Genomic DNA, 57671 nt, shown 5'->3' on the forward strand with positions numbered 1-57671 from the left:
TTGACGATCGGCGTCATCGGTGCGCGCGCCTGCGGCACGATGCCGGCGCCGGCGAGCAGCGACGCAAGGCCGTCCGGGTCCATTTCGGCGGCCAGCGCGACGTCATAGGCGAAGGAGAGAGCACGATAGAGCGCGTGGCGGGTGCGGCCTTCGCAGTCGCGCGCCTCGCCCGCCAGGGCGCGTGCATCGTCGACCAGCTCGGCAAGTGCGGGAAGTTCGCCCGCGACCGCCACGGCGGCGTGGTCGCTGGTGGTGACGAGCTCGGTAGGCGTGCGCGCAGGCCCGGCAAAGGCGGTGGTCACCGCCTCGAGGATATCGGGTGCCAGCGTCTGTTCCGCGGCTTCCTTCCAGTTGATCACGCCGTGGATCAGATCGATCAGCTTGCCGTTCGACGAATAGGGCATCAGGATACCGCGATACAGCATCGGCTGGCCACGTTGGCTGATGAACTCGGCCTCGAAGCCGACGGGCGCGCGGTTGTCGAGTATCTCGCTATAATGGCCGGTCAGGCGCGACAGTACGGTGCGGGCCGGGACGTCCGCGACCGATTCGATGTCCGCCGTCAGTCCGCCTTCCTCGCGCAACGCGCGACCGAGATAGGCGATCGTCGGATTGACCCGGTCGACCGAGAAGTCGAGCAGTACCGAATAGGCGCCGAACTCGCCGAGCGCCTCCGAATCGAGATCGGCGATTGCCGGATAATCACGGCCATCGAGCAGCGACAGCCACATTTCATAGGCGCGGACATGCATGCGCCGCTCATCGGCGCCGATCATCGGCGGCATATCCATGCAGGGTTCATCGGCGGCGGGAAAATCCCACTCCGCGAGATCCTCTGCATTGAACGAGCGATAATCTTCCATGTTCGGGCCCCTGGCACAGCGGCGCCCCTGTTCCCGCAGGACGCCATATGACCGCGACCATGCCCGTAGCGGGTTGAGGATTGGTAAAGGCGGCGAAATCCTTTCGAGGCCACCGCGACCGGGCGCTTGAACAAGCCGGCAACCGCTGTTAATGGCCGCCCTCCGGTTAGCCGCTTTAGCTCAGTTGGTAGAGCATCGCATTCGTAATGCGGGGGTCACAGGTTCGAGTCCTGTAAGCGGCACCATCCACCACAAAATCGTTGAAAAACAACCGTTTAATCAACGGTCGAGTCGTGACTGCGGCACACGGGTGTCGCACACGAAGCCCCCAAAAACGGGGTCAACTATCTCAGATAATTCAAGAAAGCCCGACGCGAACTGTATCACACATAAGATGCACAGGCGCTTCTCAGGGCTTTGGCGTCGAGGCGCAATTTATCAATATCGCGTCCGCATTCCGGCCGATCTGCGGCAGGTAGTCGGCGCCACGCATGTGAACCGTTCCCTCCGCACAGCTTCATTTCCCGTCGCGACACGGTTGGTCAGGACGATGGCTTACGAGGTCGAGCGACATTTTGAAGATGTGCGGTCTGCTATGAGAGGGGAGGGGATTGATCAGGCTACGACTTCACCACCGGTCGGTGCTGCACGAGCGATCTTTCAGCCCCCCAAGCTCGAACCGCGAGATGTGCCTCCGCCCGTCACTGCTGCCGAAGCCTGCGAGCGGTATCTCGGCGACCCTACGTCTCGTCGAACCGCTAAGAGCCTGCACCTCTATCGAACGACCTTCGCAACCATCCTAGCGATAATCGGGCCTGATATTCCGCTCGTCTCGATCACGCGCGAAGTTTGTCGGAATGTCCTTTCCGTGCTTCGCGACCTTCCACCAAACGCACGCAAGAGGTGGCCCAAGCTTTCGCCTCAGGAGGCGGTAGCGAAGGCGCGATCGGAGGGAATCTCATCAATGAGTTCCGCCAATTGCAACGAATATATGAATAAATTTTCGACGCTGCTTAATTGGGCTGTGCGCGAAGAAATCGTCACGCGGAATCCGGCAAGGGGCTTACGCGTCGCTGAGACCGTCGCGGCCCGTGATAAGCGGCTCCCATTCTCATCCGATCAGCTAACACGCATGTTCAATGCGCCGCTATACAGGGGTTGTCGTAATGACCAAAACGGCTACGCTCAGGTTGGCCCTGAACGGCCAAGAAGGGCGAGGTTCTGGATACCTCTGATCGCCCTGTTTTCCGGAATGAGGCAAGGCGAGATATGCCAGCTTCTCACTTCGGATATCCAAGAAGTCGATGGCGTTATATGCTTCGCCGTTTGCGCCGACGAGGCGGATGCAAAGCATTTGAAAACAAGCGCCAGCGCTCGCCTCGTGCCTGTCCATCCGATGCTAATTCGTATTGGCTTTGCCAGATATGTCGCGGCTCGGCAAGGCGCGGCCGACGTGAGGCTTTTCCCAGAGCTAATGCCGGACCGATATGGGCGATATTCAGGAAAATTCTCGGTGTGGTTCGCTCGTTATCTAGTTTCCTGCGGAGCAAATGCAGAGCGAACCTGCTTCCACTCGGCCCGGCATTCGTTTCGCGACGCTCTTCGAGCAGCGAGGGTGGAGCGCGAAGTCGCTCTTACTCTTGGTGGATGGGGCACCTCGTCCGGCTCGGCAGCGGGTGCGGTTGCTGATCAGTATGGCAAAGGCTTTAGCGCAGATCACCTCCACAAAGCCATCTCGATGATCTGCTATCCAGACTTGGACCTGACTCACCTCTATGATTTTGGGGACGCCCCACAGCGAAATAATAGCGGCGGAATACGATTCGAGGCCGAAATCGGGCCAGTTGGCTCGAACCGGCCTCATCCACTCTTTTAAGGCGTGTAGGGCTGATACTGGACAATAAAATTAACATTAATTGTTCCGCTCCAGTTTGCATCATTGTCATCGAAAATGACATCGAACTGGATATTCTTATTGTCGATTATCTTCGACTGAGTTGAAACAAATCTCTTGATATAGCTACCATCGTGTTTCTGCTCATCACCACCTGCTGTGTATGCGGCCCCAGGTACGATCACGACCTTGCCACCGGTGATCGTGCCAGCCTCTTTAAGTGTGCCGGTGCAGACTGCATGATTGCTGTTGTCCATAAACAGAACACCGGGACCAGGGTCCTGATGGATGTTTATTTGCACTCGTGCGGATGACGCTTGACCGTAACCGTTTGGAAGCCGGTCATTAGCATTCATCTGCGCGTCCATGTGGGGGTTATAACACGATATTGAAATCGGATTTGCTTGGCCTTGAGTGGCGATGAACCCGGCCGCAATGAGCGCCGCTAGGTTTGTGCGTATCATGCGACAACTCCTTCCGGTTAATTCCGTCTCGTTAGCACTCGATGCAAATCGGAGTCGCGAGTATGCTCGAAATCTCCTTTGGTGATAACTGCGAAATCGAGGTAGCGCGTACTCAATTCGAGTGAGGAAAAGACGTAGTTAACACGGAAGCAGGACAGTAGTGCGTACCGACTAGAATAGCCTACGGCGCCGTGTGGTTGATATTCTTAGGCGGGCAAGTAGAGCTAAACATCATGGCTCGTCTAGCCTACTTTTCCAGACCGCACATCTTCAAAATGTCGCTCGACCTCGTAAGCCATCGTCCTGACCAACCGTGTCGCGACGGGAAATGAAGCTGTGCGGAGGGAACGGTTCACATGCGTGGCGCCGACTACCTGCCGCAGATCGGCCGGAATGCGGACGCGATAAGGTCGCGGACGCAAAAGGTCTCTATCTCCTGGTGCAGCCTAGCGGCTCCCTCCTCTGGCGTTTCCGGTTCAGGAAATTCGGGGTCGAGAAGAACTTTCCTTCGGCTCGTTCCCGGACGTCTCGTTGCAGGACGCCCGCAAGGCGCGCGACGAAGCACGCAATCAGCTTGAGGAAGGTATCGATCCGGTTGAAGAAAAGCGCCAGCGCAAGCTGGAGGCGGAGATGGCCGCGAAGACGACATTCAAGCTGGTCGCTGACGAATATATCCAGAAGATCGAGCGGGAGACGGCCGGCCCGCGTTCGCACAAAGGCTATGCCCGTCAGCAAACATGGTCATCTCCGAGTGCACTCGGTTCACCGAGGAAATGACGAATCGATTTGCTATTGGCAAATTTCTGTTGCGCCACGCGTGCGCCGGGGGCTAGGCGGTGGCACTACGTGTCGGCGCGGCCTAACTCGTCTTAGCCGAGGACTTCGCTGGAGCATCACATTGCGCGAATACATTGCCGGATTTGGCAACCACGTCTCAACCGAGGCGATCGCCGGCGCCCTTCCGCTGGGCAGAAACTCGCCGCAGAAGGTTCTGTTCGGCCTCTACGCGGAACAGCTTTCCGGCACGGCATTCACGGCGCCACGCAGTGAAAATCGGCGCAGTTGGCTCTATCGCATTCGGCCCGCTGCGAGCCACGGGCCCTTTTCGGTTTACGAGAAGAACGCACGCTTCAATTCTGGCCCGTTCGCCACTCCGACACCGCCAAACCGGCTCCGTTGGGATCCCATTCGGGCGACCGAGGGCCCCGTTGACTTCATCGACAGCCTCGTGACGATTGGCGGCAACGGCGATGTGGCAGCGGGCGCGGGAATGGGTATCCACCTGTTTTCCGCCAGCCGCGACATGGACCGCCGCGCCTTCTTCTCCAGCGACGGCGAAATGCTGATCGTCCCCGCATCCGGCAGGATGGAAATCAAGACCGAACTCGGTGTCATCGAGATAGAGCCGCAACAGATTGCGGTCATCCCACGTGGCGTGCGGTTCAGCGTTTCCTTGCCGGATGGCGCGGCAAGCGGCTATGTCTGCGAAAATAATGGCGCTCTGTTGCGCCTTCCTGACCTTGGCCCGATCGGAGCCAACGGATTGGCCAATCCTCGCGATTTCGAGGCACCCGTCGCCTCGTTCGAGGACATCGACGAGCCGTTCGAGATTGTGCAAAAATTCTGCGGCCGCCTGTGGACCACGACGCTGGACCATTCGCCGTTCGATGTGGTTGCCTGGCACGGCAATCTCGCGCCGTATCGATATGATTTGAGCCGGTACAACAGCATCAACACGGTGAGCTACGACCATCCCGATCCGTCAATATTCACCGTCCTGACCAGCCCGAGCGACATGCCGGGGACAGCCAATATTGACTTCGTCATTTTCCCGCCGCGCTGGATGGTGGGCGAGGACACGTTCAGGCCGCCCTGGTTTCACAGGAACGTCATGAGTGAGTTCATGGGGCTAATTCACGGATCCTATGATGCGAAGGACGTTGGCTTCCGGCCCGGCGGCGCCTCGCTGCACAATTGCATGAACGGCCATGGCCCGGACAGGGCCAGTTACGAAAAGGCCGTTGCGGCGGACCTGAAACCGCACAAGATCGAAAATACGATGGCGTTCATGTTCGAAAGCCGCTTCATCATCTGTCCGACCGCGCAGGCGCTGGGCCTTCCTGAATGCCAATCCGACTATGATGAAGTCTGGTCCGGATTTACCAAGGCGGAGTTGCCAAAATGACCAGGCCAGCGATTGACGAAACCCATGATCCACTGAGGACGAGCTGGATCGAAAGCGCGAATCGACATGCCTGTTTCCCCATCCAGAACCTTCCCCTGGGGATCTTCTCGGTAGCCGGAGACACGCCGCGCGGCGGCATTGCCATCGGTGATTTGATTCTCGATTTGAAGGCACTTGCCGCATCGCAACTTCTGCAGGGCGATGCGCAACTTGCAGCTGAAGCGGCAGCAGGATCGCAACTCAACGCGCTGCTCGAAATGGGGGCGCAAGCTCGGATCGCGCTGAGGAAGGCGGTTTCGGCCCTGCTGTCGAACGCGGACCAGAGTGCGCGGGTTGTCCCGATGCTTATCGCCCAGTCCGCCGCGGCGATGCACTTGCCCGGACGGATCGGCGACTACACGGACTTCTACGTCGGTATCCATCATGCGACCAATATCGGATCGATGTTTCGGCCCGACAATCCGCTGCTTCCCAATTACAAGCATATACCGATCGGCTATCACGGACGCGCGTCCTCCATCCGTCCATCGGGCACTGCGGTTCAGCGACCGACCGGCCAGCGCAAGGCTTTGGAGGCGGAAATGCCCTTTTTCGGGCCGACGCAGAAACTCGATTACGAACTCGAACTGGGCGTATGGATCGGGCCGGGCAACGAGCTTGGCCAGCCGATCCCCATTAGCGAAGCAAGCGCGCACATTGCCGGCCTCTGCCTGCTGAACGACTGGTCAGCGCGGGACTTTCAGGCATGGGAATACCAGCCTTTGGGGCCGTTCGTGGCGAAGAACTTCCTGACCACCATCTCCCCATGGATCATAACGGCCGAAGCGCTCGCGCCTTTCCGCATCCCGCAGCCGGCGCGTCCCGAGAGTGATCCCAGACCGCTCCCCTATCTGTGGGATGAGGTCGATCAGGCGCATGGCGCATTAGCGCTCACCTTGGAAGTCGGCGTGCGAAGCAAGGCCATGGCGGCCTCCGGAATGAATATCTATCGCATCGGCCGTGGCCCGGCATCCAACATGTACTGGACGATCGCGCAGATGGTCGCGCATCACACGTGCAACGGATGCAATCTCCAGGCCGGCGACCTGCTCGGCACGGGCACCATATCGGCTTCGACGAGTGACGGTCTGGGAAGCCTGATGGAGATCACGCGCAATGGGTCCACGCCGATAGAACTGCCCACGGGCGAAAGCCGGGCCTTCCTCGAAGGTGGCGATGAGTTGATCCTCACCGCGACGTGCGAGGCGGACGGCTTCGTTTCGATCGGGTTTGGGGAGTGCACCGGCCTGATCCACGACGGCGGCGTCGCGCCGTGATCCTCCACGGTTACTGGCGGTCCAGCGCGTCCTATCGTGCCCGGATCGCGCTTGGCCTCAAGGGCTTGTCGTTTGGCCAGATCACGCATGATCTGCGGACATCCGCCCACAAGAGCGCCGACTATGGCGTCATCAATCCGCAGCATCTCGTGCCGGCGCTGGAGACAGACAACGGGAATGTCCTGATTCAAAGTCCGGCAATTCTCGAATGGCTGGAAGAACGATATCCGTTGCCACCATTGCTACCAGACTCCAGTGACGATCGCGCCATTGTCCGCACAATGGCCGCCATGATCGGCTGCGACATTCATCCGCTGAACAATTTACGTGTCCTCGATTATCTCAAGGTGGATCTGAACGTGCAGCAGCATCAAATCGATGCGTGGATCGCACGCTGGATCGGCGAGGGGTTTTCAGCGCTTGAAAAAATGCTGGCGCGTTATTCCGGCGCCTTTGCGTTCGGCGATACGCCGACGCTGGCCGATTGCTACCTCGTCCCACAGGTCTATTCCGCTCACCGTTTCAAGGTCGACCTGAGTCCTTTCCCTCTAGTGCAAAAGGTGAGCGGCGCGGCAGAGCTGGTGTCGGCATTCGGCGCTGCCCATCCTGCAGCCCAGCCGGACGCCGACATTTCCTAGGCCGTGCGGGTAAACGCCAGCAGCGCTTCGGCCGGGCTGTTGGCGCCCTGCGCCTCCAATGCCGCTCTCGATCCGATGATCATGGCGACCAATATGCACTCGCCATTCCGCAAGACTGGCGCCGCGATCGATGATAATCCCGGGACCGGGCTTTCGATCATGACCGCATAGCCGGACCGGCGGATCTGAGCGATGGCTGAATCGAACGCCTCCTTTGCGCCGTCCCCGGTTACGCTGGCCAGTTCAAAGGCAAGGCGTTCCGTCACCGCAGGCGAGGTGTCGAACGCGCCGAAAATTCTTCCGGCAGCAGAGCTGAGAATATTGAATGTCGTGCCCGGCCGAAGGTTGGTATTGACGACCTGACTGGAGTCATGGACGCGATAGACCGTGGGCGCGACCGGTCCCCACACCAGCAATGCGAGCATGACACCGAGCGAATGCGCGAAATCCGGGGCCAGAGCGTTGATTTTCGACATGGGATCAAAGGTCGCCATCCGCGCGCTGGCCAGCCGGTTGGTCGCGGGGCCAAGGATATATCGGCCGCTCGTCGGCTCCTGCTCCACCAGCTCGGCTCTGCGAAAACTGGTCAGATAGGCATGGGCCTGAGCGGCGCCGATTTTGGCTTCATAAGCAAGATCCCGCAGCATCATCGGCGAACCCGACCGCATAAGGGCAAGCAACAACCTGTTCCCTACCTCGACAGACTGGATGCCCCGTCCCGCGCTTTTGCTCATCTATTTCGGCTCACGCTGGTCTGAGTTCCGGACGTCATGCGAAGCTGGCGGGACGTTGATATCCCGCTCTGGCGGAAATCGCGTTCGCCAGGTCAATGACCCCGCGAACCAATGCGGCGGAGGGGTCGAGATTGAAGGAAAGCGCCGGTCCGATCACCGTGATTGCGCCCGTCAATTCGCCTCCCGTTTCGAATATCGGCGCGCATATCGCGCTGATGCCGGGGATAGGGTCCGATGTTGTCGTCGCATAGCCATGTTCACGAATTTTCAGCAGTTCTGATTTGATCGACTTGAAATCGGAGATCGAGCCGACAATGCGCGATGGGAATTTCTCTGCTTTCTGAGCCCTGATCGCTTCAACGATGATCTCGGCTCCGAGATTGGCGCAGAATATTCGGCCAGTTGCCGAACCCGTCAGCGAAAAGACCGTCCCTGGCCGAAGCGCCGTGTGAATCTGATCCGAACCCTCGTGCATTTGTACGACGGTCGGTCCATAGGCGCCCCAGACCGTTATAGCGACCGACATTGCCGTCTCAGCTGCAAATTGCGCGGCCGCCTCGCCAGCGGCTTTCAGTGGGTCGAAGCTGCGCAATCGGGCCAACCCCAGTTGCAACGCAAGAGGTCCCAAGCGGTAGCGGCCGGACTCTTCATCCTGCTCGACGAGATTGCAGCGACGGTAACTCACGAGATATGGATGCGCCTGAGCCGACGCAATGCCGGCTTCCAGAGCGATGTCGCGCAACATCACAAGGTCGCCCGCGGCCGCGATCGCCTCCAATATACGGGCGCCGACCTCTATCGACTGAACTCCGCGCCCTTCAGCACCCACGCGAACACCCTTACCTCCGGCGTGGGGCGATGCTTCCCCCTCCCGGCCAAAACCCGATTTGACGTCAGCAGCATCAACCCCGCGCCATCGCAGCGTCAAGGCCTTATGGCAAGGATAGCTTCTGTCGCTAGCGCTGAAGCCGCCCAATATAATGGCCCCCATGTCCACTTAGAGGCGGGTTGGATCCGGATCAATTCAGTGCGTGTTTATGTTCTCGCGAGCGCGATATAACGCGCATCGTAACGAGGTTTGCTAGCGCAGCAGCGATAAGGAACGGCGCGAGACCGGCAAGCCCGATACGCAGCGATTCTGTTCCATGGCTGGAATGCAGCCAATCGCTCGACATGCCGACATATAAGGGCCCAATCCCCATCCCGACGAGGTTGACCATCAGTAGCTGAAGCGCGGCCGCTGTACTCCGCTGGGACGCGTTGACCGAGTTCTGGATGAAGCTCACCGCCGGCGTAAGGTAGGCACCGGCGCAGCCAAGGCTCAATCCCATCAAGGGCAATGCGATTTGCCAGCGCTGAGCCGAGAGACCAATGATGAGGAACGGCACGGCGGCTATCATCGCTCCACCGCTGACCCAGGAATAGGCCCGCTTGTCACGCGCCCCCCACCGATCTGCGAAAAGGCCACTGAGCCAGGTGCCAGCGCCCATCGCAATTGCAATGGTGAGGCTCAGATAGATGCTCACCTCGGTCAAGCTCATGCCGAGAACCCGGATCATGTAAGCTGGCATCCAGGCCATCAATGCGTAATTTGGAATCCCCCCGATCGCACATGCCATGGCGGTCGAAATGATCGCCGGCGTGCGGAAGAAAATCTTCGAGGTTTCGAGGAGCGATGCTTTGGGTTGGATCGCCCCACCATCCATCGCGCCGCGCTGCGGTTCCGGCACCAGGCAAATCAGCAGCAGCGCAAGTGCAAGACCGGGAATACAGACAATGAGCAAGCTCGTTCGCCAGCCCCATTGCGCCGCCGACCATCCTGCAAGCCCAGAACCCAGCGCAAGGCCAAATGGAACTCCAAGGGAAAAAACCGCCAGCGCTCGCGCGCGCTCGGCGGGGGGGAAGAGATCGGAAATAATCGAATAGGATGGCGCAACCCCGCCGGCTTCGCCCAGACCGACGCCGATCCGCGCAGCGGCGAGCTGGACGAAATTCGTCGCCAGTCCACAGGCCGCGCAAGAGATGCTCCACAGCGAACAGGCAACGGCAAGCACCTTGACCCGCGAAACCCGGTCCGCCAGCGCCGCCACCGGCAGACCGAAGCCGGTGTAGAATATGGCGAAAGCGAAACCGCTGATCATCCCCAATTGCGTATCGCTCAAGCGTAGATCCAGCTTGATCGGTTCGGCCAGAACCGACACGACCTGACGATCCATGAAGTTGAACGTGTATATTACGCAGAGCAACGCCAGAGCCGCGCGGGAGTTGCGAATTTTCATCAGCGCCGCTTAGCTTGGCGGAGCGCTTCGGCCAGCACCGCGTTATCGCCGATGTGATTGGACAGTATTAGGATGAGCCTTGCATTGAGAACTGCGCTCTCTTGTTCATCAAGCCCTTCGTGTAACGCGATAAGTTCTGCATAGAAATCATCGACATGGTCGATGTTCGGTGTTTTCGATAATGCAATGCTCATTGGGGTCAACCTCCACGTATTGCAGCTCGTTCATATGCCGATTGGATCTGTTCGATGGTCGGATTGCGCCAGCGCGCGGCGACATACTGGTCCGGCCGCACGAGATAGGCAGACCCTGGCTTGAGATCGTAGCGGGACGCGACCATGCCATGGGGATCGCTCCGTTCATCCAGGACGATGATGCGCAGTCCAGGCGCGCGGGGCACGCTTTCATCGGCAGCGAGAAGAACGAAATCTCCATCCAGCAACTGCATCAGCCAGCCATCATCGATCGGCGCGTCCACGAGGACATGGCCTGGCGCAACGCCACGCCATTCATCCTCCTGCTGGTCGGGTTGGCTCAAGGGCGAATCCGGATATGCGACGGCCGTCGACAGGCGCCCAGAATTGACGAAGGGGCGCGCCCATGCGTGGTCCTTTGCCAGCTCCAGGACGGCATCGCGAAATGCCCGGCTGATCCCGGACTTGGGCGTGAGAAAATCGGTCGAGCGCGTCGAATTGAGAATATTCTCATCGGCGGTAACGATCGCTTCGTGGTTGTAGGTTTCGAGCAACCCGCGCGTGGCCGTGCCAGCAAGGACCCGATCCAGCTTCCAGGCAAGATTGTCCGCATCTGCGACCCCGCCATTGCAGCCACGCGCACCGAACGGCGACACCAGATGTGCAGAGTCGCCTGCAAAAATGACGCGATCATGGACAAAGCGTGCCATGCGCCGGCACTGGAAGGTATAGACGCTGTACCATTCCTGCTCGAATTCCACATCCTCTCCCAGCATACCGCGAACCAGGGGGTCGACATTCTCTGGACGGATGCACTTTTCTCGATCGATGTTCCAGCCGAGCTGAAAATCCAGACGCCAGACATCGTCGGGCTGCTTGTGCAAGAGCGCGGAACGGCCAGGATTGAAAGGGGGATCGAACCAGAACCAGCGCTCCGAGGGACGGGCCTGCTTCAATCTGACGTCAGCAATCAGGAAATTGTCCTCGAAGATGCGGCCGTCGAAATCCAGGCCCATCATCGCGCGGACAGGAGAATTGTGGCCGTCGCAAGCAACCGCGTAGGGCGCGTCGACGGCATAGCCGCCGTCAGGACAGTCGACCTCCACCGAGACGCGGTCGTCAAATTGCCTGAGGCCACTCACTTCGTGACCCCAGCAAATCGTGACGGTGGGAACGTTAGATAGCGCGTCGATGAGTATATCTTCGCAATGATATTGCTGCAGGTTGATGAATCCTGGCATCTCCTGATGCTTCAATGGCAGCATGTCGAAGGTGAATACAGGCTCGGCGCTATCACCCCAGAACACCTTGCCGACGTTCCATGCGACACCTTTCGCGACCATCTTTTCGGCCACGCCGAGACGGTTCCAGATATCAATCGACCGTTTCGAGAAGCAGATCGCCTTCGAGCCTGCGGCAACGAAGTCCCGCTTGTTGAGCACCAGCACCCGCCGGCCCTTTCGACCAAGGTCGAGCGCCAACGTCAGCCCGACAGGGCCGCCGCCGACAATGATGACTTCGAAATCGCGCCGCCCGTCATTCAGGGGTGTTGCGCCTATAGTGCGCCAGACGGGAATGCCGTCCCGCGTCAATATATCGGGCATTTTCCTATCCCTGCAGCTTGTCCCACACGTCCCTGTCGCGTTCCATGGTCCAGATGCGCGGCCAGTCGATCCCATCATATTCATCCCAGAGACGCTGGACATCGAATGGCAGACAATGTTCGAAAATGGGCCAGTGGCCGAACTTTGGCGCGAGAGCGGCATGTGTGGCTTCGAAGGCATCTTTAAGAGTGCCCCCGTTCTTATGGGCATCGCCCACATGCTTTATCATGCTGTTGAGAAATTCCCGGGTCTGTTCAATTGCAGCATCGCTTGCGTCGACGCTACGGGCAACACTCCCGCGGCCGCCGATAAGGTTTTCGGCGCGAAAAGACTTCAGATTATCGAGCGTCCTGCTCGCCCAGTCGAAGTGGAAGGCATCGCCGGTGTAGAGCGCGGCTTCACTCTCAACCAGATCGCCCGCAAAAAGGGTCTTCGACTTGTCGTGCCATGCCACGATATCGCCGGCCGTGTGACCCCGCCCACAGAATTGCAGTTTGATCGCACCACGATCCCCGCCCAGTTCGACGCGATACTCCGTGTCAAATGTGTCGGTGGGCCAGGTCAGCCCCGGAATCTCCTCCGGTTCCTTGAACAGCCGCGGCATGCGGCCATACTCGCTGTCCCAGTCCTCCTTGCCGCGCTCCTCGATCAATTTGCGTGTGACCTCGCTGGTGACGATGCATTCCGCACCGAATGCGCTCGCCCCCAGCACACGAACGGCGTGGTAGTGGGTCAGAACCAGATACTTTACCGGCTTATCGGTATGCTCCCGCAACTTGGCAAGCCAGTCTCGCGCGGCGGCCGGGGTGGCGCGAGCCTCGAAGCAGACGAGAAAGTCTTCGCCCTCGATTGCGCCCACGTTCGGATCACCTTCGGCGGTCAGCGCATAAACGCCATCAGCAAGAATCTCGAGTTTTTCGGTCGTGGGCGCCGTATCGGCGGAAGATGCAAACGGCTTTGCCAATCTATTTTCTCCAAGCAAGCTAGTTCAGGTTTCGGAAAAATCCCGGCGTCCGAAGCCGAACCTCATGACGGCATGATGTGCGGCTGCTGTCTCTGCGGTTCAGAAACGGACAGAGACCCGCCCCCCGAATTGCCGCGGCGCACCATAGTACCACAGATTGCCGTTCGCCCCGCCGGGATAGACTTCCTTAGTCAAGTTTGTGACGAACGCCTCAACGTCGAAGCGATCGGTGCTGTAGGTCAGCTTGGCGTTTATCAGGTCACGACCCGGCAGGATCGACGTGGCATCACTGAAGAAGGAAGTCTTTTGACTATCTGTGTGCGTGTATTCAACATGCGGCTTCAGGCTTTTGTCGTCACCCATTTCGATAGTGTAGGAAAGGCCAACAGCGATGTTGAACTTGGGGGCGAACGGGAGAGGCCCGGTTGCCGTGGCAATATAGGGACCATAGTTGAAACAGGCTGCAGTCTGACCGACCGCACATTGCGGACCAAGCGATCCCTGACCCCCATCGGGCAGAGCAGGCCGGTTGACGATGTTGTTAACCGTAATCTTGGATTTCAGATAGGAGCCGGCAACGGTCATATCAAAATTGCCAAGGTGCAGGCCCAGCTCGGCTTCCGGACCATAGGTTTCTGCCGATCCTGCATTGAAGATCGTAGGCAAGCCGTTGAGGGGGAGCACGTCCTGGATCTGCATGTTCGTGTATTTGGAATAGAAGCCGCCGACCTGCGCACGCAGCGCGCCGCCGAACATGGATCCCTTCCAACCGGCCTCGTAATCCATGACTGACTCCGGCGCGAAATTTGAAACGGGGGTTTGGACCCCGCCGCCCTTGCGGCCTTTTGCCGCGAAAGCATAGAGGAAGTTATGGCTATCGGCAGTATAGTTGACACCCATCTTCCAAGTAAAACCCTTATCGGACTCATGTCCTGTATTTGGAAAGATGAACAGCAAATCATTTGTAGTTAAATCGAAGAAAGAGCTGCGATTGCTGGAGGGTAAGTCCGTCCGTGACCAAGTGTATCTAGCACTACCTTCGATCTCTAAAGCGTCAGTTATATTATACTTCAGGCCTCCATAGAAGGCTTCCGATTTCTTAGAGGTGCGACCACTAGCGATGAACAGCTGGTTTGCAAAAAAGTTCTGCGCGGATGCCGGAACCTTATTGCGGTCGCGAAGATAATATCCACCAATAGTCCATTTAAGCGGCTTGTCTTCAGGAGAGATGATCGTAAATTCTTCCGAGAATATCGGCTCAACAGCGGAAACGGTAAAGTTAACCGTCGGGAACGAAACACCGATAAGGTCGGCCCCCTGGTGGAACTTCTCGATCGTCAGGCCAATCATGTTGCGTAGCGTAATGCCGTTGCCCAGCGTGAACCTCGATTCGTTGTCCACGCGGAAGGTCGACTCGTCGTAACGAGGCGCATTCGCAAAATTGATAGTGTATGGATCGGATGAAACCAATGATGCGAAGAATGTCCCTGGAATCGGCTTCCCTGTAAACCCGCCGGTTTCGTTGTGGTAATATTCGATCTTGGTTAGATTCTGGAAATCGTCCGAAGGCTTCCACAAAATGCTGATGCGGCCGGCGATAGTGTTGATCTCTCCGGGTGTCGAATATTGGCTCGACGGACTGATCGAAGGATTGCCGTTCTTAAAAAAGCTGGCGCGATGCTCATCGTAAGTCGCGATGCGCACTGCAAGCATATCGCTGACAGGAATATTGACGGCGCCTTCGAAGCCGATGTGGTCATAGGTCCCACCCGTCAGGCTCGCATAGCCGCTGGCGTCTCCCAGCTTCGGATCAGCCGTCTTGACGAACAGGGCGCCGCCCGTCGAATTGTTTCCGACGAAAGTCCCCTGGGGGCCACGAAGAACCTGCACGTTGGCAATGTCGTAAAACGGTTCGTTGGCGACAATCGGCCCCTGGAACAGGTTGTCACGATAAATTGCGACACCCGAGTAGACGCCCGGGTCGGTAATCCCTAGGCCGATGCCACGAATGTTGATCTGGCTTTCAAGGCCTGCGTCGGTGACGGATAGGCCGGGCACGAAGTTCTGAAGCTCCCTTACGCCCCGGATTTCGTGCTGCTTGAGATCGGCGTCCGACATCGCGGAAACCGCAATGTTCGTGCGCATGACGGTGCTCGACCGCTTTTCCGCAGTCACCACAATTTCAGCCGAAGCACCGCGCTGCCCGCCGTCCCCCAGTTCCGATTCGCCTGCGTTCGCGGACGAAGCAAAGGCCACCCCTGGCATCGCTATCGAAATTAGCGCGGCCGACAGCATCAAGTTGGTCCTGGTCATTATCTTCCCTCCCCTTCGGATCTGCGACGATCGCGACTGCGCTCCGCCACTCTCTCAGGCCCATTAGACCCTTTGTCTTTGATTAGGCAATAGCGAATGAATTTGTGTGAGGGTAATGCAGCCTGTCGCCCCGTCTCGTTTTCCTTGCCGCCTTCGGCTGTCACGATAACGCCTCGGAGCATGCTCCCCGATGGGACGTATCGCTCCTTTTCATAACTTTGACGTAGATCTGAGCGTCGCGCCGCCGGTTGCCGAACCTACATCTGGCCTGCGAACTTTTCCGATGCGCCCTGGATGACGGCGCACATAGACGACTGGATGCTGGCGGCCGGTGGCTGACCGTTTCCGTTCATCCGCGACCGGCTGAGGCTCCCGTGACCGCCGCCTATTTGCGCAAATGCTGGCCGAAGAAAACCGCCGCCCTGGAGATTGCCGTGTCGGATTCGGGCGTGTTCACGAGCATTGCGGGGAAGACGTGGGGCATGCCCTCGTACAGGTCGAGCACTGCCTCATGACCGCCGCCACGGATCGCCTGATATTCCCTGACCGCTTCGCTGAGGAGCAATTCACGAGTGCCGGCTTGGATTAGTGTTGGCGGGAACGCCTTGGTGTAATCTCCGAACAACGGAGAAATATAAGGGTGCCTGACATCCGTCCCGGCGGAATAGGCGGCCAGGTAGGTTTTGAAGTCCCGTACTTCGAGCAGGGGATCGTAAGGCCCGATCGTGGCAACCGTATCGCCCCTCATCGTCAGGTCGGCTCCCGGCGACAGCAGGTAAAGCGCGCCTGGCAACGGAACGCCCTGGTCCCGCATCTTCAGAGTGTATGCGGCCGCCATGTTCCCGCCCGCAGAGTCACCAAACAGCCCCATCGCACGCGGATCGTTTCCCGAGGCGATGAGCGCCCGCCATACGGCAATCACCTGGTTTGAGATCGTGTTGACATTTCCTCGCGGCGCCAAGGTGTAGTCAATCGAGATAACCTCGCGTCCCAGCGCCTTGCCGAGTAGGGCTGGAAGCACCTGCGTCGAAAGTGCAGAGAGGATAATGTAACCGCCGCCGTGAATATAGACCAGCGGCGGCAGTGCTCGCCGCGCATTGGGTGGAATGATCCTAAGAACACTCACACCTCCGATCGTTTCCCTGACGGACCGAACATGCATCGCGTCAGCGAATTGCTGGCTTGCCGGCACGGCTTTGGCCTCAATCGCCGCATTCAGCCGGTCAAAATCTTCAAGGCTCTTAAGCGCCGGCGTTGGCGGCCGTGCTTCCGCTTGCGCGTAAAGGACGCAAAGCTTCGCGGCTGCCTGTTGCGATACACTGTCGGGCACACGGAATCGCAGGTCGGGATTGGGTGGGCATTCTGCTGCGGCCGCCGGCGCAGCATGGGCCGCGAGGCCGAGCAACATCATTAAAACGCGAGACCGCATAGTTCCACTCCCGAGAATCCGACCGAATCGCGAGGGCCATGACCATAGTTTAAACCCCATGATGGGGAGCGTTGCACCCGCCATAATGATTATCTACATACGAATCGATTCATTATGCGTAAATGGAAAAAACAAGTGGTCGCGATCCTCTGATGATCAGACCGGCAACTGGCGGGGCCGCCCAATCTTTTTCACCTCATCAGGATCGATCGAATGACGCATCGCAATTCTCTGTTTCTCGTCGGGCTATTTCTTGGGGGCGGGCTCGCGGTCTTGACCGCCGGCACGGCCCATGCGGCCGAGCGTACGGCGCAGGCAGCGTCGAAGCGCGCGGAGAAAACATTGGAGGCGATGGCGCCGCAGGAGAAGACGATCCTGACGCACGGCATCCTGGCGCTCCAGCTACTCCCGGGCGACGCCGCACTGCCGGCAGAAGCGATCCCCGGTGCGGGATACATCGCCGGCATTCCCCGGCTGGGAGTCCCGGCCCTGTTCGAGACGGACGCGAGCCTCGGCGTGTCCTACGTGTTCGGCATACGCAAGGACGGGGCCACCGCGCTTCCATCGGGTCTTGCGCAGGCGTCCACCTGGAATCCTTCGCTCATCGAGGTAGGGGGCCGGATGATTGGTTCGGAAGCGCGAGCCAAAGGCTTCAACGTCCTCCTATCAGGCGGCGTCAACCTGATGCGTGACCCTCGCAACGGCCGAAATTTCGAATATCTCGGCGAAGATCCGCTGCTGGCCGGCACCCTTGTCGGACACGCCATCCGCGGCGTGCAGTCCAACAACATCATTTCGACCATCAAGCATTTCGCGCTTAATGGACAGGAAACCGGCCGCAAGGTGGTCGATAGCAAGATCGACTCGGCCAGCGCTTATGAAAGCGACTTGCTAGCTTTCAAGATTGGCATCGAGATCGGCGATCCAGGTTCGGTGATGTGCGCCTACAACAAGGTCAACGGTAAGTCCGCCTGCGACAATGACTGGCTGCTCAACAAGGTGCTGAAGCAAGCTTGGGGCTACAAGGGCTTCGTCATGTCCGACTGGGGGGCGGTGCCTTCGCTCGGGGCGGCGCTGAATGGCCTCGACCAGCAGTCGGGGCAACAACTCGACACCGACGCCTTTTTCGCCGACAAGCTGGCAGCAGCAGCGAAGTCCGATCCTGCCTATGCCTTGCGGCTTGACGACATGAACCGCCGCATCCTCTGGGCGATGTATGACAAGGGGCTCGTTGAAAACCGGACAAGGCACGGCGGAAAAATCGACTTCAAAGCGCACGGCGACGTCGCCGAGCAGGTCGCGCGTCAAGGCATTGTTTTGCTGCGGAACGCGCGCGGCGTGCTTCCGCTGGCCGTATCCGCGAAGCGGATCGTCGTCATCGGCGGATATGCAAACTCCGGTGTACTTTCGGGCGGGGGCTCAAGCCAGGTCCAAGCCGAAGACGGTCCCGCAGTCGTCATTCCCGCCGGGAACGGTGACGATAATTGGCCGTTCATCGCAGAATCCTACCACAGCTCGGTGCCGATCAAGGCGCTCAGGGAAGCGGTGCCGGATGCGGATATCCGCTATCGCAACGGCCGCTATGTATCGGAGGCGGTTGCCCAGGCGAAGCAGGCTGACGTCGCGATCATCTTTGCCACGCAGTGGACAGGCGAGGGCTTCGATGTGCCCGACATGAGCCTGCCGAACGGACAGGACGCTCTAATCGCCGCCGTTGCGGCGGCTAACCCCAATACGATCGTCGTGCTCGAATCCGGCGGTCCGGTAATCATGCCGTGGCTCGACAAGACAGCCGCTGTAGTCGAAGCGTGGTATCCCGGCGCACGGGGTGCAGAGGCGATCGCGGCGGTGCTGACCGGCAAGGTCAACCCATCTGGCAGGTTGCCAATCACGTTCCCCGCCAGCGAGCAGCAACTTCCGCGCCCCAAGGTCGATGGGCTGGACAGCACGGAGCCGAGCTTCCTTGGAATGCCGGATATCAAGGGCAAGTTGCTTGTCGCCGACTATGACATCGAAGGGTCCGACCTCGGCTACCGCTGGAATGCTTCCAAGGGTTATAAGGCTCTGTTCCCTTTCGGATATGGGCTGTCGTACACAAGCTTCGTGACGAATGGGCTCAAGACCGACGGTAGCAGGGCGACGGTCAGGGTCGCTAACACCGGTAAGCGCGATGGCGCAACGGTAGCGCAGCTCTACCTCGTTTCGCGCGCAGGCAAGCGATTGCAGCGCCTGGTTGGTTTCCAGCGCGTCGAACTGGCGGCTGGCCAGGCCAAGCTCGCTTCGATGAACCTCGACGCGCGCCTGCTGGCAGAATGGCAGGACGGCAGCTGGTCCATGCCAGCAGGCGAGTACGGCTTCGCGCTTGGCGAGGATGCCGAGCATCTTGGGCCGGTCACCACCGTGCGACTCAAGGCCCGGGCTTGGCGGGACTGAACTACTCCCACCCATGACCGCGCCAGCACGGCGAGACGGCTTTTTCGCCGCGAACAGACGCCGAAACAGCGAAAGGATTGAACGATGGTGATGGCCCCTAACGTGAATGTCAGCGCCGCCTCCGAACTCGGCGAGGAAGTTCCGGGCGGCAGGGATGCGATGGAGCTGCGCTGCTTCGTGATGGCGCTCTTTTTCATTTTCGGCGGCATCACCAGCCTAAACGACGTGATTATCCCAAAGCTCAAGGAACTGTTCACGCTCTCGTACGCCGAGGCGATGCTAGTGCAGTTCTGCTTTTTCGCCGGTTATGCGGTGATGGGCATCCCGGGCGCCATGCTGGTGCGCAAGATAGGCTACATGCGGGGCGCGGCGTCGGGGCTGGTGATCATGATCGCGGGTTGCCTCGCCTTCATTCCCGCCTCGCAGACGGCGACCTACTGGCTATTCCTTGCCGCCTACTTCGTGCTCGCGGCAGGCGTGGTGATCGTACAGGTTGTCGCCAATCCGCTGATCAGCCTGCTCGGTAAGCCCGAGACGACCAGTTCCCGCCTGACTTTCGCGCAGGCGTTCAACTCGCTGGGTACCACGCTTTTCCCGATCGCCGGTTCGGTGCTGATCCTGGGCAGCCTTGCTAAGGTTTCGGCTAAGGACCTCACGGGTCCCGCGCTCGATGCCTATCGCCACGCGGAGAGCGCTGCCATCGTTCACGGCTATCTGGGCATTGCCGTCGCGCTTGCTCTGGTCGCAGCAGCGGTGTGGACCTTCCGCAACCGTCTGCCTGCCGAGAAGCATGAGGACACTCCCGGTGCCCTCGGGTTCGACCTGCTCGCTCGCCCGCGGTTCGGATACGGGGCGCTTTGCATCTTCCTCTATGTCGGTGCGGAGGTGTCGATCGGCTCGCTGATCGTCAGCTACCTCATGCAGGACCACGTGCTGGGTCTGCCCGAGCAATCGGCGGGCAAGCTGATCGGGCTCTACTGGGGCGGAGCGATGATTGGCCGTTTCTTCGGTTCGGCGGTGCTGCGAGTGCTGAGCCCTGGTGTTGTGCTGGGCTTCAACGCCATCGCGGCAATCGCGCTGATCGCACTGTCGGTGACGACACAGGGGTATGTCTCGGGCTATGCTCTGCTGGCGGTAGGCCTAATGAACTCAATCATGTTCCCGACTATCTTCAGCCTCGCCTGCGAGAAGCTGGGTGCGCGCGCGGCGGACGGGTCGGGGATCATTAACGTGGCCATCTGCGGCGGCGCCGTCGTGCCGCTCGCCACCGGCGCGCTCGCGGATGCGGCCGGAGGAAACCTCGGCGTCGCTCTGGTGCTTCCCGCGCTGTGCTACGCGGTGATCGCAGGCTTCGGGCTGTTTGCCCGCAAGCCGATGCCGGCGTGGGTGCTGTCAGTCTAATGCCAGTCTCCATCGTGCGCTGCGGCGGGCTGTTCACATGGGCCATGCAGGGAGCCCGGTCCCGCCTTCGGCTCGAGCGATGCCCAATCCAACCGATGTCATATGCTGGGTATGTTCGGCCTTCTGGTCGTGCATGGCTTTTTGGGATTATGGAGCGGTTGTTTCGCCATCTCGCTTCAGAAGGGAGCAAGGCGAACGACCGGAACCGAGTGAAACCGGACTGTCCTCTGTGGATGGCTCCCGCGTTGCAAGTGTAAAGTGATGATCTGGCCGTTGGTCAGGTGCAGTCGTCTGTCCGGCTGTTGATGCAGTCGGTGTAGACTGCTGGCCCTGATGGGGTCCGCGAACAAGGTCCGATCGGGTTTGCAGGCTATTACGCCTATGACAGTCCTTGGGTTGTCCTTCCCGGTCCGACCGGTTTTGCCATCACATACTTCGCTCTCATAACCTCGTGAAGCTGATCTCCTCAGCTAAGTTCTTGATCTATGCTGCCGCCAGCATAGGCGCATGCCCGCGTTCGAAGACACCGCCGCGCGCCATGACCGCCCATGCGATCCGCGCCATCTTGTTAGCGATGGCGACCGAGGCGACGCGCGCGGGCTTTCTGGCGAGCAGAGCAACAAAGCGCGGATCGACCGTGTTGGGCTTCTCCTTGGCGTATCGGACCAGCGCGGTTGCGCCGACGATCAGGAGCTGCCGGAGATATCTGTCGCCCATCTTGGTAATACGCCCCAAGCGTTCCTTGCCGCCACTCGAGCTCTGCCGCGGGGTCAGCCCCAGCCAGGCGGCGAACTGGCGCCCTGACAGAACTGGCTTGGATTGGTCACCGACGCGGCGAGCGCGGTCGCGCCGATCGGCCCGATACCAGGGATCGTTGCCAGGCGCCGGGCCCTGTCGTTGCTCCGCTGCAGAGCGGCGAGACGCAGGTCGAGCTTGCGCAACTGGGCGTGAAGCTGGAGCAGTTGCCCTGCCAGCACGGCGACGACGTTGGTCGCCTCGGGCGAGTTCGCCTTTGGTTGCTGCACCGGACATATCTGGCAGGCGAGCAGCACCGAAGCCACCAGCATCGACTTCTCTTGGAGCGGCAATGACGAAATGGACGAGGTGAGCGGTGATGGCTCCGCCGAGCTTCAGCCCGACGGCTCTCTCCATGGTATAATCGAGTACCATCACGGGATGAATGGTCTTTCATCGCACGGAAATGGACTTCTTCAACAGCCTGCTAGGAAGATCGTGTCGCTGAAGCATGGTGCGTAAGGCCGCATCCATTCATGTCCATGCCCGTCTTGTTGCTAATGTTCACAGTTGATCTGCCGTGTGCGCCGAATTTCGCTGTCGAAACGCCGGTGCAGGCGCCGCGGAGACTTCAGGCAACGCCTAGAATGCGTCGAGCTCCAACGCCATCATCGTCTCGGAGCCGGACATGATCCTTGTCGCCAAACCTTGCGCCTGCGGCAGCACGCGAGCCGCATAGTAGTCGGCTAGGTCGACCTTCGGCTGGTGCAACGCTGTTCCGTCTTTGTCAAACTGGTCGATCTTACATTGTTCGCCGATCACTGTCGGGCCTGGCGCTGCAAGACTCGACGAGTGCCTGAACACCCGCCGGTTCGCGCAGATCTGCCTGGACTACGACTTCTTCTGCCCGATCCTTCCCGTTGGCATAGTGCACCATCGCTTGCGCGCCGCCCTTGCTAGGTGCAAGGCGATGGTGCGTCCGATGCCTCCTGACGCGCCGATAACCAGCGCCGTCTTGCTGCCAGATTCGGTACCATTTTACTCACCTGTACCTGCGGGTTCATGAAATTGGTGCCGTTTGCGTCACGCCAATATGCGTCCACTTTTCGCCATCGAGCGCGGTGGCCTCGCCTCGTAGCCGGCCGGCCTGCAACTCGCTCTGAACCTGCTCGATGCGCCTGTCCCAGAGCGCGTAGGCATCGGCGCCGAGCATGAGACGGAGCGGCGGATCGTCGGATTGGACAACCTCGATCATCGCCGCCGCCGCCTTGGCCGGATCGCCGGCTTGCCGTCCGTGCGTGCTCTCCAGGTAGGCCTCAAGCGGGGCGATGACCGGGCGATAATCGTCGATCACGCGGGCCGGCCGCTTATCCTTGCCATCGGCAAATTCGGTGCGGAATGCGCCCGGCTCGGCCAGCGTCACGCGAATGCCCAACGGAGCCACTTCGTCGCGCAGCGCCTCGCTCCAACCTTCCAATGCGAACTTGGAGCCGGCGTAGGCGGAGAAGCCGCCCATGGATGCCAAGCCGCCTATGCTGGTCAGGTTGAGGATATGACCGGACCGAGCGGCGCGCATCGTTGGCAGCACCTCCCGGGTCATCTCAACGGCCGCGAAGAAATTGAGTTCGAACTGTTCCCGCAATTCTTCCGGTGCAAATTCCTCGGCCGCTCCCAACGATCCGCGACCCGCCACGTTCGCCAGCACATCGATGCCGCCATAATGGTCGAGCACCTTGGCGACCGCCGTTTCGCGCGCCTGCGCATCCGTGACGTCGAGAGGGACGGCGAGGACGCGATCGGGTTGAAGTTGCTCCAGCCGTTCCAGCCGGTCGATGCGCCGCGCTGCTACCGCGACCCGCTCGCCACGGGCAATGGCGGCTTCGGCGAGCGCCTTGCCGAAGCCGCTGGACGCACCCGTTATGAAGTAGACTTTGCTCAAAGCGAGGCCAATGCGCTGCTCAGATCTTCCCGCGAAAGGTAGTTGCCGGCATATTTCTCACGCGCCGCAGCCTCGCGGGCGGCTGCTTCCGGGCTTGGATTTGCCACCTCCTCGGCGCGCAGGCGCTCTATGCGGGGCTGCCAGGCGGCAATCTCCAGCTTATCGACGCGGGCCGAGAGGTCGTTTTCGGACCGGGCGTTGTGTCGCTGCGCCCAAGCCTTGAGCGCGGCCGATCGATCACTTAGCCCGTAGATCGCGACCACCGGATACTCCGGAGCAAAGGGAAGTGACTGGCATTCGTGCAGACTGAACACGCCGGCGCTTTCGAAGCCGGGAAGAGCCAGGGTTGCGGGAGCATGATGCGTCTCGAACCAGTCTAGGAACCCCGCGAAATCATTTGGGGGCTGGAGCAGGGCGGTGAGGACCTCTGTTCCGCGGCGGAAGCCGGCCTCACGGCTCCATCCATGCGACAGGTACTCGGGACGATAGAAGAAGTCGCGAAGGCCTTCGAAGGCGCCATCGCGAGATATTTCCATCAGCGACGTGCCGGCGCGTTCATTGTGGCCGTCTACAGACTTCTGCGCGGACTCCCACTCGTAGATGGTATGGGCCCAGTGTGCCGGCGTGACGGGTTCTCCGTCCAGCACAGGCTGTTCGTCGCCGACGCAGAAACGCTGCGTCGCGATGGCACCCTCCAGTCGCAGCGCGTCGCGAATGTGGATGTCCGTGTACCACTGGTCGAAGTCTGGCAGTCGGCCGGCTACCGGGTTTTGATGCACGACAAGGATGCTTTCCAGAGCGTCCGCCATAATCCCTCCTAATTTCTTGCTTCGTCGTCGTAGCTTCAAGCCTCGGGAGCGCCGGGGAGAAACGGGGTGAACGTGCCGATCGTCTGGCCGCCGTCGACCGCCAGTTCCGAACCGCACATGTAGGAAGCATCGTCACTGGCCAGAAAAAGGCTGGCGCGCGCGACCTCAATCGGCTCGCCGATGCGTTGGATCGGCTGTCCGGCGTAGTATTTTCCTAGATTCTCGACCGGTTCGTTGGTGATGTTGCCCATCGGTGTATTGATCCCCCCCGGATAAACGGAATTGACGCGTATGCCGCGGTGCCCCAATTCCAGCGCGGCGGCCTTGGTAAGGCCGCGAAGGCCCCACTTGCTCGCGATATAAGGAGTCAGCCCGTTCATAGCGAAAAGGCCGGAGGAGGAGACGATGTTGACGATCGAACCCTTGCCCTTTTCGAGCATCACGGGAGCGACGGCCTTGATGCCGAGCCAGGGGCCGATCAGATTGATGGCGAGCGTCTGTTCGAAGGCGGCTTGCTCCAGATCCAGCAGGGCGACGGGCCGGTTAATTCCGGCGTTGTTGACCAGAATGTCGATGCCGCCCCAACGAGCGACGGTGTCTGCAACCGCTGCCTGCCAGTCTTCCGCGTTGGACACGTCGAGCTTCGCAAAGGCCGCCTTCTCACCGATCGCGGCGGCTACCGACTTGCCGTCGTCGGCCACGTCGGCGACGACGACTCGCGCGCCCTCTTGAGCGAACAGCCGGGCGGTCGCCTCGCCCTGACCACGCGACCCACCCGTGATGATGGCGATTTTGCCATCCAACTTACCGCTCATGAAGTATCCTCCTATTTATACGAACGGAACCGACCGCCCGGCCTATTCTTCCCGTACTCAGCGCTGCACACGCTCGCCGGGTTCGAAGGTGATGTTCAGGCTGCCAATCGCGTGAAACAGCAGGCTCGGCTGGTACGAAGTGTTGCTTCCCTCCGCGATGCGGATGTCCTGCAAGCGCTGCAGCAATTTACGAAAGCCGATCACCAATTCCTTGCGTGCTAACATCTGCCCCATGCACGTATGCACGCTGGGTGCGCCGAAGGAGATGTGCCTACGCGCGTTCTTACGCTGGATATCGAAGCGATCAGGATCCTCGAAGCGCTTGGGATCGCGGTTGCCGCCGTCATAGCGCAACAACAGGGTTGCACCCGCCGGAATGTCGGTGCCGGCCAGGGTCATGTCTTCCCGGGCAATCCGCCACATCGACGAAGCCGGAGCCTCGTAGCGAAGGATCTCTTCCACGGCATTGACGACGAGAGACGGATCATCGATCAACGCCTGCATCTGATCGGGATGGCGAACCAGCTGAACCAAACCACCCATCAGGGTGTTGCGGGTTGTCTCGTTGCCGGCAACCGCGATTTCGAACGCAAGTGCCGTCGCTTCGATATCATCGAACGGCCGGACCCCGTCCGCGCGAACCGACACAAGGTTGGAGATGAGATCATCGCGCGGCTCGATACGGCGGGCGGCCACCGTCTCGCGCAGATAGCGACGAAAGTCCACGATGTCATGCGCGGCGCGGATCTCGTCTTCCTTGGTCCCGGTGCGTCCGACGACCATGATGACCGCATCCGACCACTTCTTCACGACGTCGTACTTGTCGCGCGGCAGGCCCAGGATGTCGGCGATGATGTAAGTGGGGAGCAGCACGGCAAACTCGTCCACGAAGTTGCACCGGCCCTTCTCTATGAAGTCGTCGATCAGCTCATCGGCCAAAGCTTCGATCAAGGGGGTGAGGTGCGCCACGCGGCCCGTCGCGAAGACCGCATTGACCAGCGCGCGATAGCGCGTGTGATCCGGCGCATCGCTGCCCAATAGCAAGGTTGCGCGCAGCGGTTCCTGCTCCAGGATCGCCGCGACTTCGGGATGTTCGTTGCCTGCCACGAACAGATGGCCGAAATCGTTGGAGAAAGCATCCGTGCGCTTGGCGATTTCCTCGATAACGGCGATGTCCGTCACGACATAGATCGTGCGACCGGCCGGATCGACGGTGCGCATCACCGGCACATGCTCACGGAGCTCCGCCATGAGCGGAAACGGATTTGCGAGCGTCTCATGGTCGTAGAAGTCGACGGTAGTTTGGAGCGTGTTCATGATATCGCCTCGGCCTTGGGATCCCACGCGATGGGCAGAACATCGGGCTGAAGTGTGCTGTGCAACGTCGTTGCGATCGGCACACCTTCGCGCAGATGAAAGCGGGGGATGGTGGATAGGAATTCTTCCAAAGCAATCCTCATCTCGCGGCGCGCGAGGTGGACGCCCAGACACAGATGCGGGCCGAAGCCGAAGGCGACATGGCGCGGGCGCCGGCGGAGCCGGACCTCGTGAGGGTTGTCGAACTCATGATCGTCGCGTCCCGCTATCGTCGTCGACATGGCGACGAACTCGCCCGGCTGGATCGTGGCGCCCGCCACGCTGTAGGGCCGGATGCAGCGTCGGTATGTCGTAACGGCAGCGTAATAGCGCTGCATTTCGTCAATCGCCGCAGGGATCGAAGCCATGTCTCGCCGCAGCGTGTCTTGATCGTCGGCATGGGTGGCAAGATGGAAGATCTGCCAAGCCATGTTGGTCGAAACGGAGTCGAGGCCACCGATGAAGAGGTTGAAGCAAACGCCGAGCAACTCGTCATCGCTCAATGCCCGCTCGTCCGTCGTGCGGGCCGAGATGGCTTGACTGATCAAATGCTCGCCTGGACGGCGCTTGCGCTCATCGATGGTGGCAGTGAGATAATCGACCACGGCCCGGGTCGCGCTGGTCAGCGTGGGCAGGTCCGGCGAATGAACAAGATCATGCTCCCAATCAAGGAATTGCTCTACTAGCTCTTCCGGCATTGCCATCAGGCTCAGGAATACGCGAATGGGGAACTCGAGCGCGAACTCCGCCATGAAGTCGCATTCGCCCGCATCCCTGAACTTGGCGACATGCGCGCGCGCGTCACGCCGCATCCGCTCGTCCAGCCGCGCGACGGCCTTGGGCGTAAAGGCAGGGTTGAGCACTTTGCGGTAAGCGACATGAGCGGCGGCATCGGTTTCTAACGGAAGCACCGCCCACTCAGCATCCACCAGCGCGGAAAATGGAGTCATTCCCATGCTGGAGAAGTGTTGCATATTGGCGTAAATCTCTCTGATGTCCGCCATCCGCCGCGGGACCCAAGCAGGTGTGCCTGCATGAAGGACGCCATCGGCGTAGATGATGTCAGGTCCGCGGCAATAATCCGGCAGGATGGACTCCCACGGATTTTCACGAGTTGTTCGGCCGTAGGCAAACGGCCAGTCGCCCGAGGGCGAATGACTATTCAGGATCAGCTCCTCGGCCTCGATTGAACCTGACATGGCACCTCCCAGCTACACCACCTGCATACATCTGCGGCAGTTCACCGTCTCGTGTTCGCCCATGATGGTAATCCAACTCTCCGCATGCGGCGAGGTCGATAATTGCCCCTTAGGGCAATTAGATGGTTGCTCTACTCTGACGCGGCAGAGTCTCGGCTGGCGTCACCGATAGCTTCGGCCCTGAAGGACTTATCGAGCATCAGCCCGGCGTGCCTGATCCAAGCCTCCTGATCGAACGTCGCGCCGTTCTGACCCGCATCGAGCATCGGGATGCATGCCATGGGCCCGGTTGTCATGCTCATGATGCTCAGCACGGCCGTGCGAACGTCGAGATTCCAACTATAGGTGCCATGGGCGACGCTGCTACGGATCATGCGGATCATGCGCACCACAATCTTTTTTGCCGTACGGCTTCTGAAATTGCCGATCAAACTCGATCCCGGCCTTAGTGCCTCGATGACCATGATGCTGCGGGCAGCGGCGAAGGGCAGGTTGTAGTAGATTCCGACTAGAGCCCTGACAATGGGTTCGGCGGCACCTTTTTCAGGATCAAGCTCCTTTTCGGCCTCCGCGAGCCTCTCCTCTGTATGGCGGGTCAGATGATCGCTCACCGCCGTCAGCAGTCCATCCATGTTACCGAAGTAATAGCGTATCATGCTCGGCTGCGTACCCGCGATCTTTGCGATTTCGCCTAGGGTCATGTCGACGTGACTTTTGCGCGTGAGCGCTGCGAGTGCAGCATCGATCAAGGCGGCATCTATGCTTCTTCGCGCGGACCGAGGCGGTCGGCCGCGCTTTACCGCGACATTGTTCTCCTGACGTCGGGTCATTTCAAGTGACCGCTGTCGCATAGCGTCCGTGAGAGCAGGCCGGCCCCTGCAATGTCAGGGCTTCTGCGGCCGTCGGTCCGTGAATGGCAGCATGCAAGCTCCGGGCATTGCTTAACTAGGTAAGTCATGGAGCATTCGTACTTACTTTCTAGTTCATGAGCCATCGATCAGTTCATATTCCGGGTTGGACCCTCTTCCTCATTACCGTCATGAGCACCAGCACGCCAGCATGGCTCAGGTCTGAGCCCGGAGGCATAGCGCGCGCGGCTGGAGGCTGGAGGTAAGCTGGGTGGTCCGCAGCGCCCAATGCCTAAACGGCGAGAGGTTTGATCCTGGATTAATTTCTTAGCTAGGCTTTGGGCGTCCGTTGAAGGAGGCTGCCAAAAATAAAGCGATGGAGGGGATACCATGAGACTGAGAAAATTCATGCTGATTGGGGCTGGGGCTATTTGCGCCGAGCCCGCGCTGGCTCAAGTCAACTCAACGCCATCGGTGCCAAGTGCTACAGCGCAAGTCGGATTGGGCGACATCATTGTCACGGCGCGACGTCGTGAGGAGAGCCTTCAGCAAACGCCACTTGCCGTGTCCGCGGTCGATGCGACCATGCTTGCCCGCGCGCATGCAACCGATCTCACGAACATCAAGGCGCTCGCGCCGAACCTGCTGCTTGAAAGAAGCGCGGTCAATCCATCGTCGCTGTTCGCCTATCTGCGCGGCTTTGGCACGAAGACGAGCGATCCCGCGGTGGAGCCCGCGCTATCGGTCAACATCGACGGCATCTACCTCGGAAGCAACTTCGCAGGCGTCATCAATCTGTTTGACGTGGAAGCCGTCGAAGTCATGCGCGGGCCACAAGGAACGCTTTTCGGCAAGAACTCTCCCGCAGGCGCCATCAACGTGCGTACGAGACGGCCGAAGAATGAATTCGGAGGGGTCATCGAGGCAAGCTACGGCCGCTTTGACGATTTCCAGATCAGAGGCTACATTGATCTTCCTGTTGTGAACGATAAGCTCGCAGCGACGGTCTCCTACGCGCTTCATCGGTCGGATGGGTATATCCGCAACGTCACACAGGATCGATGGGTCGGCGGCACGGATACGCAGTCGCTGCGCCTCGCGTTCCGCGCCACGCCGTCCGACATGATCGACTGGTATGTCTCGGCGCAATACGATCGCGACCGGTCGGACAGTTCGATCGCGCGTTCCATTACGACGACCGATCCCGAGCAGCTGCGTATTCCCACGGCGATCTACAACACGCCTGGCGGGGTGCCGCGCCTGGGCTCGCTCTGCACTCGTCCGGCCACGGCATCGGCATGCGTGAGTCCGCCCGCGGCACCCTACACCACCAGGAACAACCAGACACCCGTTGAGAATAGCGGTCGTGCCTATTCCATCACGTCGGATCTGAAGGTCGAGGCCCAGGTGGTAGATGTCGCATTCCTGACCGGATATCGGCGAAATAGGCAGTTTACCCCGCTCGATGTCGACGGGACCGGATTCACGCATACCCATGCGCTTACATGGCAGAAGGACAGCCAGTTCTCACAGGAGATTCGGGTCTCCTCGGCCAAGAATGGCGGGTTGGACTTCGACGGCAAGCTCAACTGGCTGCTCGGCGCGTTTTACTATCAGTACGAGTATGACCGGAAGCAGAACTTCAATCTTGCCGCCACTCGCCAGAGCGACGGCCTGACGAAGAGCGGCGCCATCTTCGCTCATGCCGAGTTCTCGCTCACCGACGCCCTGATCCTGTCGGCCGGCGCGCGGCAGACGTGGGACAGCAAGCGGCACAACTTCGTCATCATCGGCACCTTCCCAGGCGGTCCTTCCTATGGAGAGCGCCGGTCGTGGAGCAATCTCTCGGTCGACGCGACGGTGGAGTACCATTTTGCCCGCGATCAGATGATCTATGCTCGGTTCGCTCAGGGCTATCGCGGCGGGGGATTCCTGGGCGATCCCACCAGTCCCCTGCGTCTCAATCCCTACGATCCGGAAACGGTCGACTCCTATGAGATCGGATTGAAGAGCGACTTCTTCGATAACCGCGCGCGCCTCAACCTGACCGGGTTCATCAGCAAGTATGATGGGCTGCAGCGACAGCTGGTCGTGGCCGATCCCGCCAATCCGGCCGTCGGCTTCACGCAGCAGACACGCAACATTGCGAAGGCAACGATCCAGGGCATCGAGTTCGAAGCGCAGGCCCGCCCCATCTCGGCTCTCTCGCTTCGCGCGAGTCTCGGCTATCTGGATGCGAAGTACGACAGTTTCTTCGCCAACGTGACGGGCAGCGGCGCGGACCCCGCCACCGATAACACGGCGCTCCGTTTTCCGTATACCTCGAAGTGGACTGCGACTGTCGGAGCCAATTTCGAGCAGGAACTGGGGGAGGCCGGCACGCTCGAGCTGAGCGCCGACTATACCTGGCGTTCCCGCTACAATCTCAATAATCTCAACGAGCCGTTCGGGGAGCAGAAGGGCTACGGCTTGCTCTCTTCGACGCTGCGGTGGCGCGACGCCCTTCCCGGGCTGTCGATCGCAGTCTACGGGCAGAACCTGACGAACAAGCGTTACCTGGCGTTCGCCGATACGTCGGGGGGCATAGGCGCCATTGTCGCGGAGGCAATGCCGCGGACCTGGGGCATTTCGGCCGGCTACAAGTTCTGAGCGTTGCCGCTAGGCGCTCGGAGGAGCGCCTGGCGGCCCGAAGCGCAAGAGCATCAGTGCCGTGAGATGGTCGATCCATTCAGGCGAGCATAGCTCGTCCATACTGGTCTGGAATTCCTCGATAATCGGGGACAGCGCAATCGGGCCGTGGACGAAGCAAGTCAATGTGATGATCGCGTGCTTGATATTGGCGTCCGGACGCAAAGTACCCAAGGCCTTCATCTTTGAGAGAATGCGCTCTACCTGATTGTACATTTTGCGTCCGCGACCGGCATATCTGCGCCTGATCAAGGAACGATTGTTCGTCAGTTCTGCGGATATGATGCGGTATAGGCTCACTGACTTGAGGTAGTGCTCCATCAGCAAGGCAAGGAAGGCGCGCATGCGGCAGCCCTCAATCTTTGCCAGACCGGCTTCGAATTCATCGAGTTTCTTCCGTTTCGTGCGGAGCGCATCTTCGACGATCGCGGAGAACAACCCGTCCTTGCTGTCATAATAATAGCTTATCATCGCTTGGTTGGTACCAGCCAAGCCTGCGAGCTCCCGCATCGTGATCTCGCTGTGACCCTTCATGTTGAGAGTCTCCTTGGCCGCGGCCAGCAGATCGAGTGCCACGTCTCGCTGGCTCTCGCGCGGCGGACGCCCGCGATCGGTGGCATCGTGCTTCGTGCCCATGGTCATCCTCACCATCCATCTTCTTTCTTGGGCGAAGACTAACACCGCAGCCGCACCGTGGAAATCATTTGTTGACAGCGCATCGGCGAGCCCGATGCGGCGACATCCCGGTCGTCTCCTCATTCCAGCGGCGTTTAATTAAGTCCCTGTCGATCCAGTCAGGTTTCAGCATACGATCCTATCGAACAAAGCCGGATGGTGCATGCACAGTCACGGCACCTGTGGAGAGCGATAATGAATGAGCTTGAGATTCCGCTGATCATTCGGGGTCAAGTGATCCGCGATAACTGGGTTTCGTTTCCCGGCCGCCATGGGTCTGTCACTCTCAAGACCCCGGACGTGAAAGCCTACATCGATCAGATCGTCCTGAAGAATCCCAGCGATCTGAAAGATCTCTATGCCATTACAATGGACGAGATCCTTGATTACCTCGACGAACTCGGCCAGCGACTCGATCCGGCCAAGAACCCCCACATGCGAACGGCGATGGAAGTCGCGGCGTCGACCTCGGGTCACTCCCCGGAAATGCTGAACTACATGTATCGGAACATGACCAACATCCTTCGGCGCGACTTCGTTGCCGAGGCTTTGGAGCAGAACGTCGGGCTCGCGCATCTGGAGGGCTGGGTTCGAACTTCGCTTCACGATCGTGCGACGGCCGTGCGCGCATATGGGGCGCGAGCGGTGCACATCAACGCCGGCAACGGAGCCGTCATCACGCTGCAGGGCGTCATGACGAACGCAGTGCTGCGGTCGGATGCGATCATGAAGAATCCTTCAAACGACCCTTATACCGGCACCGCGATCGCGCTCACCATGATCGAGATGGCGCCCGATCATCCGCTCACGAAGCATCTCACGGTCGCCTACTGGAAAGGCGGGGACGCCGCTTTCGAGAGCAAGCTCTATCGGCCGACCAATGTGGAGAAGATCGTGGCTTGGGGCGGTTTCGCGTCGATGGAACATATCCGCGCATATGTCGGCCCCGGCATGGACCTGATTGCGCTCGACCCGAAGATCAGCGGCTCCATGATCGGACGGGAAGCCTTCGCCGATTCCGAAACCATGAGAAAGGTCGCGGCCAGCCTTGCCAAGGACGTCGGTTACTTCAATCAGGAAGGGTGCATCAGCGCCAGGGTCGTCTATGCGCAATCGGGAACTGACCCCAACGGTCTCGATCGGCTTACCGAATTCGGCAAGCTCGTGAACGAAGAGATCGCCAAGCTGCCGGTTGAACTCAGCAGTCCCCACCCGGCCTTCGATCGCGGACTTCGCGAGGAGATCGACGGCATTCGCTACTCCAACGCTTTTCGTATCATCGGCTGCCAAGGCGACGATGGCGGTGTTATCGTCTCGCTCGATCCCGAGCCTGTCGACTTCTCGGACAATCTCGGCTGCCGTGTGGTGAACCTGGTGCCGGTCGACGAGATCGATGAAGCCCTTGCGCACGTAACTATCCACACGGCCGCGATCGGCATCTACCCTGACGAGTTGAAGGAGGCCGTACGCGAGGAGTGCGCCTTGCGCGGTGCACAGCGGCTGACCTCGCTCGGCTTCGCGACTGCCGAAGGCGCCGCCCAACCGCACGACGCGATGGAGCCGATGCGGCGCATGGCCCGCTGGGTGGTAATGGAAGAATTCCAGGTCGGCCAATCGGAGAACACCGGCTGGGTCCACGGCGGAAGCTGAACACTGCCGTTACGCACGTGATGAATAGCCTTCCTCTTGTTCATGGAGAATCCATGTCGAACGCAAGCAGCAACCGATCCGCAGAGCACCTCGCGGCCATCCGCAACGATCCCAAGGCGATCTATGACATTCCCACCGAAGAGCTTTTCGCGATTGAGTGGGAAGATCTGGAAGCACTGCAGCTCGAGCTTGCCCAGCGCCAGTTCCGCGCGCTGCGGCCCAGGATCGCGGTCCTCGATCGTCTCGCAACCGAAGTGGGAGTGGACCAGATCGCGACCATCGACGACCTCGTGCCCTTGGGGCTACCCCATACCTTCTACAAGTCGTACTCCGCCGGCGACATCAAGAAGAAGCGCTTCGATGGGTTGACCAGCTGGCTTGCCTCGCTCAGCGCCTACGACTTGTCGCAGATCGATGTCGACGGCTGCGCGAACGTCGAAGAGTGGCTGCTGCGCATCGAAGCCGCGACGCCGATGCGTCCGGTCAGTTCGTCGGGGACCAGCGGCAAGATCTCGTTCGTCCCACGCGGCATTCCCGAGGATGTAGCGCAGGTCGCTATGTTCGTGCGCTTCTTCGAACCGTACGGCGACGAGTACGGCATCGACATCCGGAAGGGAGACGTGCCCTTCCTGTGCCCTTGGCCATCGGACTCCGGACGCCAGGCTTTCATCAACACGATCGATAACCTGCGCAAGAGCCACTATGCATCGCACCCCGAACTCATCAAGACCGTGGGGCAAGGCCGGATAACGGCGGACGAGTTGCTACTGGCCAGCAAGGTGAGCCGCGCGGAATCGCTTGGGGAAGAGCTCATCCTAGACGAAGACGAGGCATCGATCGCCGAGAGGGTCGCCGCCCGCAACCGCGCCATGCCCGATCGGGTGGACCGCTACGTGGACGATGTCCTCGCCAAGATGGCGGGGCGCAAGGTCGTGCTGTTTGGTTTCTGGACGCAGCTGTATCAGCTGGCGGTCGCCTGCAAGGCCAAGGGCATCGTTATCGACTGGTCACCGGACAGCTTCGTCGTTAGCGGAGGCGGCACCAAGGGCTTCGTCTTCCCGGACGGCTGGCGGGATGTCATCGCAGAAGTCTTCCCCTATCCACTTCGGGAAGTGTACGGCATGAGCGAGACGACCGCGGGCGGCGTATGCTGTTCGAACGGGCATATCCACACCTTGCAGTGGGGCATCAAGCATGTCGTCGATCCCGAGAGTGGAGTGCCGCTGCCCAGGACAGGCGTGCAGACCGGCCGGTTGCTCGTCCACGATCTGATGGCCGAAAGCATGTGGCCGACAACACTAACCGGTGACCTAGTCACCATCAATTTCGATGGCGGCTGCGGGTGCGGGCGCAAAGGGCCTTATCTGCTCAATAACATCCAGCGTCTCAGCGAGGCGCAGGGCGGTGACGACAAGATTACCTGCGCCAAGACTCCACAGGCTTATGAACGCCTCGAAGCATTCGCATTGGGAGAGTTATCATGACGTCCACTACAGGTGATCCGGCAGCTTACTTTTCGGGTAAAGCAGGGGTGGTGACCGGTGCATCGAGCGGGATCGGACGTGCGATCGCGACCGAACTTGGCCGCGCGGGGATGAAGCTCTGGCTGGCGGGTCGATCGGCGGATGCGCTCGCAGACACCGCCCGCGCGATCGTTGAGGGCGGTGGCCCCCAGCCAACATGCGTGCCCATCGATCTCTCAGCGCAGGGCGAAGCGGCAGCGCTCGTTGCCCGGGTGGGCCGAGAGCACGAGCATCTCTTTGCCGTCATCAACAATGCTGGTATCATGCATCCCGAACCGATCATGAGTGGTCGCCTGCAGAATTGGCGGGCCATGTTCGACGTGAACGTGCTCGCGCCCCTGGAGGCTAGCCATGCTGCGGTGCACGCCATGCGCTCTCATGGCAAGCCTGGGCACATCGTGAACATCAGTTCGCTTTCCGGCCGGTTCGACGCCGGCGGTGTCTATGGCGCCAGCAAGTGCGCGCTGGATATGATCTCGCGTTCGCTGCGGCTGGAACTGGAGCACGATGACATTCGCGTGACCTCCATTGTTCCGGGTGGCTTTGCGACAAACCTCGGCCGAAGCTTGGAGCCTGAAACGCTGCAGGTCCTGGGAGCCGCGGCGGCGAACAAAGGCGTCGACCTGCAAGGACCAAGCAGTGTCAAGGCATTCGGCGATCCTGCGAAGATCGCAGCGACGATCCGCTTCGTGCTTGAGCAGCCTATTGAATTGAACCTGCAGGAGATCGTGATCCGTCCGGCCATCAGCCTGGAGTTGTGACCAGCGCTTTGAGAGGATATTAATTCTCGAGTTGTCCGCGCGTGCGAACGCGCCTCGCTCAAAAGAGGCGGTGCCCCATCAGGGCAACGATGGATTTCTCTACTGAAAGAGGCAGACTTGCATGTGAATCGCAAACGTATCCAGCGCATATGGCAGCCGGAGGGCTCAAGGTGCAGCAAGAGCGACGGACGCGCGGCAGGCCTGGCTAGCCTGGCCGCGCCGCCATTGGGCAGGATCACATTGCGTTGAATGCTGCTGTACTAGGCCGGATCGACATTCAGCGTAACCAGATCATTGCGGCGGCGAGGTGAATGCAGCCTGCGAAGTGGATCACAATGTAGGGCAGTTCGAGAACATCAATCCGGCGATCGCCAGAACCGGCCACGAAGGACTTCAGCCTGCTCCGATGATACTGTCCGTTGCCACCGTTCGAGGAAGTTTGTTCCTGGTTGGCGGTATCGGCTCTCCCGCCGCACATGCGGCGGGAGATAGTGCAGTGCGGGCTGGCGCTGCACTACCGAACCAAAGACATGCTGCGATTCATCAACAAGCGAAGGCTTCGTCTGAGGAATTCGCCTGGGACCAAACCTCTACGCCTTGAGCGGTGGCAGCCCGTATGGGGCATCAGAATCGGATACCGAATTCCAGTTGCCAGCGTCGCGGCGGCAGATAGTTGATCTGCCCAACGTTGCCCGCCCCCGTTACTTCGAAGATATTCACCGGCCCATTCGTTGCATTCAAGTTGATGACTCCTGCACTCACATGCCAGGCTTCGCTCTCGGGTGCGTATGACAGGCTCGCGTTGATCTGCCCGTAAGCTTTCAGAAGTCCCTGGGCATTATTAACGACGTCGACATAGCGTTTGTCGGTCCAGTTAAAATCGACCTGGGGAGCGACGGTGCCTCCCAAGGCGGAGAACTCATATCGCGCAATACCGCTCACCTGAAATTTGGCCGCACGTCCCAGTTTCCGATCCGCGATGACTCCGCGATTGGAGACATCTTTGACCTTGGTATGAAGATAAGATCCGGACATCCGCAAATCCAATCCGGCCAGAGGACTTAAACTTACCTCGACTTCCGAACCATAAACGATGGCGTCGTTGTTCGTGATCAGGGTTGAAAGGCTGGCTCCGGAGCCTACGAAGGCGGTCGCCTGATATCCTTTATAATCATAGTAGAAGAAGGATTGGTTCAAACGACCGAGGCCTCCGCCGAAACGCCATTTATAGCCGCCCTCGAAATCGTTGTTTACTTCCTTCTTGACCGGGATTTCACTCTGATTGGTCGCCGAAATATCGAACAAGCCATTGTTGAAACCGCCGCCCTTCACGCCACGGCGATAGCCTAGATATACGAGAAAGTCTTCGCTGGGTGTGTAGTCCAATTGTAGTTCACCAGAATAATAGGTTTCCTTGTAGACTGCCATATCGCCAACCGTGGCGCGGCTAAATCGCCTGATAGGGTCGAGGGCTCCGATAATATGATTTTGCCGCAAATCGTCCCATTGATCGAAGCCATGCACGCGGAAAACAGGATCGACAAACCCGAATGTCTGACCAATAGCTGTTTTCAGTCCGGTGTCGGCATAATCGTGAATCAGGAGACCTTCGGTCTCATCGATTTCCTTGTCGTCGTGAGTGATGCGAATGCCGGCCGTGAGAGCTAATCGATCGTTGAATTTATACTTTCCATTGACGTACCCGGCCAGTGACTTCAGCGATTGATCAGTATGCGTCGCCTGGATCAGGCCATTTGCAGGCGCGGGCAGCCCAATCGCCGAGGCCACATTCGTGCCCGAAAACAGCAGCACCTCGAACGTGGCATCCAGTTTTTGCTTCAGATAGAAGCCGCCGATGGTCCAATCCAATTTATCGCTTTTCCCAGCGACCTTAAGCTCTTGCGTCAGATAATGCTGACGTGTTGCATCATGAACGTTGCACAACGTTCGCGGACTACCGTCACAATCCTCGGTATTTTCGCGCACCTGCTTGAAATGCCCGGTTAACGAGCTGATCTGGATATTGTCGGTAAGATCGTAGTCCAGCCGGCCGAAATGGATCTGAATCTTGTTGTAGACATGGCCTATCGTATCGGCATCGACTTCATACGGGCCGTTTAGACCATCAAGTGCGCGGCTGTACCCAAAAACGTCGGTGGGCGCGCTGATCACGCCGCCAGCCACGGCTTGGGCCGGATTGGACAGATCGCCCGTGCCGGCGGAGGCGTCGACCTTGCCAAGCTGATACTTATAAAGAATGTGAAGCCGCTCGATCGGCTCGATCAACAGCTGGCCACGATAAGACGAAAAGTCGGTATTGTGGATGCGCGCAGGAGAACTTCCCACGTCAAAGAAATTCCTGGTATATCCGTGATCGCTTTCAACGTTCGCGGAAAAGCGAAGGGCGATCTTATCGCTGACAACGGGTATATTGACATAACCGTCGATCTCGCGCCGCGAGAAGCTCCCAACCGTCCCGGTGACGCGGCCAGAGAGGTCGTATTGGGGTCTGTTATTGGTTACGTTGACGGCGCCAGCCGTTGTGTTTCGGCCGAAAAGCGAGCCTTGTGGCCCCCTGAGAATTTCGACCCGAGCTGCATCGTGCATAAGAAAGTCCGCTGCCCCGGACGACAGGATATAGAACTCATCGACATATAGAGCGGATGGGGACTCTGTTGCTTCGTTGAAATCCGCCTGACCGAGACCACGAATAAAGAAAACGCTGTTAACGCCCTTTCCACTCCAAAATCGGACAAACTCCGTAGCTGGTGTATATTTCGCTATGTCGCCCTGTGATTCGAGCGACAGAGTATTCAACTGTGCTTCATTGAAGGCGGTGACCGAAATACCGACCTTCTGCAGACTGGCCTCCCGGCGGGTAGCCGTGACAACGATATCGCCGCCGAAAACGGACTCCTTGGAATGTGATGCTTCGTCGGCGGCCGACGCTGCTCCTGCTACTCCATCTGGTGAGTTTTTCTGTGCATATGCTGCGGCACCGTTGGCACCTATCGCAATGGCGAGCGCGAGCGCTGCGGTCGAAACGCGTTCCATCAACCCCTCCCTTATATCACTGATTGTATTTCTGAACCGCAGTCGGCGCGCGCGCATGAGGGAAAATACTCACCGCGAACCTATTGTGCGGTAAATCCTCCGTCCACGACCATTTCCGCGCAGGTCATGAATTTGGACTCGTCCGATGCGAGGTACAACACGGCGTAGGCAATGTCGTCGGGTTCACCCAGATGCCCGATCGGGTCGCGTGAATGAATGTCCGCCCATACCGCATGCGGATCGGGCTGAGAATTGAAGTAGTTCACGGCCATCTGGGTCATAATGTGCTCTGGCAAACCGAGTTGACTCGGATGCCATAGCGCCGCGTGGCGCAATGGAGCGCGGCCGATTCCGATCGCTTCCCACTCGGTTCCCTCGGTGACGTCGTGCCCTGCGAACTCGAACTGTCCACCCGCGGCTCGGATGACATCGGAACGGCAACGGCCTCGCCATCGGCTATATCGGTCGGGAACACTTTCGCCCCCTCCGCGGCGAGCAGCACAGCCGATGCAGCGCCCAACCCGGATACGCCGCCCGTGATCAGGGCGACTTTGCCCGGAACCCGTACCATATCGCTTTCCCGCCTTTTCAGTCAGCGTTCGGCAGCCAACGCGGCCGTAACGATATCGCGCAAAGCGAACTTCTTCACTTTCCCGGTCACCGTCATCGGGAAGATGTCCATGAAGCGAACTAGGCCAGGCACTTTGAAATGCGCGATTTTACCCCGGCAGTGATCGAGCACCGCTTTCTCATCCAGGTCTGTGCCGGGAACGGTGATGATACACGCACAGACAATTTCGCCGAAGCGCTCGTCGGGAATGCCGATCACCTGGACGTCATCGACATGTTCGTGCGTCCGCAGATGGGCCTCCACTTCGGCCGGATAGATATTTTCACCGCCCCGGATGATCATGTCCTTCAGCCGACCGGTAATTCGGCAATAGCCCTTATCGTCGAACGTGGCGACGTCGCCGGAATGCATCCAGCCATCCCGGTCAATCGCCATTGCGGTCTGCTCCGCATCTCCCCAATAGCCCAGCATCACGGAATAGCCGCGCGTGCACAGCTCACCGCGCACGCCCATTGGAACCGTGCTTCCCTGATCGTCGACGATTTTCGATTCCAGATGAGGTTGTACCCGGCCGACCGTCGACACCTGTAGATCGGCTGGATCTTCATGGGCAGTCTGGAAGCTGACGGGGCTCGTCTCGGTCATACCGTAGCAGATGATAAAGTCCTCGATGCCCAGCCGCTCTCGCGCCGCGCGCATCAATTCCACAGGGCACAGTGCTCCGGCCATCACCCCAGCACGCAGGACCGAGATATGGGGAAGGGGTCGCCCGAGCTCGGCGAGTTCCGCAAGCTCCGCGATGAACATTGTGGGCACACCGTAAAGGACCGTGCAGCGCGTTGCGGCGAGTACCTGCAGCACGACACGCGGATCGAAACCCTCGCCGGGCAATACGATCGCCGCGCCATGCGTGACACAGGCGAGAACGCCCATGACCATTCCGAAGCAATGATAAAGCGGCACGGGAAGGCAGAGCCGGTCAGTTGGTGACAGGCGCAGCGCACGGCCGAGATTGCGCCCGTTATTGAGAATGTTGCGGTGGCTGAGTATCGCGCCTTTCGGCAGGCCGGTCGTGCCGCTGGTGAACTGGATATTGACCGGGTCGAAGCGACCAAGGCGGCCGGCGATTTGCTCCATCTTCGCGATCGCATCATCCGGCGGTGCAGCGCAAAAATCGTCGAAGCAAGCGAACCGGGGGTCATCAGGATCCCCCAACAGGATCGCCAGACTGAGCGGAGATGCGGGCGATCGCCTCAGCCGGCCGGCGCTGGCGGATGCCAGTTCCGGAGCGGCCTCGATCAGCATCGCCTTGTAGTTGCTCGACTTGAAGCAGGTCGAAGCGACGATCGCACGCATGCCGACCGTGTTGATCGTATGGACTAGTTCGCCGGTTCGGTATGCCGGATTGATGGTCACCAGGATCAAGCCCGCCCTGGCCGCGGCGAACTGCACCAATATCCACTCGGCGCGGTTGGGAGACCAGATGCCGATGCGATCCCCTTGCTCAAGTCCGCTGGCGATCAGATTCGCCGCGACGCGTGTTGCGTGACGATCGAGTTCCGACCAAGTCCAGGTGATGTCCTGATACGGCACAATCACGGCGTCTGCATCGGGCCACCGCTGCGCGGCATCCCGAAGTGCATCGCCGATCGTGATTTCCAGCAGCGGGTCCGCCGTCGATCCGGTCACGTGGCTCAATCCAGGCATGGGAAAGGAGGACATGTATCACACCTGCGGCGGAGGCGCCGGATACCAAAGTTCTGGTTCCGGAAAGCTATATCCCTCGGGGAAAGAGAACAGTTCGATCGCCATGCCTGTCAGCTCCTCGGTGCCGATATAGGCATAACGGACTTCCTCGCGCCAAAATCCGGATTGGACGACCTCCAGCCCGCGTCGGCGAAATTCGGCGATCTGATCGTCGAACGCCAGCGTGCCGCAGGACTGAGCGACATGCTGTATCCCTTCACCATGCTTGCGCAGCCAATCGTGGTAGATGCTGTCACCTTCGAGCGGCTGGATTACTTCCCAGAAGCTGGAGCCGGTCCATGCGACTGCCAGCCGCATCGAATGGGGTTGCGCCTTGCCGCGATAGGTTTGTTCGGTCACGTTGTCCGGGCTAAATGTATAGACCCTCCACGGCCCGACGCCCAGTTTCACGAAGCCCGCCATGGTCCGGAAAATGTCTTCGGTGACCACGCATGTTTGAATGGTGTCCCCCATGAAGCTGTTGGAAAGGCTTTGATCACTGATCGCGGAAATATCATCACTCATATGTCATCCCATCCACCATTGTAACCGATCAGGAGAAGACCATGCCGCCATCCACGACCACTGCTTGACCGGTCATGTAATCGGAGTCCGACGACATCAGGAATCGCGTGACCCCCGTGAGATCTTCGGGCGTGGAAGGGCGGCCCAGCACTATTCCCGCCGAAAAGTCGTTGAAGGCGGTTTCGTCGGTCTCGCCGAATCCCGCTTCCTTATAGCCTTCGCCGATCACGCGCCACATGTCGGTAGCGACGACACCGGGGCAGATTGCGTTGACCGTGATACGGTGCTTGCCCAACGCCTTGGCGGCCGCCTGCGTAAAGGCCACAACGCTGAATTTGCTGGCGCAATAATGGGCTAGCGGTTCGAACCCTTGTTTCGCGCCGACCGACGCCACGTTGAGGATCTTGCCGCCATTGCCTTGGGCGATCATGCGCTTTGCCGCCTCCTGCATACAGATCATCACGCCAAGGCTGTTGACCTCCATGATCATTCGCCAGTCCGCTTCGGTGATGTCGAGGAACGGCCGGGATTGGGCGATGCCGGCGTTGTTGATGATGCCGTGTAGCGGGCCGAACGCGGCTTGCGCGGCGTCAAGCATTCCCTTCACGTCGGCACGATCGACGACGTTTGCCGCGACACCGATGGCCCGGCCGCCCTTGTGGCGAATTCGGTTTGCGGCCTTTTCCGCCGCCTGTTCGTCGATATCGGCAATCGTCACCAGCGCGCCCGAGGCCGCCAGCCCGCAAGCGATCCCCTCACCGATGCCGCGGGCGGCGCCGGTGACGATGATAGACCGCTCCTGCAACTGTTCCGTCATGCTCATGCTCCTTGGCGTGCCATGCTGCTAAAGGGCGGCGTTTATGATCCGGATCTGGGTAAATTCAGTGAGCCCCTCTTCGGCGAACTCGACGCCTAGACCCGATTGTTTCGCGCCAGCGAAGGGGATGTTCGGGCCGAAGTCGAGATGCTTGTTGATCCAGACCGTCCCTGCTTCCATTCGCAATGCAAATGCTTGCGCGCGGGCGGGATCACCCGACCAGACTGAGCCGCCCAGCCCGTAACGCGACGCATTGGCCCGCCGAAGCGCATCATCTGGATCGTAGTAGCGGATAACGGGGAGAATTGGGCCGAACTGCTCCTCGTCCACGATGCGGTCACCGTCGGTGACGTCGCGCACGATCGTGGGACGGACGAAATAGCCGGGCCGATCGATGACATCGCCACCGGCGACGATATTCCCCTTCGCACGCGCCTCGGCCAGAAGGGATTTAACCTTCTCGAACTGCGCGGCGTTTTGAAGCGGTCCTATCTGAGCGCCCTGAGCCAGTCCGTCATCGACGATCGCCGCGTCGGCCAGCGACGCCAGTTCCGCGCATACTTCATCATAGATCGAGTCGTGCACGTAGAGACGCTTGAGCGCGATGCAGACTTGCCCGCAATTCATGAACGCGCCCGCGAAGATTCCTTCGGCTACCTGCGAGGGTACGGCGTCGTCGAGGACGATACCGGCATCGTTCCCGCCCAGTTCCAATGTCAGTCGCTTGATGCTGGCTGCGGCGCTGGACATCACCTTGCGGCCGGTTTCGGTGGATCCTGTAAACGATATCTTGCTCACATCCGGATGACTGGTGAGGTACCCCCCCAGATCGTTCTGGTCGGTGACGATGTTCACGACGCCAGCGGGAAAGATATCGCGACAAAATTCCCCAAGCCGGAGAGTGGCGAGCGGAGTGGTCGGGGCGGGCTTGACGACGATGGTGTTGCCCGCGAGCAGGGCCGGCGGCAGCTTGAACGCCAAGATCAGGATCGGGAAGTTCCAGGGGGTGATTGCCGCCACGACGCCCAACGGCATACGGTGCATTTCAACCCGGCGGTCCGGGCCGTCTTCCAGCACCCGGATGGGAAGATCGAGCGAGGCGAAGTAGCGTATGAAGATTACCGCGAACGCGATCTCTCCGGTCGCTTCCGCCAGCGGTTTGCCTTGCTCCTGAGTCAGCAGCCGGGCTAGTTCGTCGGCATGCGTCTCGACGACGTCCGCAAGCTGGAGCAGCATGGTCGCCCGGTGGGGAACGCCCCGCGCCGCCCAGCCGGGAAAGGCCGCCTTGGCCGCCGCGACGGCAGCGGCCGCCTGATCCTGCGAGGCGCGCGGGCAGGGCGCCAGCGTGTCGCCGGTCGCCGGATTGATGACCTGCATGGTCATGTCGCCATCGACCAAAACCCCATCCAGCAACAACTTGTAGCTTTTCATGGCTTGCCTCCCGCGGCCTGCTTGATGGTGTCCTTGACTGCAGCGATCACCTGATCGCTCGCTTCCACATGAGGCATGTGCCCGGCACCTTGGATACGTAGAATTCTAGCCGGGCCTGCTAAGCCGTCCGTATGTTGCACGGGGATGATGCGATCCTGATCACCCCACAGGATAGTCAGCGGGACCGTGATAGCCGCCAGCTGATCACGCAGGGAGACACGCTGGACTCCGTCCTTAACAAAACCGGCAAATATGGTGCTGAGAGCGTCAGCGACTCCGTCCATGCGCTTGTACTTCAGCACGTCTTCCGCAAGCGATCGATTGACCAAAGTTTCGTCGTGGAAGAGCAACCGCAGCGCTTCCTCTACATCACGGCGCTTCTGCGCAGCGATGAAGGCATTCAAATAGCTCGTGTTGATATCGGGACCCAGCCCGGCCGGCGCTATGAGGGTCAACGACATGATCTGGTCGGGATGTGACAATGCGAGCGCGAGCGCGACGCCGCCTCCCATCGAGTGCGCGACGATATGGACCCGCCCCAGGCCTAGGGCGGCGATGAAGGCCGCCACGACCTCCGCCTGGCCGCAGAACGAGCCATCCCGGATGTCCTTCGACGAGTTGCCATGACCGGGCAGGTCCAGCGCAACCACCTCCTGGCTGACAGCCAATGCCTGCTGCACGAAGCCCCATCCGGAGGCGTCGCCCCCGAAGCCGTGGATCATGACCAGCTTTGACGGCCCTTCGCCCTGACGGCGATAGCTGATCATCGCGCCATCGATGTCGATCCGTTGCGGACCGGCCGCCGCGGCATCATCCTCTTTCTGCTCGATTGGTTCAAAGGATCGCGCAAACGCCTCGATTTCATCCTCCGCCGTGGCCGCATCCGCGATGACGCCGAGCAGGGCCCCTACCGGAACTGTCTGGCCGACGGCAATGATCTGGCGGCGCAATATACCCGACGCGGGTGCCTCCACGGTGCCCGCCAATTTGGTCGACTCGACCTCGACGATGTCCTTGCCCTGTTCGGCAGCGCCGCCTTCCTTAACGAGCCACTCGGTGAGAGTGCCGTCTTCCATCGTCAGGCCCCAGCGCGGCATTGTTAATGCGACAACGGCGGTCATGCGATGGCGCCCCGGTCGTAGGCCATCACCTCATGAACAGCCGCTTCGACGCGTGCCGGGGTCGGTAGGTAGGCGTCCTCCAGATTCGACGCGAAGGGCACCGGCGTATGCGGGGCCGTGACCAGCCGGACCGGCGCTCTAAGCGAGGCAAACCCCTTTTGCGCGATCAGAGCCGCGACGTCGGTTGCGAAGCTGCATCGTGGGTTGGCCTCGTCTACCACCACGAGCCGTCCCGTTTCCTGGACGCTTTCCAGCAAGGTGTCTTCATCTAGAGGCGATGTCGTTCGGGGGTCGATCACCGTCGCCTCGATTCCGGCGGCATGCAGCGCCCGGGCCGCATCCATCGCAACATGAACCATCCGCGACAGCGCTACGATCGTGACATCCGCCCCTTCGCGGAGAATATTGGCTTCGCCGAACGGGATCGCATAGGCGTCGTCCGGCACCTCGCCTTCCATATCGTACATCGCCTTGTGCTCAAGGAAGATCACGGGATCGTCATCACGGATGGCCTGGATCAGCAGACCCTTGGCGTCGTAGGGACTCGACGGCACTACCACCTTCAGTCCCGGAATATGGGTGAAGATCGAATGGAGCGCCTGGGAATGCTGCGCGCCGGCCCGCAGGCCCGCGCCAGTCATGGCCCGGATCACCATTGGCGTTCGAGCCTTGCCGCCGAACATGTAGCGAAATTTTGCCGCTTGGTTGAAAATCTGGTCGAAGCAGACGCCCAGGAAATCTACGAACATCAACTCGGCGACAGGGCGAAGGCCCGTCACCGCAGCTCCGGCCGCCGCGCCAATGATTGCGCTTTCGGTGATCGGCGTATCGATCACGCGATCACCGCCAAATTCCCGGTAAAGGCCCTTGGTGACGCCAAGGACCCCGCCGACACCGTCTTCCTGCGCCGCAGTGCCTCCTTTTCCGCCGGCGACATCCTCGCCAAGGAGAATCACCGTGGGATCTCTGGCCATTTCCTGGCGCATGGCTTCGTTGATCGCCATTCGCATCGACTTTTTCGACATGTATCTGCCCTTAATATGAGACGTAGACGTCGCTGGTGAGCGTCGACAGATCAGGTGGCGAGGCAGCGCGAGCTGTGGCAGCGCTCCGGGCGATAAGCGCCGCAACTTCCGTGTCGATCGCGTTGAGCTGCTCCTCCGGGATGAGGCCGGCTTCGACTACGCGCCCCCGGAAGTTGACGATGGGGTCGTTCAGTCGCGCTGCCCTCAACTCCTCGGCGGAGCGATAGGGCTGAGGATCCCCGGTGAAATGGCCGTGCCAGCGGCTTACGGCAATCTCGAGGACGCTCGGCTGGAAACGGGTCCGCGCCACGTCGATCGCCTCTCTCGCCGCTTCGTGAACTGCGAAGAAGTCGCTTCCGTCGACCTTGGCGGCGGGTAGGCCGAAAGCCGCCGCGCGCGAGGCCAGGTCAACACCGGCACAATGATAGCTGGCCGCCGTAAATTCCGCATAACCATTATTCTCAATGACGAAAACGACGGGTACCCTTAGGACCACCGCCATGTTGAGCGCTTCGGCGGTTGTCCCCTGATTGGAGGCTCCATCGCCCAAAAAAGCGATCGCGACCCCACCGTTGCCCAGGATTTTCGCCGAGAGCGCGGCGCCCACGGCCAGCGGCGGTGTTCCACCGACGATGCCATTTGCACCTAGCATGCCGACATTAAGGTCGGCGATATGCATGGAGCCGCCCTTGCCACCGCAGAGTCCCCCCTGCTTGCCGTGGATCTCGAGCATCATGCCCTCGACATCGCAGCCTTTGGCGATGCAGTGGCCGTGCCCGCGATGAGTCGAACCGATCCAGTCGGTGTCGGCCAGATTCATGCATATGCCAACTGCAGACGCCTCTTCTCCGGCATAGAGATGGACGAAGCCAGGGATGAGCCCTGCCATCGAATCCGCACCAACACACTCCTCGAAGGCTCTGATCGTAGTCATCTGTCGATAGGCTTCGAGCAAGGACGTCCTGTTAAGTTGCATCTACCGCTCCCGATCACGGCCGCAGTTCGGAGTGCGGCCCTCATGCTTGTTCTGATTACGAGCATGGCGTCGGCGCTTGCGGCAGAGATGACGGGAACTACCTAGACGAGCGAGTATATGTGCGCTTGCAGGACGACCGCTCTGACCTTACACTTCGGTCGCGGTGTAACCCGCGCGCTAAAGATGGCGGAAGTCGATTTCCTTGCGCAAGACAGGGGCGGGCGATAGCCGGAGGATAGCCGAAGACATGGACAGTGGCCGAAAACGCAGCAGCATGCATGTCTTGAAAACCGTAGTTACGTGTTAGTGGAAGGACGCGGCGCGTGAAAACTGCTGGCACAAACAGGGATGATCGTGAGACTCTGAATTTTCTGGACCGAGTTTGCCAGTGCAATGGCCTCGATCAGCTTCTCGACAGTTTACTCGCTGATTTGCGCCAGTTTCTGGGTGCCGACACTGCATGTGGATTTGAACTGGCCCATGACGGGGACACGCTGTGGGTCGGAAAATCAGCCACGGTTAATATGGATCAACGGGTTATCGCCACTTATAATGACGAGTTCCTCAGAATGGATCCAATATGCAGTACCCTTTATTCACCCAGCGGCGTCTGTCAGCTTGATAGCAACCGGGCACAGATCACGCTGCTTTCGGATCGCGTGGATCTCCAAAAATCCGATCATAGCTATTACTGCAATGAGTTCTTGATGAAGGAGCATCTGGATCATGTCTTGGGCATCTCTTTTCGTCCCACTATAAAGGATCACCCCTTGCTGGTGTTGGGGTTTCAGCGGAACCGCGATCAGAGGGATTTCGACCAAGACGATTTGAGAAAGGCGCGATCGGTCTTGCCAGCGTTGCTCTCCCGATTTGACTATTTCTCGATGGGCTTAGCGTTCAAGAACCTTGAGCTCCAGCTTGCCTCGGCGGACGGGGTGCGCTCCTATGAGATCATTATCTGGAATGAAGATAAAATCTCAATTTATCAGGTCGATCGGGGCAACAAAACCTGTCTCTATGGCCCGAAAAACAGTAAGATTTTCTATCCAGGAATTGGCGCCATACTGAAAAAACTCGCCGGCAAGCCGTTAGAGATCAAGAATATAACACAGGTCTTGTATGGCCTGGGCATCAATGGAATCCCGAGAGAATATTTAGTTCATGTTAGGACGGAACTGGATAGTCCACGATGCCAAGTGTTCAGAATCGATGCGGCACCTCCTCGCCGCCGAGATTTTGTGGAAGCTTGGGCGGAAGTTCATAGCCTTACCGAGCGAGAAGCCGAAATCGTGGAGAAGCTCTTTGACGGACTCAAGAACCAGGAGATAGCGCACTCCCTCGATCTAAGCGTCCGGACTGTCGAAAATCACCTGCGGTCAATTTTTTCCAAAGCAGGCATTACTTCTAGAACACAAGCCTTGAGTAGTCTTTCGAATTTTGCCGTTCGAGGCTTGCGCGCGTTGGTAGCTCCTAGTTGAGCTCGACATGGGCTATCTTTGTAAAGCGTCGGCAACCGGAGCCCATCTCGCGGATAGGCTTGGATCAGAAGGTGGAGCAATACGACAGTCAAATAATGAATGTTCAATGACGTCCTGTGCCTGAGGCCCCTCATTTAAGATTTCTGGCATAGCAAGATCTGTGTTCTCCCGGTGGAAAATTGCCGCTGACTAACCAGCAGCGTGGTCCTCAGGTAACGAACGCCGGATAGTAGTTCGTCCAAAATCTCCCGCTTGATTTTTGGCTTTCGCGACAGTCGAAGCTGGGCGAAGAGGCGGACAACTTGCGAGTTGATCGCAACTGGGATGCCCGGACAAAGGCCTATTAACACGACCGATCTCGCCGACAAGATCGCCGCCGAGGCCGGCCTGACCAAGGTCGATGCGAAGAAGAATGTCGACGGCGTCTTCACCGCGATTGGCGCCGCCGCCGCGGCGGGCAACGAGGTGTCGTTGCCCGGTTTTGGCAAGTTCGAGGCCAAGGATAGCGCGGCCCGCAAGGGGCGGAACCCGTCGACCGACGAGGCGATCCAGATTGCGGTGTCGAGCAAGCTCGCCTCCAGCCCGCCAAGACCACCAGGGAGAAGCTGAACGGCTGATCCGCTGGTGGTCCGCCGTGATCGGCTCGATCAAGCCTTGCGCACCGGCCAATCGAGCGGGATGAGGGCCTTCTTTGAGGCCGTCATCCCGCGTTCGCTGGGGACGGCCTCCTCGATATAGCCGACGATCGTCATGGTCTGATGCTGAAGCTCGAGGCACGACACCGCACGGTCCTACTGGCCTCATTGCCAGCGACGATCCTGCATCGACGCATCAGGTTCAGCCGCTCGATGTCACGGATCGCGAGGAAGGCCTCGCAGCTTCGCGCCCGATCGGCATGGCCGCGTCTTGCCCCGCCCTGTTCTGCTGTCCTGCCGAACTGCATTCGCCGCTTAAGCGACGGAAGCCGTTTCCCATAATCGATCTAGCGATGGCGCGGCTTTCAGGCGCTGACCGGTTCAGTTTCCAGTGATTTGCGGAGGGCGTCATGAAAATGGTGGATGGCGATTTCGTTGCGCCCGATCGTCAGATATTCCTGCGCGCCGGACGTCAAGTTTGCCTGCGCACCTTGCACAACGGGATAGTCTTCGGTGCGCACGGTCTCGTGGCTGGAATGCGCCCAGGCGCGCGTCGATTCCTCAAGGGGCGTACCGACGAACGGGACACTGACCAACGTGCGCGAGATGGTGACCGACGTGTCGGGACTCTCGCCCGGCAGGACCTGATTCATGAATATCCGCGAAACTACCTCTGCGCTCTTTTCTCCTCCCCCAAATGCCGTATCGCTGGCAAAGGACGCTATGGTGCTGGGGAAAAAGAGATAGGAAGTCTGAACGTAGCGCTGCAGGTCGGCCCGGGATGAGGGATCGCATTCCTCGATGCCAACCACCGGCGTGATATTTCGGAGATGCGGACCCAGGCGCTTGGTTGTCATAACGTTCGGATAGGTGAAGCTTGCGAAACTTTTCGCGTGCAGGCTTGCGAAATGGTAGGATTCCAGATTGCCTTCGTAGGTGATTTTCCAGTTTGCCGCGGGCAACTCGACCAAGTTTATGGAATGGAAACGTTCAAACTGGCTTTTCCTGAGCAGACCGTCCAGTTCCTCGCCTAGAAAATCGTCAAGGTTGAGCGCTATGCCGGGCGTCAGGACAGCCCAGATGATGCCGGCTCGTTCTTCAACCTCCAACTCGGATAGGCCGTATTCGCTCTTGTCCACATTGCCAAAGATCCGGTTCTCCGGGAGCGCAAGAAGTTTGCCGTCGAGGCCATAGGTCCAGGCGTGGTATATGCACGTGAAACGGGGCTGCTGGCCCTTGCCTTCGTTGATGACCTTTGCGCCGCGGTGGCGGCACGCGTTAATGAACAGCCGGACCTCGCCGGATTTCAACCTTGTCAGGATTAGCGGTACACCTACGCGGGTCATGGCCCAGTAGGTCCCGGGTTCAGGCAGATCCGACGCGAACGCCAAAAGCATCGGTGTTGTCCGGAACAATTTGACCTCACGCTCCCAGCGTTCCCTATCGGTATAGTCGCTGACCCGAATTTTCAGGATATCTGGCGCCATCGTAGGCTCCCTACGTTTAACGTGGTCCAGAATATCGCGATAGTCGGCGTACAACTCCAGATCGGTGAAACCGCTCATAAATATACTCCCGTTCAATGTGCTCAGGTTGGAAAGCGGACGAGCCGCTCTCTTAGCTCCCTGTGCTTTTGTTCATGGGGCACCGATTGGTACGGGGACTGTCACTGGCGCCTCGACGTTTTTACTACGCGTGATCATTATTGGAGGGTCTAGAACTGTTCCGCGACCATTTCTTCGCTTTTTGCCCAAAGCGCCTGCGCCCTGCGGAGATCGATCGCATAGGATCGGACGCCACCCAGCATATCCGGCTCGTCGCGGATTGTCGCAACGTTGCAATCTTCGCAATATTGCCCACCGACGATATTCGCATCGGCTGCCACTGCTGCCCACACGCTGGTCGCTGCGCCCTGAGGAATCGACTTCAACTGGAAAGGCGGCAAACCTGCCTTCGCATGAGCCTCGTTCACCTGCGCCATCATCGGTTCAAAGGCGTCCGGGCTCATATGCCGGGCGAGGTTGGTTGCAATGCCGCCGGGGTGAACCGCCACTGCACGAATGCCCTCCGCCTTATGCCGTTGGTCGAACTCCACGGCGAACAGGATGGCGGCGGTCTTCGATCGGCCATATCCGACCCAGGAGTCATAAGGGGTGTGATCGAAATTGGGATCGCTAAGCTCAACATCGGCACTGCGATGCCCCGACGATGCCACGACAACGACCCGTCCGCCAGGGTTCAGCAGCGAAGCGAGGCGATTAACCAATAGAAAAGGCGCCAGATGGTTCACGGCAAACTGAGTCTCGATGCCGTCTTGCGTACGTCCAAATGGTGGCGCCATCACACCGGCGTTCGAAATGATTATGTCGAGCTTTTCACCTCTTGAAACCAACATGTCCGTGAAGGAACGCACGCTGTCGAACGAGGCAAGGTCGAGCGCGAGCAATTCGAGCGATCCACCGCTGAGCGACGCTTCCTCACGAGCGTCCTGTAACGCGGCGTCGGCCTTGGCGAGGTCCCGTGCTGTTGCAATTACCGTGGCGCCCCGCGCAACCAGCGCGCGGCTGGTCTCAACCCCAAGTCCGGAAGAAACGCCGGTGACAACTATTCTTTTGCCCTTCAGGTCGATCTCCGCCAGCACCTCATCCGTGGTCGAACGGGCTCCAAACTTCGCTTCAACCACGAATCTCTCCTGTTTGATTTGGTGTGACGACGTTCCGTTGCGTTGATGCCGTCCCGCCCCGCAGTTATCAAAGAGCTGCGGCATTTGTCTCCGCCGATGCCTCGCTAACTCTTCGTCGGTGCATGAGAGCCCAGCGTAGCCCGTTTTTAGCGATCCGATTGCGTTTTATCAAGCGCGGCCCTCAATAGTCGCGCAATCGCCTGGACGCGAGCAGTCCAAGGCCTGGTGGATACGAGGCCCGCATCAACTCCATGTTCCGCCGGCATTTACGTTGCAGAAGTAGACACACCACAGATCCACTTGCCAGCGCCACCTGGACCGCAGTTTTGGTTAGACATATTTCTGGCCCCAGCGCAGGTCCATCTTGCGAGTACCGACCAAGGTAGAGATCTCGACCCTGGTGATACCTTCAATCTGTGTCAGTTCCTGGTTTTTGATTTCCATGATCGCCCGAATATTCTCCGCCTGCAGAATGCCTTTGATCGGCGCGGGCCCGGTGGTCACAAAAATCTGAGGCAACCAGCTTTTGTTCCGGAGGTTGGCGATCACGTCCGCGAGCCGGTTTGCTTCCGGCTCTATTTCGACCAACGCGAAGGCGCCGATACCGAGCGCTGCAGGGTTTAGCACGGTGATGAAGCGCATAAGCCCGCGGCCTTCGAGCGCGCGAATTCGATAACGGACTGTGCTGGCATTGATCTGACACTTGCGCGCGACCGCCTTGATCGATTGGCGCGCGTTGAGCAGGAGTTCGGCAAGGATCTGGCGATCGACCTCATCGACCTGATCCTCCGGAAATTCTTCGGCGAGATCGCGCACCATATCTGTCGTTTCGGATCCCGGATCGTGTCTGAGATATTGCGGCCGGAACAAGGCGATATCCAGAACAATCGATGCGACGGAACGGTAGATTCCCTCGATCCTGCCGATCTGGTTGGACAGCAGCTCATGCAGCGTCCCGAGCGTTCTGAAGCGAACGATAACCAGCAAGTCATGGGAGCCTCCCAGTAGCGTGCTTACCAGGATGACCTGAGCTAGTGGGGCGATCTGCGCGGATACGGATTCGACCGATACGCTGCGCACGTCGATCAGCACGAAGCACACCTGCTGACCGGCGGCTGCAAGGTCCAGAACCGCTAATATTCCTGACACCTTGCGCCGGTCCATGGCTCGAATGCGCGGCGCAACTTGGGCTACAGGCATGTTGAGCGCATCGGCGACCATGCGGGCGCTCGCTTGGGGATCGCTCGTCAGTACATCGAGGATCGCCCGGTCGAGGTCGGTCAGCGGGGGGGGCTGCGCGGTCATCCGTCCTCGCTCGGACGCCAGCAGGATAGCGCGCCCGTTCGCGCTCGCGGGGGAATGACCGTCATGCCGTCAGTCCCACTGGCCCGAACATATGAGGTATATTTCGGCGAATTGACGCGAGAGCGAGATAGTGGAAGCCTGGCGCTGGCGCAGCCCGTGACGCAGCATCCCAGCCCGCCAACTAAGCGCGGGCACACTGTCGATGGGACACCAAAGTCGCGACTCCGCACGAAATTTGCGTGGACATTAACGTTCATCAATCCCCGCTGCGTTCAACGATCCCGAATTGTAACTCTTTTCTTCCGCTCGCTGCCATGGCGAGAGACCTTGGGCCGGTGTCACCGCGCCGGCCGCAGGCGCATGAGTTCGCCACCGTCAGTGATCAAATAGATGAGCCCGTCCGGACCGATCTGCAGATCCCGCATGCGCCCGACGTTGAACAGAATGGTCTCGAGGAGGACCACGCGATCCTTGGTGAGTGTCGCGCGCATGAGGCTTCGATATTTGAGCGTGCCGATGAAGGCGCTTCCCTTCCACTTCGGGAACGCCGTGCCGTTGTAGAAACGGATCGACGACAAGGCGGGCGTCGGAGACCAGTTGTAAACCGGCTGCTCCATCCCCGCTTGCTGTGGTCGAGGCGTGACGGCCTTGTCATCATAACGATGGCCCCAGGTGATCACTGGCCAGCCATAATTTTTGGCCGGCAGGATCAGGTTGAGCTCGTCACCTCCCCGTGGCCCGTTCTCCGTTTCCCAAAGCAAGCCATCGTGGTCGAACGCCAGGCCGAGCGGCGCGCGGTGGCCATAGCTCCAGACGTAGGGGAAGGCGTCCTTCCGGCCAACGAACGGGTTGTCCGAAGGCACGGAGCCGTCGTCGTTCAACCGGAGGATCTTACCGCCTGGCAGTGAAAGGTCCTGGGCCGGCGCCTTCTCCGGGGCGGAGTCCGCGACGTCCGCGTCGAGAATGGGATAGAAGACATGGCCAGCGCCATCAAAGGCGATCTTCGCCGAGCCGGACATGTGGCTTGGCGTCGTGAGCAGGTTCTGGTTGTCGATCCAGCGGCCGTCCTTGATGCGCCCCCGGCTGAGGGTGATGCGCACCCCGGGCGCGCCCTTCACCCCGGGCTGCTGCTCGGCCCAGGTGAGATAGATCCACCCGTTCTTGGCATAATCGGGGTGCAGGGCCACATCCAGCGTATTGCGCCGCATCTCGTCCTGCGTGGGCAGTCCCTTGGGGATGCCGATGATAGGATCGGAGACCCGTCCGGCCTTGTCGACGATCCTCAACGCGCCAGTCGTCTGGGTCACCAGGAACCCTCCGTTCGGCAGCGGAGCCAGGCCAAAGGGTTGCGGGATCTGTGCGACCTTTTCCACCCGGAAGTCTTGCACGGCGGTACGCACCACACCGGTCGGCCACGGGTCCGCAGGCACGATCGTCGGCAAGGGGCCTAGTTCGCCCGGCGCGATCGTGTCGGCCTGACTGCGGATGAAGGCGATTATCTCCTTGATCTCGGCGCTGGAAAGCACGTCGTTGAAACTGGGCATCCCACCCGCGGGATGGCCCCCGCGGATACTACTCTCGAGTTCCTCGTCGCTGGACCCATATCGGAACATCGGGCCGGTGATGGAGGGGCCCTGGGCGCCGCGCCCGCGCGGTCCATGGCACGCCGCGCAATTGCCGGTATAGACCGCGAAGCCGCGCTGCGCCTCGGGGGACAGCGGCGCGTCGGCGGGCGGGGGGGTCTGCGCCATCGCGAGCCCCGCCGCGCACAGACCAGCGGCCAGGAAGGCCGCGGCCGGCTTATTCCTCCGGCGCCCCTGAGTTTCCACTCCCGATTCCAGCACGATGGACCGGTTACAGAGGGAGCGCCGGGGATCGATCATGCGGCGGAGCCGAGGTCGCTTCCCGCCGCTGCGGGGACATTCTGCTCATCCATCGTCTCGAAAACAAGCTCATCGGCAAGCTTGCTGTCATAATATCCGTCCATGTGGCGGATCTTGCCGTCGCGCATGTGGAACAGGTAAATATACTGGTTGTTGTACTGGCGGCCATCCGCAAGCTTTGAGAAGCCTTTGACCTGGCAGACGACCCGGTCTTCTTCCGCGGTCACGCTCTCATACTCAAATCGGAGCCGCTCCTGGAATAGTCCCGGAACGGCGGCGGCAAAAGCCAGTACCTCTTCACGCGATCGCCAGCCGCCGATCTTGGCGCTATTGCGGTCGATAGCATCGAAGTCGTCGGTGAGGACGCTGTCCATCAGCGGCGCATCGCCTTCCACGAGCGCCTTGAGGTAGGTCACTGCGGCTTCCTTGTTCTTCTCAATCATGACATGTCCTCTCTTGTTGATCGATCGTGTGGACGCCGGCGGGCTACCATCCCGCGCTTCGCGCCGTTTCAGATGAGCTCCGCGATCCCGAGATCAGAACCTGACAGCCGTGCTCTCTTGCTGCCTATCGGATATGCTGCGAAAAGCTATATTTCAAGGAAATTTTGATCATCTTACCGTTATAGTCGGCGTAACCGTCAAAGTGGTGCATCAATATCGACATCACGTTGCTCACTAGGAGCTCTCGCGACGACGCCGCTGCCGCGATGCCTCCAGCACGATCCGAGCGGCGCCAACGACTGAAGCTGGCGTGGTGAGGCCGGGATAGGCGCGGCTATATCTCCTCAGCCCGCTGGTGCATGATCGGCTCTCGGCCGCCCGCGTGATGCGGCGCTGTGGCGTAGGGGTGTCTGGCGGGCGCGGTTGCAGGCCGCTCCAACTCGCCAGCTCACCTTCCCCGCCACACCCCGCAGCAACAATCTCCAACTGGGAAGCCTTGCAATTGCTTGAGAGCGAGGCCCGTCACGCAGAGTGAGCGGTCACTCTATTCCGTTGACTTGATGCCGCGCCTATGCAAATTCCAGAGGGACTCAGCAAATCAGCCGACAAGCGCCACCGCGGTGCGCCGCAAATGGGCTGTTGGATATAAGGACGAGGTCCAAGGATGATTGGTTTCGAGCACGCCGAGTTGCGCTCCTGTTATCATCAACTCATGGAGTGGGTCGCGCGTATCCTTCGCACGACACCGATGATGCTTCAGCTTGGTTGATCAGCCGCGCGGCCGACTGCAGCGCCCATCCTTCAGGTATTGCTCAATGTACGGATCCAAATCTTTGCGAGAGACGAGGCGCGATCGTTGGCCAGGCGATCCGGCATTCTGGTCGATGGTTTGCGGCGACATGATGGTTTTTGGTGTCGTGTTCAACATATTCATGTGGGATCGTTCCCAGGACGTCGCCACGTTCATCAGCGGGAGCCGGCACCTCAGTGAAGCAACCGGGATAGTATTCACGCTCCTGATGCTCGTCAGTTCGTGGTTTGTTGTCATGGCCTTGCATTGTGCGCGGAGCGGCCGAAAACAGATGGGTATCTGGATGGTGCTTCTGGCGCTCGCAAGCGGACTGGCATTTTGCGTTACGAAGGTCGTTGATTACCATCAAAAGGTGATTCAGGGATTTACTCCTGCAACCAATCTTTTCTTCACCTACTATTTTGCCGTGACCGGAATGCATCTATTTCATGTCATTGCGGCTATGGTCGCTATGCTATTCGTGTTGAGAAGGTTTTGCCAAGGCGTTATGATGCCAGAAGACATGAAATTTGTCGAGTCAGTGGCAGTATTTTGGCACCTTACTGATCTGTTGTGGGTCATGATATTTGCTCTTATCTATCTTGTGCGCTGAGGTGGGTATGACCAGTCGAGCGACCGGCGTTCTTTTCATTCTCTTGGCAGCCACCGGACTAACGGCGATCACGGCATGGCCCGGTAGTAACATAGCCCCGCTTTATATCAGCATAGTGACGATTGGAATTGCGGCGTTCAAGATACGGATGATAGCCTTCGAGTTCATGGAGGTTGGTACCGCGCCATTGATTCTCAGAGTATTTGTTATGGGTTGGCTTGCAATAGTTACAGCCGCGCTCATCACACTATATAATTTTGGACAGTCCATATCCTTGCAAGGATAATGGACGGGAGAGGGATCAACAATGGATAATTCCAGAAACGAATTGCTTTGCGCCAATAGCATATGGGTATTTGTGCCGATGCTTTGCGTCGGTGTGTTTCTTATGGCTGGATTTTTGCCGCCGCCCTCGCCCAGTATGGGACCACACGAAGTAGCTAAGATCTTTTCGCCTGATAACGTCATGATGCGGGCGGGAATCATGCTAGCTATGCTTGGATCCTGCACATTTTTGCTGCCGATGTTGGCGATTGGGGCGCAGTTGCGGAGGATGGAGGGTCCGAATCCTATACTATCCAACGCGAATGATTCGGTAGCTGCGCTTTGTTGTGTTTGTAATATGGTGCCATGCTTTCTTTGGCTTGCGGCGTCATACCGGTCTAATATCTCGCCAGATGTCATCACTGTCATGAATGATTTGGCCTGGTTTATATTTATCGGTGGGATTGCAACTCAAATTCTGCTGAATCTTGTTCAGGGAATCTGCATTCTCAATGACCGTTCCGGCCTGGACATTTATCCGCGCTGGCTCGGCTACTGGAATATCTTGCTGGTCCTCACCTTCCTGCCGGACGTGCTGCTGC

50 protein-coding genes, 1 tRNA gene and 2 pseudogenes (2 of these 53 only partly in view) are annotated in these 57671 nt (G+C 59.5%); 18 read left to right on the forward strand and 35 right to left on the reverse strand.

Annotation, left to right across the window (positions count from 1 at the left end; translation table 11 throughout):
- Nucleotides 1-863, reverse strand: partial view of a PAS domain-containing protein gene (locus AAC645_RS01820; protein WP_340313400.1) — the 5' portion only. The gene continues 373 nt to the left of window position 1, outside the view; only the first 863 of its 1236 coding nucleotides appear in the window; its start codon is at nt 861-863; its stop codon lies beyond the left edge, outside the window.
- Between the two features lie 169 nt (nt 864-1032).
- Between AAC645_RS01820 and AAC645_RS01825 the strand changes: the two genes are divergently transcribed.
- The 3 genes and pseudogenes from AAC645_RS01825 to AAC645_RS01830 all read left to right on the forward strand — a co-directional run bounded on the left by AAC645_RS01825 (nt 1033) and on the right by AAC645_RS01830 (nt 2739).
- Nucleotides 1033-1108, forward strand: a tRNA-Thr gene (locus AAC645_RS01825).
- A gap of 149 nt (nt 1109-1257) precedes the next feature.
- A pseudogene (locus AAC645_RS20355) lies at nt 1258-1440 on the forward strand (DUF6538 domain-containing protein); the annotation flags it as partial.
- Nucleotides 1441-1827: 387 nt separating this feature from the next.
- A complete protein-coding gene (locus AAC645_RS01830; RefSeq protein ID WP_340313401.1) occupies nt 1828-2739 on the forward strand; it encodes a site-specific integrase in 912 nt (303 codons plus the stop codon).
- Here AAC645_RS01830 and AAC645_RS01835 read toward each other — a convergent pair.
- Nucleotides 2736-3221 (reverse strand): hypothetical protein, encoded by a 486-nt coding sequence (locus tag AAC645_RS01835; RefSeq protein WP_340313403.1) that lies wholly within the window; start codon nt 3219-3221, stop codon nt 2736-2738. The two genes, AAC645_RS01830 and AAC645_RS01835, sit on opposite strands and share 4 nt — an antisense overlap.
- A gap of 242 nt (nt 3222-3463) precedes the next feature.
- Nucleotides 3464-3577 carry a hypothetical protein gene (locus AAC645_RS20360; RefSeq protein WP_422785787.1) on the reverse strand — a complete coding sequence of 38 codons (114 nt, stop codon included), beginning with the start codon at nt 3575-3577 and terminating at the stop codon, nt 3464-3466.
- Nucleotides 3578-3752: 175 nt separating this feature from the next.
- On the opposite strand from AAC645_RS20360, the gene AAC645_RS01840 reads away from it, so the two are divergent.
- The 4 genes from AAC645_RS01840 (at nt 3753) to maiA (ending at nt 7360) form a co-directional block, all read left to right on the forward strand.
- Entirely contained in the window at nt 3753-3998 is a 246-nt protein-coding gene (locus tag AAC645_RS01840; RefSeq protein ID WP_340313405.1) for a hypothetical protein, read from the forward strand.
- Nucleotides 3999-4131: 133 nt separating this feature from the next.
- Nucleotides 4132-5406: a homogentisate 1,2-dioxygenase gene (gene hmgA / locus AAC645_RS01845; RefSeq protein WP_422785788.1), complete on the forward strand. Its 1275-nt coding sequence runs from the start codon at nt 4132-4134 to the stop codon at nt 5404-5406.
- A complete protein-coding gene (gene fahA, locus AAC645_RS01850; RefSeq protein ID WP_340313408.1) occupies nt 5403-6722 on the forward strand; it encodes a fumarylacetoacetase in 1320 nt (439 codons plus the stop codon). Before hmgA ends, fahA begins: the two co-directional genes overlap by 4 nt.
- Nucleotides 6719-7360: a maleylacetoacetate isomerase gene (gene maiA, locus AAC645_RS01855; RefSeq protein ID WP_340313409.1), complete on the forward strand. Its 642-nt coding sequence runs from the start codon at nt 6719-6721 to the stop codon at nt 7358-7360. Before fahA ends, maiA begins: the two co-directional genes overlap by 4 nt.
- Here maiA and AAC645_RS01860 read toward each other — a convergent pair.
- From AAC645_RS01860 to AAC645_RS01895, 8 genes are all read right to left on the reverse strand, one after another.
- A complete protein-coding gene (locus tag AAC645_RS01860) occupies nt 7357-8094 on the reverse strand; it encodes an IclR family transcriptional regulator (protein WP_340313411.1) in 738 nt (245 codons plus the stop codon). The genes maiA and AAC645_RS01860 overlap by 4 nt on opposite strands.
- Nucleotides 8095-8128: 34 nt before the next feature.
- Nucleotides 8129-9085, reverse strand: coding sequence for an IclR family transcriptional regulator (locus AAC645_RS01865; RefSeq protein ID WP_340313683.1), 957 nt, complete (start codon nt 9083-9085; stop codon nt 8129-8131).
- Between the two features lie 28 nt (nt 9086-9113).
- Nucleotides 9114-10373: a spinster family MFS transporter gene (locus tag AAC645_RS01870; protein ID WP_340313413.1), complete on the reverse strand. Its 1260-nt coding sequence runs from the start codon at nt 10371-10373 to the stop codon at nt 9114-9116.
- Nucleotides 10373-10567, reverse strand: coding sequence for a DUF2783 domain-containing protein (locus AAC645_RS01875; protein WP_340313415.1), 195 nt, complete (start codon nt 10565-10567; stop codon nt 10373-10375). The genes AAC645_RS01870 and AAC645_RS01875 overlap by 1 nt, the downstream gene beginning before the upstream one ends.
- A gap of 5 nt (nt 10568-10572) precedes the next feature.
- Complete coding sequence (locus AAC645_RS01880; RefSeq protein ID WP_340313684.1) at nt 10573-12171, reverse strand: FAD-dependent oxidoreductase; 1599 nt, start codon at nt 12169-12171, stop codon at nt 10573-10575.
- A gap of 4 nt (nt 12172-12175) precedes the next feature.
- Nucleotides 12176-13135, reverse strand: a complete 960-nt coding sequence (locus tag AAC645_RS01885) for an MBL fold metallo-hydrolase (protein ID WP_340313417.1) — start codon at nt 13133-13135, stop codon at nt 12176-12178.
- A 99-nt stretch (nt 13136-13234) separates the two neighbouring features.
- Nucleotides 13235-15448: a TonB-dependent receptor gene (locus AAC645_RS01890; protein ID WP_340313418.1), complete on the reverse strand. Its 2214-nt coding sequence runs from the start codon at nt 15446-15448 to the stop codon at nt 13235-13237.
- A 385-nt stretch (nt 15449-15833) separates the two neighbouring features.
- Complete coding sequence (locus AAC645_RS01895; protein ID WP_340313420.1) at nt 15834-16859, reverse strand: alpha/beta hydrolase; 1026 nt, start codon at nt 16857-16859, stop codon at nt 15834-15836.
- 231 nt (nt 16860-17090) lie between these two features.
- On the opposite strand from AAC645_RS01895, the gene AAC645_RS01900 reads away from it, so the two are divergent.
- Both AAC645_RS01900 and AAC645_RS01905 read left to right on the forward strand, forming a co-directional pair.
- Nucleotides 17091-19310, forward strand: a complete 2220-nt coding sequence (locus tag AAC645_RS01900; protein WP_340313422.1) for a beta-glucosidase family protein — start codon at nt 17091-17093, stop codon at nt 19308-19310.
- A 159-nt stretch (nt 19311-19469) separates the two neighbouring features.
- A complete protein-coding gene (locus tag AAC645_RS01905; protein WP_340313424.1) occupies nt 19470-20711 on the forward strand; it encodes a sugar MFS transporter in 1242 nt (413 codons plus the stop codon).
- A gap of 483 nt (nt 20712-21194) precedes the next feature.
- On the opposite strand, the pseudogene AAC645_RS01910 reads toward AAC645_RS01905, so the two are convergent.
- The 8 genes and pseudogenes from AAC645_RS01910 to AAC645_RS01945 form a co-directional block, all read right to left on the reverse strand.
- A pseudogene (locus tag AAC645_RS01910) lies at nt 21195-21712 on the reverse strand (IS110 family RNA-guided transposase); the annotation flags it as partial.
- Nucleotides 21713-22088: 376 nt separating this feature from the next.
- Entirely contained in the window at nt 22089-22268 is a 180-nt protein-coding gene (locus AAC645_RS01915; RefSeq protein WP_340313425.1) for an acyl-CoA dehydrogenase C-terminal domain-containing protein, read from the reverse strand.
- A 238-nt stretch (nt 22269-22506) separates the two neighbouring features.
- Complete coding sequence (locus AAC645_RS01920) at nt 22507-23385, reverse strand: oxidoreductase (RefSeq protein ID WP_340313426.1); 879 nt, start codon at nt 23383-23385, stop codon at nt 22507-22509.
- Complete coding sequence (locus AAC645_RS01925) at nt 23382-24194, reverse strand: hypothetical protein (protein WP_340313427.1); 813 nt, start codon at nt 24192-24194, stop codon at nt 23382-23384. The genes AAC645_RS01920 and AAC645_RS01925 overlap by 4 nt, the downstream gene beginning before the upstream one ends.
- A 35-nt stretch (nt 24195-24229) precedes the next feature.
- Nucleotides 24230-25009: an SDR family NAD(P)-dependent oxidoreductase gene (locus AAC645_RS01930; RefSeq protein WP_340313429.1), complete on the reverse strand. Its 780-nt coding sequence runs from the start codon at nt 25007-25009 to the stop codon at nt 24230-24232.
- 57 nt (nt 25010-25066) lie between these two features.
- Complete coding sequence (locus AAC645_RS01935; RefSeq protein ID WP_340313685.1) at nt 25067-26230, reverse strand: cytochrome P450; 1164 nt, start codon at nt 26228-26230, stop codon at nt 25067-25069.
- 92 nt (nt 26231-26322) lie between these two features.
- Nucleotides 26323-27564, reverse strand: a complete 1242-nt coding sequence (locus tag AAC645_RS01940; RefSeq protein ID WP_340313430.1) for a cytochrome P450 — start codon at nt 27562-27564, stop codon at nt 26323-26325.
- A gap of 131 nt (nt 27565-27695) precedes the next feature.
- Nucleotides 27696-28313 (reverse strand): TetR/AcrR family transcriptional regulator, encoded by a 618-nt coding sequence (locus tag AAC645_RS01945; protein WP_340313431.1) that lies wholly within the window; start codon nt 28311-28313, stop codon nt 27696-27698.
- 600 nt (nt 28314-28913) lie between these two features.
- Here AAC645_RS01945 and AAC645_RS01950 point away from each other — a divergent pair.
- Nucleotides 28914-31061 (forward strand): TonB-dependent receptor, encoded by a 2148-nt coding sequence (locus AAC645_RS01950; protein WP_340313432.1) that lies wholly within the window; start codon nt 28914-28916, stop codon nt 31059-31061.
- Between the two features lie 9 nt (nt 31062-31070).
- Here AAC645_RS01950 and AAC645_RS01955 read toward each other — a convergent pair whose 3' ends face one another.
- Nucleotides 31071-31742 carry a TetR/AcrR family transcriptional regulator gene (locus AAC645_RS01955; RefSeq protein WP_340313434.1) on the reverse strand — a complete coding sequence of 224 codons (672 nt, stop codon included), beginning with the start codon at nt 31740-31742 and terminating at the stop codon, nt 31071-31073.
- 228 nt (nt 31743-31970) lie between these two features.
- Between AAC645_RS01955 and AAC645_RS01960 the strand changes: the two genes are divergently transcribed.
- The 3 genes from AAC645_RS01960 to AAC645_RS01970 are packed head-to-tail and all read left to right on the forward strand — an operon-like array spanning nt 31971 to nt 35709.
- Nucleotides 31971-33425, forward strand: a complete 1455-nt coding sequence (locus tag AAC645_RS01960; RefSeq protein ID WP_340313436.1) for an acyl-CoA reductase — start codon at nt 31971-31973, stop codon at nt 33423-33425.
- Between the two features lie 53 nt (nt 33426-33478).
- Nucleotides 33479-34909, forward strand: a complete 1431-nt coding sequence (locus AAC645_RS01965) for a phenylacetate--CoA ligase family protein (protein ID WP_340313438.1) — start codon at nt 33479-33481, stop codon at nt 34907-34909.
- Nucleotides 34906-35709, forward strand: a complete 804-nt coding sequence (locus tag AAC645_RS01970; RefSeq protein ID WP_340313440.1) for an SDR family oxidoreductase — start codon at nt 34906-34908, stop codon at nt 35707-35709. The genes AAC645_RS01965 and AAC645_RS01970 overlap by 4 nt, the downstream gene beginning before the upstream one ends.
- 624 nt (nt 35710-36333) lie before the next feature.
- Here AAC645_RS01970 and AAC645_RS01975 read toward each other — a convergent pair.
- The 10 genes from AAC645_RS01975 to AAC645_RS02020 form a co-directional block, all read right to left on the reverse strand.
- A complete protein-coding gene (locus tag AAC645_RS01975) occupies nt 36334-38763 on the reverse strand; it encodes a TonB-dependent receptor (protein ID WP_340313441.1) in 2430 nt (809 codons plus the stop codon).
- Nucleotides 38764-38843: 80 nt separating this feature from the next.
- Nucleotides 38844-39044, reverse strand: a complete 201-nt coding sequence (locus AAC645_RS01980) for an SDR family oxidoreductase (RefSeq protein ID WP_340313442.1) — start codon at nt 39042-39044, stop codon at nt 38844-38846.
- Nucleotides 39041-39334, reverse strand: coding sequence for an SDR family NAD(P)-dependent oxidoreductase (locus AAC645_RS01985; protein ID WP_340313443.1), 294 nt, complete (start codon nt 39332-39334; stop codon nt 39041-39043). Before AAC645_RS01985 ends, AAC645_RS01980 begins: the two co-directional genes overlap by 4 nt.
- 21 nt (nt 39335-39355) lie before the next feature.
- Nucleotides 39356-41023: an AMP-binding protein gene (locus tag AAC645_RS01990; protein ID WP_340313444.1), complete on the reverse strand. Its 1668-nt coding sequence runs from the start codon at nt 41021-41023 to the stop codon at nt 39356-39358.
- 36 nt (nt 41024-41059) lie between these two features.
- The gene (locus tag AAC645_RS01995) at nt 41060-41605 is read right to left on the reverse strand and encodes a VOC family protein (RefSeq protein ID WP_340313445.1); all 546 of its coding nucleotides are present in this window, start codon (nt 41603-41605) and stop codon (nt 41060-41062) included.
- Nucleotides 41606-41633: 28 nt separating this feature from the next.
- A complete protein-coding gene (locus tag AAC645_RS02000; protein WP_340313447.1) occupies nt 41634-42422 on the reverse strand; it encodes an SDR family NAD(P)-dependent oxidoreductase in 789 nt (262 codons plus the stop codon).
- Between the two features lie 27 nt (nt 42423-42449).
- Nucleotides 42450-43853: an aldehyde dehydrogenase family protein gene (locus AAC645_RS02005; protein ID WP_340313448.1), complete on the reverse strand. Its 1404-nt coding sequence runs from the start codon at nt 43851-43853 to the stop codon at nt 42450-42452.
- Nucleotides 43850-44974 (reverse strand): acetoin dehydrogenase dihydrolipoyllysine-residue acetyltransferase subunit, encoded by a 1125-nt coding sequence (locus tag AAC645_RS02010; protein WP_340313449.1) that lies wholly within the window; start codon nt 44972-44974, stop codon nt 43850-43852. The genes AAC645_RS02005 and AAC645_RS02010 overlap by 4 nt, the downstream gene beginning before the upstream one ends.
- Nucleotides 44971-45999, reverse strand: a complete 1029-nt coding sequence (locus AAC645_RS02015; RefSeq protein ID WP_340313450.1) for an alpha-ketoacid dehydrogenase subunit beta — start codon at nt 45997-45999, stop codon at nt 44971-44973. The genes AAC645_RS02010 and AAC645_RS02015 overlap by 4 nt, the downstream gene beginning before the upstream one ends.
- 10 nt (nt 46000-46009) lie before the next feature.
- Nucleotides 46010-46975, reverse strand: coding sequence for a thiamine pyrophosphate-dependent dehydrogenase E1 component subunit alpha (locus AAC645_RS02020; RefSeq protein WP_340313451.1), 966 nt, complete (start codon nt 46973-46975; stop codon nt 46010-46012).
- A 323-nt stretch (nt 46976-47298) separates the two neighbouring features.
- On the opposite strand from AAC645_RS02020, the gene AAC645_RS02025 reads away from it, so the two are divergent.
- Nucleotides 47299-48453: a helix-turn-helix domain-containing protein gene (locus AAC645_RS02025; RefSeq protein WP_340313452.1), complete on the forward strand. Its 1155-nt coding sequence runs from the start codon at nt 47299-47301 to the stop codon at nt 48451-48453.
- 324 nt (nt 48454-48777) lie between these two features.
- Nucleotides 48778-49062: an HU family DNA-binding protein gene (locus AAC645_RS02030; protein WP_422785781.1), complete on the forward strand. Its 285-nt coding sequence runs from the start codon at nt 48778-48780 to the stop codon at nt 49060-49062.
- Nucleotides 49063-49453: 391 nt separating this feature from the next.
- On the opposite strand, the gene AAC645_RS02035 is transcribed toward AAC645_RS02030, so the two are convergent.
- The 5 genes from AAC645_RS02035 to AAC645_RS02055 form a co-directional block, all read right to left on the reverse strand.
- Entirely contained in the window at nt 49454-50653 is a 1200-nt protein-coding gene (locus AAC645_RS02035; RefSeq protein WP_340313453.1) for an aromatic ring-hydroxylating oxygenase subunit alpha, read from the reverse strand.
- 149 nt (nt 50654-50802) lie between these two features.
- Nucleotides 50803-51855 (reverse strand): SDR family NAD(P)-dependent oxidoreductase, encoded by a 1053-nt coding sequence (locus tag AAC645_RS02040; protein WP_340313454.1) that lies wholly within the window; start codon nt 51853-51855, stop codon nt 50803-50805.
- A 246-nt stretch (nt 51856-52101) separates the two neighbouring features.
- Nucleotides 52102-53076 carry an Lrp/AsnC family transcriptional regulator gene (locus AAC645_RS02045; protein ID WP_340313455.1) on the reverse strand — a complete coding sequence of 325 codons (975 nt, stop codon included), beginning with the start codon at nt 53074-53076 and terminating at the stop codon, nt 52102-52104.
- Between the two features lie 338 nt (nt 53077-53414).
- A complete protein-coding gene (locus AAC645_RS02050; RefSeq protein WP_340313456.1) occupies nt 53415-54959 on the reverse strand; it encodes a PQQ-dependent sugar dehydrogenase in 1545 nt (514 codons plus the stop codon).
- A complete protein-coding gene (locus AAC645_RS02055; protein ID WP_340313457.1) occupies nt 54956-55402 on the reverse strand; it encodes a nuclear transport factor 2 family protein in 447 nt (148 codons plus the stop codon). Before AAC645_RS02055 ends, AAC645_RS02050 begins: the two co-directional genes overlap by 4 nt.
- A 761-nt stretch (nt 55403-56163) precedes the next feature.
- Between AAC645_RS02055 and AAC645_RS02060 the strand changes: the two genes are divergently transcribed.
- The 3 genes in view from AAC645_RS02060 to AAC645_RS20370 are tightly spaced (at most 21 nt apart) and all read left to right on the forward strand, a layout consistent with a single transcriptional unit that may run on beyond the window.
- A complete protein-coding gene (locus AAC645_RS02060; RefSeq protein WP_340313459.1) occupies nt 56164-56805 on the forward strand; it encodes a cytochrome c oxidase subunit 3 in 642 nt (213 codons plus the stop codon).
- Nucleotides 56806-56812: 7 nt separating this feature from the next.
- Nucleotides 56813-57091 carry a cytochrome C oxidase subunit IV family protein gene (locus tag AAC645_RS20365; RefSeq protein ID WP_422785782.1) on the forward strand — a complete coding sequence of 93 codons (279 nt, stop codon included), beginning with the start codon at nt 56813-56815 and terminating at the stop codon, nt 57089-57091.
- Between the two features lie 21 nt (nt 57092-57112).
- Nucleotides 57113-57671 carry the 5' portion of a hypothetical protein gene (locus AAC645_RS20370; RefSeq protein ID WP_422785783.1) on the forward strand. Its footprint extends 167 nt past the window's final position, so the window shows 559 of its 726 coding nt (coding positions 1-559); it begins with the start codon at nt 57113-57115; the stop codon falls past the right edge of the window.

The organism is Rhizorhabdus argentea, from assembly GCF_037861105.1.
In the GTDB taxonomy this organism is placed as follows: Bacteria; Pseudomonadota; Alphaproteobacteria; order Sphingomonadales; family Sphingomonadaceae; genus Rhizorhabdus; species Rhizorhabdus argentea.

Bases quoted from the DNA above. Each gene is read 5' to 3' on its own strand.
- AAC645_RS02010 (WP_340313449.1), bottom strand. From the start codon at position 44,974: ATGACCGCCGTTGTCGCATTAACAATGCCGCGCTGGGGCCTGACGATG.
- AAC645_RS01985 (WP_340313443.1), bottom strand. From the start codon at position 39,334: ATGGTACGGGTTCCGGGCAAAGTCGCCCTGATCACGGGCGGCGTATCC.
- AAC645_RS02020 (WP_340313451.1), bottom strand. From the start codon at position 46,975: ATGCAACTTAACAGGACGTCCTTGCTCGAAGCCTATCGACAGATGACT.
- AAC645_RS02000 (WP_340313447.1), bottom strand. From the start codon at position 42,422: ATGACGGAACAGTTGCAGGAGCGGTCTATCATCGTCACCGGCGCCGCC.
- fahA (WP_340313408.1), top strand. From the start codon at position 5,403: ATGACCAGGCCAGCGATTGACGAAACCCATGATCCACTGAGGACGAGC.
- AAC645_RS02035 (WP_340313453.1), bottom strand. From the start codon at position 50,653: ATGAGCGGTTTCACCGATCTGGAGTTGTACGCCGACTATCGCGATATT.
- AAC645_RS01905 (WP_340313424.1), top strand. From the start codon at position 19,470: ATGGAGCTGCGCTGCTTCGTGATGGCGCTCTTTTTCATTTTCGGCGGC.
- AAC645_RS02030 (WP_422785781.1), top strand. From the start codon at position 48,778: ATGCCCGGACAAAGGCCTATTAACACGACCGATCTCGCCGACAAGATC.
- AAC645_RS20365 (WP_422785782.1), top strand. From the start codon at position 56,813: ATGACCAGTCGAGCGACCGGCGTTCTTTTCATTCTCTTGGCAGCCACC.
- AAC645_RS01895 (WP_340313420.1), bottom strand. From the start codon at position 16,859: ATGATGTTGCTCGGCCTCGCGGCCCATGCTGCGCCGGCGGCCGCAGCA.
- AAC645_RS01930 (WP_340313429.1), bottom strand. From the start codon at position 25,009: ATGAGCGGTAAGTTGGATGGCAAAATCGCCATCATCACGGGTGGGTCG.
- AAC645_RS01860 (WP_340313411.1), bottom strand. From the start codon at position 8,094: ATGAGCAAAAGCGCGGGACGGGGCATCCAGTCTGTCGAGGTAGGGAAC.
- AAC645_RS01995 (WP_340313445.1), bottom strand. From the start codon at position 41,605: ATGAGTGATGATATTTCCGCGATCAGTGATCAAAGCCTTTCCAACAGC.
- AAC645_RS01980 (WP_340313442.1), bottom strand. From the start codon at position 39,044: ATGACCCAGATGGCCGTGAACTACTTCAATTCTCAGCCCGATCCGCAT.
- AAC645_RS01870 (WP_340313413.1), bottom strand. From the start codon at position 10,373: ATGAAAATTCGCAACTCCCGCGCGGCTCTGGCGTTGCTCTGCGTAATA.
- AAC645_RS01970 (WP_340313440.1), top strand. From the start codon at position 34,906: ATGACGTCCACTACAGGTGATCCGGCAGCTTACTTTTCGGGTAAAGCA.
- AAC645_RS01875 (WP_340313415.1), bottom strand. From the start codon at position 10,567: ATGAGCATTGCATTATCGAAAACACCGAACATCGACCATGTCGATGAT.
- AAC645_RS01935 (WP_340313685.1), bottom strand. From the start codon at position 26,230: ATGCGCACCGTCGATCCGGCCGGTCGCACGATCTATGTCGTGACGGAC.
- AAC645_RS01890 (WP_340313418.1), bottom strand. From the start codon at position 15,448: ATGACCAGGACCAACTTGATGCTGTCGGCCGCGCTAATTTCGATAGCG.
- AAC645_RS02015 (WP_340313450.1), bottom strand. From the start codon at position 45,999: ATGTCGAAAAAGTCGATGCGAATGGCGATCAACGAAGCCATGCGCCAG.
- AAC645_RS02045 (WP_340313455.1), bottom strand. From the start codon at position 53,076: ATGACCGCGCAGCCCCCCCCGCTGACCGACCTCGACCGGGCGATCCTC.
- AAC645_RS01880 (WP_340313684.1), bottom strand. From the start codon at position 12,171: ATGCCCGATATATTGACGCGGGACGGCATTCCCGTCTGGCGCACTATA.
- AAC645_RS01940 (WP_340313430.1), bottom strand. From the start codon at position 27,564: ATGTCAGGTTCAATCGAGGCCGAGGAGCTGATCCTGAATAGTCATTCG.
- AAC645_RS01865 (WP_340313683.1), bottom strand. From the start codon at position 9,085: ATGGGGGCCATTATATTGGGCGGCTTCAGCGCTAGCGACAGAAGCTAT.
- AAC645_RS01975 (WP_340313441.1), bottom strand. From the start codon at position 38,763: ATGGAACGCGTTTCGACCGCAGCGCTCGCGCTCGCCATTGCGATAGGT.
- AAC645_RS01965 (WP_340313438.1), top strand. From the start codon at position 33,479: ATGTCGAACGCAAGCAGCAACCGATCCGCAGAGCACCTCGCGGCCATC.
- AAC645_RS01960 (WP_340313436.1), top strand. From the start codon at position 31,971: ATGAATGAGCTTGAGATTCCGCTGATCATTCGGGGTCAAGTGATCCGC.
- AAC645_RS01830 (WP_340313401.1), top strand. From the start codon at position 1,828: ATGAGTTCCGCCAATTGCAACGAATATATGAATAAATTTTCGACGCTG.
- AAC645_RS01955 (WP_340313434.1), bottom strand. From the start codon at position 31,742: ATGACCATGGGCACGAAGCACGATGCCACCGATCGCGGGCGTCCGCCG.
- AAC645_RS02050 (WP_340313456.1), bottom strand. From the start codon at position 54,959: ATGATCGATCCCCGGCGCTCCCTCTGTAACCGGTCCATCGTGCTGGAA.
- AAC645_RS01835 (WP_340313403.1), bottom strand. From the start codon at position 3,221: ATGATACGCACAAACCTAGCGGCGCTCATTGCGGCCGGGTTCATCGCC.
- AAC645_RS02040 (WP_340313454.1), bottom strand. From the start codon at position 51,855: ATGCCGCAGCTCTTTGATAACTGCGGGGCGGGACGGCATCAACGCAAC.
- AAC645_RS01900 (WP_340313422.1), top strand. From the start codon at position 17,091: ATGACGCATCGCAATTCTCTGTTTCTCGTCGGGCTATTTCTTGGGGGC.
- AAC645_RS02055 (WP_340313457.1), bottom strand. From the start codon at position 55,402: ATGATTGAGAAGAACAAGGAAGCCGCAGTGACCTACCTCAAGGCGCTC.
- AAC645_RS02005 (WP_340313448.1), bottom strand. From the start codon at position 43,853: ATGAAAAGCTACAAGTTGTTGCTGGATGGGGTTTTGGTCGATGGCGAC.
- AAC645_RS01925 (WP_340313427.1), bottom strand. From the start codon at position 24,194: ATGGCGGACGCTCTGGAAAGCATCCTTGTCGTGCATCAAAACCCGGTA.